The organism is Marinobacter sp., assembly GCF_041687235.1.
Taxonomy (GTDB): Bacteria; Pseudomonadota; Gammaproteobacteria; order Pseudomonadales; family Oleiphilaceae; genus Marinobacter.
On the sequence record NZ_JAWLCH010000009.1, the window covers coordinates 113,737 to 161,891 of the forward strand.

The window sequence follows — 48,155 nt, forward strand, 5'->3', positions numbered from 1 at the left end:
CTGATCGAATCCCTCAGGGATCAGCTTGGCATTGCCTTTGTTATGGTAACCCATGACATGAGAATGGCCCGAAGTCTGGGCAGGGTATTGCGGCTGGAGCAGGGCCGGCTGATTCAGGAAATCTGATCGGCCGCTCGCCGGCGTCTCAGCCGGGCGGTTCGCCGTACCTGCCAGTCTGTCCGGATTTTCCGGCGCCAGAGATACTGGATGATCAGGTAGGCCACGCACGCGGAGACTGTCGCGACGATGAGGGAGCCCAGATAGAGCGGGATACCAATGTCCAGCAAGCGTTCGCTGATCCACGACCACGACACCTGGAATTCAAAGTTCAGAACAGGACGGTCCAGTATCCAGGCACCCACTTTGTAGTTGAAGTAGAACATGGGTGGCATGGTGACCGGATTGCTGATCCAGACGAGAACCACGGATAGCGGCAGGTTGGCATTGAACCAGATGGCGAAAAAGGCCGCGGCGAGCATCTGGAAAGGCATGGGTATAAAACAGAACCAGATACCGACCAGGAAAGCTCGGGCAACACAGTGACGATTTATATGCCATAGGTTGGGTTCATGAAGAATGTCGCCCAGAAAGCTCAGCGATTGCATCGCTTGTACCTTCTCTGGTGAGGGCAGATAGCGTTTCATGAACTTCTTTGGCATTGGAAGTTCTGCCTTTAAGCGGAGTTAATATACCGGCACATCGGATGCCGCCGGTGTGTCTGACAAACAGGAGGACAAGGATTGTCCGGAAGTATCAACCGCCCGGCGTGCTCTTCTGGCAGGTCCGGTTCTGCGGCGTTGGGCGTTATCGCCTTCTCGTTTGGCGTTATCTTACTGTATTGGTTGTCGATACTGCCACCTCTGGCGTGGTTGACTGCGGCCACGCTGCTGTCTGGTTGGGGGCTTGCCCGTTCTTCATCGCCTTTGACCCGTCGGCTGTCAGTATTCGCCTTGGGCCTGCTTGCCGGGCTTTCCTGGGCGTCCTGGCAGGCCGGAGACAGGCTCTCGGAGGTGCTCGCGCCCGGTCTTGAGCGGGAGCGCCTATCGGTCTCGGGGTACCTGTGCGATATCCCGTCCCCTGGCAGCTTTAACAGTCTGCGTTTCAGTTTCTGTGTTACCCAATGGCATAACCTTCCCACCGAAGCCGTGAACGGAGCAAGGCTGCCGGAACTTCTCAGGCTGTCCTGGTACGGCCATGGAGACGATTCGCTGCCGGCTGCACGTTTGCGCCTGGAGGTTGTTCTCAAACGTCCCCATGGCACGCTCAACCCGGCGGGTTTCCGGTACGAGGACTGGCTGTTTCGCAAGGGGTTTCGGGCCACGGGAAGCGTCCGTGATGTGCGGAGCGACCCAACGGTCGAGTGTTTCCTGCATTGTCAGTACCGCAGCCTGCACCTTTCGCTGAACAGCTGGGTTACCGAACGGTTTGGCGATGCCAGGCATTTTCCATTGATTTCCTCGCTGTTGATTGGTCATCGCGGCCACATGGAGCCGAACCACTGGGATGTACTCAAGGCGACCGGAACCATTCACCTTTTGGCCATCTCCGGCCTGCATCTCGGCCTGGTGGCCCTGGGTACCGGTTTCTTGTGCAGACGTCTGTTGTTGGCTCTGCCGGCACGAAGAGTCAGTGACGGAGCCACACGCCGGATCGTTTTCGCATCGGTCGTTATCTGCTGCCTGATCTACGCCCTGGCTGCCGGGTTTACCGTACCGACCCGTAGGGCCCTGATCATGGTGATCGCCGGCGGTTGGCTGATCTTGTTGAGTCGTCAGACTCCGGTCTGGCAATCCTTTCTCGCCGCGCTGGCGGCTGTACTTGTACTCGATCCTTTTGCACCTCTGGATCAGGGTTTCTGGCTCTCCTTCGCGGCAGTCGCCGTGTTGATCGCGGCGTTCTCGGCACGGCTTTCCGGAACAGGCTGGGTGACAGGTCTCCTGCTGGCCCAAATTGCTGTCTTTGGTGGCCTTTGGCCCATTCTGGAAAGTTTGGGGCAGAGTCAGCCGTTGCTGGGGCTCGTGGCAAATGTGATGGCTATTCCCTGGGTTTCCCTTGTGGTTATGCCGATGTTGGTGACAGGTGGGCTGGCCACTGCCATTTTCCCTGGCGCCGCGCAGCTGTTTGTGACGGTGCTTGATCTTGTGCTGGGCATGCTCTGGCAGTTCCTGGTCTGGGTCGGAGGTTGGCAGGCACCGACTATTGATGCCAGTTTGCCGGAGCTTGCGGGGTGGGCGTTGCTGACCGTCGCCATAGTATTTGCTCCGTTCGCGGCATTCCGCTTAATCGGGGGGCTTTTGGCCGTGTTGTGGCTGATGTACCCGGAGCCGATGGCCGCGCAGAATCCCTATGTGGCCGAGCCGGAAGTCCGGATATGGGATGTCGGTCAGGGGCTGTCAGTACTGGTCCGGCACCAACGTGAGGTCTTCGTTTATGACACTGGTCCTGCTGTTCCGGGCGTGTTCTCAGCCGTTGAATCGACACTCCTGCCCAACCTGAAAGCAGAGGGTATCCGTCGAATCGACACCCTGGTGATCAGCCATGCAGACAACGATCATGCCGGGGGCGTGTCGGAGCTCGCCAGGAAAATTGGAATCGGGCGCGTCATCGCTGGCGAGACTGAGCCGCTCGGGGAGCAGATCCCGGATTTGACCGCTTCACCCTGCAAACGGTCCGTGCAGACGCTGGGTGGACTGGTTGTCGAGTATTGGCAAGGGGAGGGCGTGACAGAAGGAAACGACGCCTCCTGTGTGGTGCGAATCCAGCATCCCGATTCAGGCATTGAATGGCTCTTGCCGGGTGATATTACTGACCGAATGGAGGCACAGTATCTGGCCTACCGGTCCGGCGGAGAGGGTCTGCCGGACCCATCCACTCGAGTGCTGGTTGCGCCTCACCATGGCAGCAAAACCTCATCGTCCGGAGCCTGGGTTGGGGCATTGAAGCCGGATTGGGTGATTTACACCGCCGGATACCGACACCGATACGGCCATCCTCACCCGAGGGTAACCGGCCGGTACGCTGAGGTTGGGGCAGCGGCGCTGAACACGGCCTGTTCCGGCAGCGTGCTAATGACCATTGCCGATAACCAGTTGGCGTTAAAGGAAATGCGCGACAACGCTCCGTTCTGGATTGGCGGCCCGGGGCTAACCCGTGACCAATGTAAAATACCGTGACATTCCAGGTGTGGCCTCCACCGGTAGCTATGCTAAAGTAGCGCGGCTTGCAAACAATCAGGGAGACCAAGCGTGTTCGAGCTGTTGAAAGCCGGTGGCATTCTGATGGTGCCAATTGTTGCCTGTTCCATTCTGGCGCTGGCCATCATTCTGGAGCGTTTCTGGACCCTTCGCGCCTCCAGGGTGGCGCCTCCGCAGACCATTAACGAATTGTGGCGGTGGATCAAGAAGAAAGAACTCAATGGCCGGAAGCTGAAGGCGTTGCAGGGATCCTCTCCGCTCGGCCGGATTCTGGCCGGTGGCCTGATCAATGCCAAGCACGGCCGCGAAATCATGAAAGAGAGCATCGAGCACGAGGCGAGCCAGGTCATTCATGATCTGGAGCGGTTCCTGAACCCGCTGGGCACCGTGGCGACCATTACCCCGTTGTTGGGTTTGTTGGGCACCGTAATCGGCATGATCAAGGTGTTTGCAGAGATTCAACTGGCGGGCGTTGGCAACGCGGGTAACCTGGCCGGCGGTATCTCCGAGGCGCTTATCACCACGGCTGCCGGCCTGAGTGTGGCCATACCGGCCCTGATCTGCCATCGCTACTTTATCCGTCGGGTGGATGAACTGGTGGTTGGTATGGAGCAGGAAGCCATCAAGCTGGTTGAGGTAGTTCACGGAGACCGCGAAATCGACGTGGAAGGAGCCTGAACACCGTGAAGTTCAAGCGCCAGAGAAGCCAGGAAGTCGGGGTTGACCTGACACCACTGATCGATGTGGTGTTCCTGCTGCTGATTTTCTTTATGGTTTCCACGACCTTTACCCGGGAAAGCCATTTGCAGGTAGACCTTCCGGAAGCCAGTGGTGAGCCCGCGGCAGCATCAGAAGTGCAGCAGATTGACGTGGTGATCAACGCCGAGGGGCAATACATCCTCAATGACAAAACGCTGGTTAACAACCGGCGTGAGACCCTGGAGCGGGGCGTGCGCGAACTGGCCGAGGGTGATAATTCGCTTCCATTCATCATTACCGCTGACGCCCGTACACCTCATGAGTACGTGGTCCGTGCCATGGACGTTGCCGGGCGCCTGGGATTTGCCAAGCTCAGCATCACCACCGAGCGGGAGGCTGAGAGTCAGTGAAGGTAACCGAGCCTTTGCCTGAGCCTTCGGCCGGATTACCGGCGGGCAGTTGGGAAACGTACAAACGCCTGCTTGCCTACGTGAAGCCCTTCATGCTGGCGTTTTCTCTGGCGGTTCTTGGCAATATCATTTATGCCGCTGCGTCCACCGGCATGGCGGCTGCCATGGAATACGTCATCGCGGCGATCGAAAATCCTACCGAGCAGAACCGGTTGATGCTCACGCTCGTTATTGTCGGGGTATTTGCGTTCAGGGGGTTGGGCACCTTTCTGAGCCAGTATTTCATCAGTTATGTCGGCCGTCAGGTGATCAATGCCTTGCGGAACGATGTGTTCGATCGCCTGATGACATTGCCGTCCCGGTATTTTGATGACAATGCCGCCGGGCGTCTGGTTTCCAAGCTTACCTTCAACGTGGAGCAGGTGGCCGAGGCCACAACCAACGCGGTCACGATTACCCTTCGGGAAGGTCTGACCATTATCGGCCTGCTGGGTTACATGTTTTACACCAACTGGAAGCTCACACTGATTTTCCTGGCGGTGGGGCCGCTTATCGGAGCGGTCGTCAGTTATGCCAGCAAGCGTTTTCGCAAGATCAGTCAGCGGATTCAGGGGTCCATGGGCGACATCACCCATGTGGCATCGGAATCGATTACTGGCTACCGCGTCGTACGCACCTTTGGTGGTGAAGATTATGAAAGGCAGCGTTTTCAGGAGGTTAATAACAAAAACCTCAAGCAAAGTCTGAAGATGGCGTCCACCCAGGCCATCAGTGTTCCGGTGATTCAGGTTCTGGTGGCCATCGCGATTGCCGGGCTGGTGTGGATGATGCTGGCCCCGGAAATCCGGGGGGAAATGACCACCGGCCAGTTGGTGGCGTTTATTACAGCAGCAACGACCATGGCCAAGCCGATCCGGCAGGTAACGTCGGTTCATGCCAAGATCCAGAAGGGTGTGGCTGCCGCTTACGATGTCTTCGAGACCATTGACGAATCCCCGGAGCAGGATCCTGGCACCTACGCCCCGGACCGGGTGGATGGTGCCATCGAATTCGATGACGTGGCTTTCCGGTACCGTGATCAGCTGGACAATGTCCTTGAAGGCATCTCCTTCAGCATTCCCGCGGGACAGAGTGTGGCACTGGTCGGTCGTTCCGGGAGCGGAAAGTCTACCCTGGTAAGCCTCATTCCAAGGTTCTACGAATACACCGGCGGCGATATTCGTATCGACGGTCATTCGCTGAACGAGTTTTCCCTGAAGGCGCTTCGATCCCAGATTGCACTGGTGAACCAGAACGTGGTGCTCTTCAATGACAGTATCGCTGCCAACATAGCCTACGGCGCCCTGCGGCACTGTACTCGCGAAGAAATCCGTGAGGCCGCCGCCAAGGCCCATGCCCTTGAATTTATCGACCGTATGCCTGAGGGGCTGGATACCATGATTGGCGACAACGGCGTCATGCTTTCCGGTGGCCAGCGGCAGAGGCTCGCCATCGCCCGGGCATTACTCAAGAACGCCCCCATCCTGATCCTTGATGAGGCGACATCGGCGCTCGACACCGAATCTGAGCGCCATATCCAGGAAGCACTGGAAACGGTTATGCAGGGACGCACCACTCTGGTTATCGCCCACCGGTTGTCCACGATCGAAAAGGCCGACAGGATTCTGGTAATGGAGAACGGTCGAATTGCCGAATCCGGCCGCCATGAGGAGCTTCTTGCTGCGGGCGGTGCCTACGCTCAGCTGCACCAGATGCAGTTCAGCGACCAGTCATGAGGTCTGTGCAAGCAGCCATGAGCTCGCTGGTTGAGCGTCTGTGGTATGGCAGTAAACGTCCGCTGGTTTTCCTGGCACCGCTTTCATGGTTGTACCGCAGCATCACGGAAGGCCGTCGACGCGCCGCCTGGGAGGCGCGGGATGTCTCGCTGCCGGTTCCCGTCATTGTGGTTGGCAACATTACCGCTGGCGGAACCGGCAAGTCACCTCTCACCGCCTGGCTGGTCGCTGAGCTGGCAACCGCCGGCTGGCGACCGGTCATACTCAGCCGGGGCTACGGTGGCAATTCCGGAAAATATCCCCTGGAAGTCACGGCAGCGACCAGTCCGGACGAAGCCGGTGATGAGCCGGTCATGCTGGCGCTTGGCACCGGTTGTCCGGTTGTTGTTGATCCCCAGCGACGACGGGCCGCCGACTATGCCCTGAAGAACGATCTTGGCAATTTGCTGATCTGCGACGACGGTCTGCAACACTACAAGCTGCCCAGGGATCTGGAGCTGTCGGTTTTTGACGGCCAGCGAGGCATAGGCAATGGCGCCCTTATCCCGGTCGGCCCATTGCGGGAGCCGGTTTCCCGGCTCTCTTCGGTGGATTTTGTTATCGTGAATGGCAAGGACCTTTCGGAGCAGCCTCTGGAAAGTTTCGTCGGTATCGAACACCCGGATATCTATTCCATGGTTCTTGAGCCGGCAACCCTTGTTCAGTTGAAAACCGGTGCGTTCCGGTCTGTGGAAGATCTGAAGGGCAAGCGGGTAAGGGCGGTTGCCGGAATCGGCAATCCGGTCCGTTTTTTCGATACACTCAGGGTCTTGGGAGCGGTGGTGACCGAGGCAGCATTTCCGGATCATCACAGGTTCCGCCCGGAGGATCTCGAGGCCGACGAGGAGGAGCTGATTGTCATGACGGCGAAAGACGCGGTCAAATGCCAGCAATTCGCACCTGAAAACGCGTGGAGCCTGGTGGTTGAAGCCAGATTGCCGGATCAGTTCCGGGAGGCGTTTCTCGCCCGGGTCCGCCAGTGCTCTGAGCCGTTAACTTCTTGATAATAATGAGTAAGCAACATGGATAAAAAACTGCTGGCCATGCTGGCCTGTCCGGTCTGTAAGGGCGATCTCAAACTCAACGATGCCAGAACCGAACTGATCTGTTATCACGATGCCATGGCATTCCCGATCCGTGAGGGTATTCCGGTAATGCTCGCCACCGAGGCCAGGACACTCTCCACCGATGAGCGCTTGCACAAGCGCTGAACCGAAGTCCATCAGGGTAGCTACTTCATGTCTTTTACCGTAGTCATTCCGGCCCGCTATGCCTCCAGTCGTCTTCCCGGGAAGCCGCTGGCGGAGATAGCGGGTAAGCCCATGATCCAGCATGTATGTGAGCGTGCGGCGGAGAGCCGGGCGGACCGGGTGGTTGTCGCCACCGACGACGACCGTATTTACAGCGCCTGCCAGGGGTTCGGTGCCGAAGTGGTAATGACCTCGCCCAACCACGCCAGCGGCACTGACCGGTTGGAAGAGGTAGCGAGGCAGCTTGGTTTTGAATCTGATCATCGGGTTGTTAACGTCCAGGGCGATGAGCCGCTGATCCCCCCCGAGCTGATCAATCAGGTGGCGGATAATCTGGAGTTTTATCCGGAGGCCGCGATTGCCACCCTGTGTGAACGAATTCATGATCCTGCCCAGGTGTTTAACCCGAATGTGGTCAAGGTGGTGTTTGATAGCCGGGGTATGGCCCATTATTTCAGTCGGGCGCCGATTCCCTGGGCCAGGGACCAGTGGCAGGAGGGAACACCTCTGACCGGTGTGGATAGTACCCTGCCTGGCAACATCGGCTATTTCCGGCACATTGGAATCTATGGCTACCGCGCCTCGGTCCTTGGGGAGTTTGTCAGTTGGCCACCTGCGCCCACGGAGGTTACTGAATCCCTGGAACAGCTGAGGGCACTGTACAACGGCGCCCGGATTCACGTTGACGTAGCCGCCGTGAACCCGCCGGCGGGCGTTGACACCGAGGCGGATCTCCAACGGGTCCGTGGCTGGCTGGAAAGGAGGACTAGTGACCATGGCTGAGCCAATCAGTGTGTTGTTCGTGTGCCTGGGGAACATCTGTCGCTCACCCAGTGCGGAAGGTGTGTTTCGTTCCCTGGTGGAACAGGCAGGCCTGGCAGAGCGGGTCCACATCGATTCCTGTGGTACCGGCCACTGGCATATTGGCAAGGCTCCGGACGCCCGTGCCCAGGAAGCCGCCCGGCGCCGTGGTATCGACATCAGCGGGTTGCGAGCCCGTCAGTTTAATGCCGAGGATCTGGACACCTTCGATTACGTGCTGGTGATGGATCGCCAGAACCTGGCCGATATCAAGGATGTCTGGCATCAGAACGGCGGCACCCGGCCGGCCCTGTTTCTGGAGTATGGCAGCTCGGTGCACCTGGAAGTACCAGATCCCTACTATGGCGGTGACGAGGGCTTTGAGACCGTTCTTGATCTGATTCACGAAGCCGGTGAAGGGCTGCTGGCGGATATCCGGAGGCGTCTGGATTGAGTCCGCAACCGGAAATCCGGGAGAACGTAGAACTGGAGGCACTGAACACCCTGCATGTGCCGGCCAGGGCCCGTTTCTATGTGGAGGTTCGCAGCGCCGGGGAGCTGGCCCAGTCCCTGGGTTGGGCTGCAACCGAGGGGCTGAACGTGTTGATCCTTGGTGGTGGAAGCAATCTGGTATTCGCGGGAGATTTCATGGGCCTGGTGGTTCGCCTGGCCATTCGCGGACGCCGCTGGGAACACATCGATGGCCACAACGCTACGCTGGTTCTCGGCGCGGGTGAGAACTGGCATGAGGCCGTTCTGTACGCAGCCCGGGCCGGTTATCGAGGGATCGAAAATCTGGCGCTGATTCCCGGAACCGCCGGAGCGGCACCCGTGCAGAATATCGGCGCTTACGGGGTTGAGCTCTGTGACTGCCTGGAGTCGGTTACGGCGCTGGATCGCACCACCGGTGAATTGGTGGTACTGGAAAACGAGCAGTGCCGGTTCGCCTATCGGGACAGCGTGTTCAAACAGACGCCAGATCGCTATGTGATCACGGAAATCCGCCTGGGTCTGTCCCGCTCACGGCCACTGATGCTCGGGTACCGGGATCTTCAGGAGTACCTTGGCGACACACAGGAATCCTCCCTGGATCCGCTGGATGTCGCCGAAGCCGTTATGGCTATCCGTCGCCGGAAGCTGCCGGATCCGGACAAGGTTCCAAACGCCGGCAGTTTCTTCAAGAACCCGGTGGTGGATGGCGCAACCTTCGAATCTCTCAAGGCTCGGTTCCCGGATATCGTGGCTTATCCCCAGGAGCAGGGCGTCAAGCTGGCTGCCGCCTGGCTGATCGACCAGTGTGGCTGGAAAGGTTTCCGGAATGAACGGGTAGGCGTACACAACCGGCAGGCTTTGGTTCTGATTAATCACTCATGCGGCAGTGGCAGCGACATCCTTACGCTTGCAGAGCGGATTCGCGGGTCTGTTACGGCGCGTTTTGGGGTAAGCCTTGAGATGGAGCCGGGGATTGTCGGTGGTCCTGGCTGAGGTGCCGGTGCCTGGCGGACCCTTGAGATCAGGTGCCGCCAGTGCGATGCCCGCTGACGCGGGCAGGGGGCTTTAGAGTCCTTTTCTGGGTGACGCGTTCACCAGGAAGGGCAGCGCATCGGCCACCGGAATGTCCTGTTTTTCTGCATCCCTTCGGCCCTTGTATTCCAGGGTTCCGGCAGCCAGACCGCGCTCGGACACCACGAACCGGTGCGGAATACCGATCAGTTCCATATCGGCAAACTTCACACCCGGGCGCTCTTTGCGGTCGTCCAGAAGCACATCATAGCCGGCCTGGCGCAGTTGCTCGTAAAGCTTTTCGCCGGCTTCGGCAACCGTTGGCGACTTGTGGGCGTTGAGGGTAACGATGGCCACCTGGAAAGGTGCAATGGCGTCGGGCCAGATGATGCCATTATCGTCGTGGTTCTGTTCAATGGCTGCGGCAACAACGCGGGAAACGCCCAGGCCGTAGCAACCCATGTCCATGATCACGGTTTTGCCATTCTCATCCAGAACCGTAGCGTTCATGGCGGTACTGTATTTGTTGCCAAGCTTGAAGATGTGGCCTACCTCGATACCGCGTCGGATTTCCAGGGTGCCCTTGCCATCCGGGCTCGGATCTCCCTCAACCACGTTGCGAAGGTCTTCCACACGCTCAAGCGATACGTCTCTCTCCCAGTTCACCCCCGTCAGGTGGAAGCCTTCACGGTTGGCGCCGCAGACGAAGTCCGCCAGATGGGCCGCACTGCGGTCAACAATAACCGGCAGGTTGAGTTTAACCGGCCCGATAGAACCGGCCTTGCACCCGACGGCCTGTTCGATTTCCTCATCGGTAGCCATGGTCAGAGGCTCGGCGACGCCGGGCAGGTTTTCCGCCTTGATTTCGTTCAGGGTGTGGTCGCCACGCAGGACCAGCGCGACCAGGCCGGCCTGGCCGTCTTCGTCCACTTCGGCCTTGACCAGCAACGTCTTGACCGTGCGGGTGGCGTCAATGCCGAGAAGCTCGGATACGGCATCAATGGTCTTCTGGTCCGGGGTGGCGACTTCCTTCAATTCCTCGGCCGGTGCCGGGCGATCACCACTGGGTGCCAGCGCTTCGGCTTTCTCAATGTTGGCTGCGTAATCGCTTCCGGTGCTGAACACGATGTCGTCTTCACCGGAGGATGCGAGTACATGGAACTCGTGGGATGCATTTCCGCCAATGGCGCCTGAATCTGCCTGCACCGCCCGGTAATCCAGGCCGAATCGGTCAAAAATGGCGCAGTAGGTGCGGTGCATGAGTTCATAGGTTTCGTTCAGGGATTCCGCGTTCAGATGGAAGGAGTAGGCATCCTTCATGAGGAATTCCCGGGCCCGCATGACGCCGAACCGGGGGCGACGCTCATCCCGGAACTTGGTCTGTACCTGGTAGAAGTTGGCCGGCAGCTCTTTGTAGCTGCTAAGCTCGTTGCGAATCAGGTCGGTAATCACTTCTTCGTGGGTCGGTCCGAAACAGAAATCCCGGCCGTGACGATCTTTCATGCGCAGCAGTTCGCCGCCGTACTGGGTCCAGCGCCCGGATTCCTCCCAGAGTTCGGCCGGTTGAACGGCAGGCATCAGCACTTCCTGGGCACCACTCTTGTCCATTTCTTCACGAACAATCCGTTCAACCTTGCGCAGGGTGCGCAGGCCCATTGGCAGCCAGGTGTATAAGCCGGCGGCCAGTTTACGAATCATGCCGGCACGCAACATCAGCTGATGGCTGATGATCTCGGCGTCAGCGGGGGTTTCTTTCTGGGTGGCAATCAGGTAACGGCTTGCTCGCATCGTGTCTTCCGTTTGTAATCAATCTGAAGTGTTAGACTAATGGACAGGCGGCGATTGGCCCGCCCAGGCCTTTAATTGTCGTAAAGTGGTCGTTATTGTACGGAGCCTGTTGCACAAGGTACAGATGATGACCGACGAATCTATTGATGTGGCCCCGCGGCGCCGGCCGGTTCAGGCGCGCAGCCGGGAACGCGTGAATACCATCCTCAGCCACGCCGCCATTATCTTTCACGAAGCCGGTGTCGATGCGGCCAGCATGTCGGCCATAGCCCGGCAGTCGGGAATGTCCCTGGCTTCCCTGTACCGTTATTTTCCCAACAAGGCCGCCATTGTTCATGCCATTGCCGAGCAGCAGGTAGACAAGATGGAGCGGGCCCTGCGGGAGCGTTTGCAGGAACTGAGCCTGATCGATGCCGTGGACGTTCTGATTGACCAGTTCTATGTGTTTTACCGCGACGAGCCTGCCTATTCGGCCATCTGGAGCGGCGTGGAAGCCATGCCGGAACTCCGGGACCTTGATCTGAGAGAGCTTTACAGCAATGCCCGCGATCTGGACGAGAAACTCAGAGAAGAGTACCCACAGATGCCGGAGGATCGCCGTTGGACAGCAAGCCTTTTGCTGCCGCGATCAGCCGGCACCATTCTGCGCCTCGCGGTGACGCTTCCGGAGGCCCAGGCCCACCAGTTGGTGGAAGAGCTCAAGTGCATGGCCCGAGCCTATGTTCGGGAGCTGGTCTCCTGACTCAGGAGAGATAACCCAGAGGCAGGGCAGTGCTGTCGATCACCCGTCGGAGTACAAAGCTTGAGTGCACGCCACTGACCCCCTGTATCCGCGTAATGCGGTTCAGCAGGAAGTGGTGATAATGGTCCATATCCGGCACCACTACCTTGAGCATGTAGTCGGCATCCTGGCCTGTGATCAGGTAGCACTCCTGAACCTCCGGGTACTCGGCAACCTGTTCTTCAAAGGCGGCGAAACGCTCGGGCGTGTGTCTGTCCATGCCAATCAGAATGATCGCGGTGAGAGACAGGCCGAGCTTCTTGTGATCCAGAATAGTCACTGTCCTGACAAGAATGCCTGCCTCTTCCAAAGCCCGGACACGGCGCAGGCAGGGGGACGGCGACAGCCCGACTTTCTCCGCCAGTTCCTGGTTCGTCAGGGAGCCGTCCTGCTGTACCTGTTCCAGTATTCGTCGGTCTATTTTGTCAATTTTGACGAGGTTCTTCTGCTTTTCAGCCATAAAATTGCACTCAAGTCATATTTAAAGCAATATATGGATTAAAAAATACGCTTTCCTGTTGAAGTTCGCAATCAAATATCAGCATTAACGCGTTAACCTGTACACACTGATAATGTCATTCCCGAAACCGCAAGGAATCCCACGCATGGCTTTTGATCACCGCAAATACGTTGCGTTCAAACCCGTTGCCAAAACCGATCGTCGCTGGCCCGACAAAGTCATCGAGAAGGCGCCGACCTGGTGCGCCGTGGATCTCCGGGATGGTAACCAGGCGCTGGTGAAACCCATGTCGGTTGCGCAGAAAACGCGAATGTTCGAACTGCTGGTCAAGCTGGGCTTCAAGGAAATCGAGATCGGCTTTCCCGCTGCCAGCCAGCCGGATTTCGACTTCTGCCGCAAGCTGATTGAAGAAAACCGTATTCCGGAAGATGTGAAAATCCAGGTGCTGACCCAGGCGCGTCCCGAGCTGATCGAACGTACCTACGAGGCGCTGGCCGGCGCCCGCAAGGCGATTGTCCACGTCTACAACTCAACGTCGACAGTGCAACGGGAGCAGGTGTTTGGCCTGGATCGTGATGGCATCCGGGAGATTGCCGTCAACGGCGCGAAGCTGGTTCGTGACATTGCCGCCCGCCACCCGGAAACCGAGTGGACCTTCCAGTATTCACCGGAAAGCTTTACCGGTACCGAGCTGGATTTCGCTGCGGAAGTGATTGATGCCGTGAGTGAGGTCTGGCGCCCGGAAGAGGGGCAGCCGATGATCATCAATCTGCCAGCCACCGTTGAGATGGCGACCCCGAATGTGTTCGCCGACCAGATTGAATGGATTTGCGACAACATCCAGCGTCGGGAGCACATCAGCATCAGTGTGCACACCCACAACGATCGTGGCTGCGCCGTTGCCGCCGCCGAACTGGCGGTAATGGCCGGGGCCGACCGGGTCGAGGGCACCCTGATGGGCAACGGTGAGCGCACCGGTAACATGGACCTGGTGACCATGGCCATGAACCTCTACTCCCAGGGCATTGACCCGACCCTGGATCTGTCCGGGATGGCGGAGATTACCGAGGTTGTCGAAGCCTGCACCGAGATTTCCACCCATCCCCGCCATCCCTACGCCGGGGAGCTGGTCTTTACCGCCTTCTCCGGAAGCCATCAGGACGCGATTCGCAAGTGCCTTGCCCGCCGGAAGGAAGGTGAAACCTGGAACGTGGCTTACCTGCCCATCGATCCGTTTGATGTTGGTCGTCGGTATGAGGAAGTGGTGCGCATCAACAGCCAGTCTGGCAAGGGCGGTGTCGCCTATGTGCTGGAGCGGGATTACAATATCAGCCTGCCGCGCTGGCTGCAGATCGAGTTCAGCAAGGTGGTTCAGAGAGAGGCGGAAACGAACGGCGGTGAGATTGATTCATTGACCATTCATCGACTCTTTGAAGACCGCTACCTGAAAGTCCACGCGGACTGGGCATTGCGGTCCTACGACCTGCATCGGGATGAAGACGGTGTTCACGCCGAGGTGTCCGTGGGTCGTGAGGCATCGCCAGTGCGCCTGGATGGTCATGGGCTGGGCGCTGTTGAGGCGGTATCGGAAGCCTTGGAGAAGCGTTTTGGCATAGCCATCGCAGTCGAGGCTTACGATGAGTTTGCCCTTGGTGAGGGTACCAACGCCAATGCGCTGGCCTGTATCCGGCTGACGGCGAGCGGCAAGCACTGCAGTGCAGCGGCGCTTGCCGAGGACACCACATCCGCGACCCTGCAGGCGCTGTTCTCGGCGGTAGCTCAGGCGGTTGGTGTTGAGATGCCCGAGGCGGAAACGGAGGCTGAAACAGACTGGGCCTGAAAACGCACTGCACTAACGACACAAGCCGGCACGAATGCCGGCTTGTTGGTTTTCCGATGCCCGTGAGGGGCAAAGGACGGAGCGTAGACCCTCAGACCGGGGTAACGTTTTCCGCCTGGGGACCTTTCGGACCCTGTGTTACGGTGAACTGTACCTGCTGGCCTTCGGTCAGGGTACGGAAACCGCTTGCGTTGATTGCGCTGTAGTGAACAAATACGTCGCTGCCACCGTCCTGAGCGATGAAGCCAAAGCCTTTGGACTCGTTAAACCACTTAACGTGGCCGGTTTTAGTATCGGACATTGATCTTTCCTGTCTTTCTGTAATTTGCCCTCACGGGACCTTCAAAATTCCATACGGAATCGTTGCTGAGAAATCCAGAGAGTACTGAGGAAGGGGCAACGAAGAGCACTTCGGCAGGACGTTGAAACGCATTCACCAAATACCGCTGTATTTTCACAGCAATTTCAGTATAGACCGACTTTGGGGGGCGTCAACGAAATTTTTGCACCTTTCATGCAGGTTTTATTGTCGGCAAAAACAACGGGTTGGGATTTGATTGGCCAAAAAATGCCCGCCTCCTGTGGGTGAGAGGCGGGCAGCGTCTCGTCGCTTTCGTCAGTGGCGGAATTGCTGGCTGATTTCTTCCAGAATCGCCGGATCGTCAATGGTGCTCGGCACCGAGTATTCCTCTCCATCGGCAATCTGACGAATGACGCGCCTCAGGATCTTGCCTGAACGGGTCTTGGGCAGTCGATCCACCACCATCGCCCGGCGGAAACAGGCAATGGCGCCGATCTTGTCGCGAACCATCTCCACCAGTTCGTCTTCCAGTTCGTCATGGTCGATCGTTGCGCCATCCTTGATGAGCACCAGACCGATCGGGATCTGTCCCTTCATGTCGTCATGAGCGCCCACCACACAGCACTCGGCTATGGCGGGATGAGAGGCCACGACTTCTTCCATCTCGCCGGTGGAAAGACGGTGGCCGGCGACATTGATCACGTCATCGGTACGGCCCATGACGAACACGTAGCCATCATCGTCAATGAAGCCGCCGTCGCCGGAACTGTAGAAGCCTGAAATGGGTTCCAGATAGGTCTTGCGGAATCGCTCGTCATCGCCCCAGACCGTCATCATGCAGCCCGGAGGCAATGGCAGCTTCACGGCGATCTGGCCCTGTTCGCCTGCTGGCATCTGACTGCCGTTCATGTCCACTACCTGAACGTTGTATCCGGGGGAGGGCACGGTCGCCGAGCCCGGCTTGGTGGCCATCATTTCGATACCCACCGGATTGCAGCAAATGGCCCAGCCGGTTTCGGTCTGCCACCAGTGGTCCAGAACCGGCAGACCGGTATGCTCCTTCAGCCATTCGTAGGTGGCCGGATCCAGGCGTTCGCCAGCCAGGAACAAGCGTTTCAGTGAGCTGATATCGTAGCGTGACAGCTGGTCGGCCTCCGGATCTTCCTTGCGAACCGCGCGGAATGCGGTCGGGGCGGTGAACAGCATGTTGACCTTGTGGTCCTGTACCACCCGCCAGAAAGCGCCCGCATCCGGTGTTTTCACGGGTTTGCCTTCGTACAGGATGGTGGTGCAGCCGGCAAACAGCGGTGCATACACGATGTAGCTGTGACCAACCACCCAGCCTACGTCGGAGGCGGCCCAGTAGACATCGCCGGGTTTGGCGTCGTAGACCAGATTCATGCTGTAGGTCAGCGCAACGGCATGGCCGCCATTATCCCTTACCACACCCTTGGGCTTGCCCGTGGTGCCGGAAGTATAAAGGATGTAGAGCGGGTCTGTTGATTGGACGGGCACCGGGTCCGCCGGTCCGGCCGTTTCCATCAACTCGTTCCAGTCGTAGTCACGGCCGGGTTGAAGATCGGCCTTCGCCTGGGGCCGCTGGTAGACAATGCAGGTTTCCGGCTTATGGCTTGCCTGGTCGATGGCCTTGTTGACCAGAGGCTTGTACTCGATCACTCGCGAAACTTCGATGCCGCACGAGGCGGTAATCACCGCCCTGGGTTTGGCGTCGTCAATCCGCACGGCCAGTTCGTGGGCCGCGAACCCCCCGAAAACAACGGAATGAATGGCTCCGATCCGCGCGCAGCCCAGCATCGCAATGACGGCTTCCGGGATCATGGGCATGTAGATGATGACCCGGTCACCCTTGGCGATGCCGCGGTCCTTGAGCGCCCCGGCGAAGCGGGCAACTTCTTCGGTCAGCTCAGTGTAGGTGTAGGAGCGCTGGGTGCCGGTCACCGGAGAATCGTAGATCAGGGCTTTCTGGTCACCCCGGCCTGCCCGGATATTGGCATCCAGAGCAACGTCGCAGGTATTCAGGGTGCCGTCGGGGAACCATTGTCCATGGCCATTATCGGTTGGCTGCCAGATGGTTTTGGGCGGTTCAATCCAGTCAATCTTTTCCGCCTGTTCACGCCAGAAATCGTCCGGTTTGTCGATCGACCGCCGGAACTCTGAGTGGTAGTCCATACATTCCACCTCATCGTGCCTGTTGTTGTTTTAGTACGTTTCCTGACAACTTTAGGCCGTTTGAAATCATGGACTAGTAGACCATTGGCTTAGTCTGGGGGCTTTACAGGCCAGTTTCGTCTGCAGATTTGACTGAAGTCACCTTTGCCGTCATCTCGCCCCGGGCAACTCGCGCTGAAATGGTGTCGCCAGGGGAGACGTCCGGTGCCTCCCGGATAATTCTCCCCTGGCTGTCGCGGACAATGGCATACCCACGGCCCAGAGTCGCCAGTGGACTCACAACATTCAGGGTCTGTGCCAGGTGCTCCAGGCTGTCACGGCGCTGCCTGAGATGCTGTTGCATCACCGAAACCAACCGTTCGCTCGCGCGCCCAAGGGTTTCATGGCTTTGTGAAAGCTGCCGCCGAGGGGATTGCATGAACAGCCGCTGACCCAGATGGTCATTGCGTACGGCAACGTTGGTCAGTCGCTGGCGGATGGCCTTTTCGAGCCGCAGCTCCAGTTCATCCATCCGTTGGGCTTTTTCCTGCAATTCCCTCCGGGGGTCCCGCAACCGTGCGCCAAGGTGCCCTAGCTGGGTACTCAGGCGCTTGAGGGTAAGCGCCATGGCATTGGAAAGACGGGATTCCCGTTCGCGAAGCTGTCTGAGCCAGTCGGACTGATCCGGTGAAACTTTCTCTGCCGCGGCGGAGGGTGTCGGCGCACGAAGGTCGGCGACAAAATCCGCAATGGTGACATCCACTTCGTGACCAACCGCGCTGACGGTGGGAATCCGGCATTCGGCAATGGCTCTGGCTACGGCTTCCTCGTTAAAGCACCAGAGGTCCTCCAAGGATCCGCCTCCGCGGCCGATGATCAGAACGTCGGCGATGCCATGGTTCTGGGCGGACTCAATGGCACGGACAATGTCGGCTGCCGCCGTTTTGCCCTGAACCGCTGTGGGGTAGAGCGTAACGGGGATCGCGGGGCAGCGCCGGGCAAGGACGGTGAGGATGTCGTGAATCGCTGCGCCGGTGGGAGAGGTGACTACCCCGATGTGTCTGGGTAATGGGGGCAGTGGCTTCTTCCGGGCCTGGTCAAACAGGCCCTCGGCGAGCAGTTTTCGTTTGAGCTCCTCAAAGGCCAGTTGAAGGGCGCCCAATCCTGCCGGCTCGATATGTTCGACGATGATCTGGAAGTCACCCCGATTCTCGTAGAGTGTCACCTTTCCGCGGATACGAACTTGATCGCCTTCCTTCGGCAGCGTGCGGATTCGCTGGTTCATTCCCCGGAACATGGCGCAGCGAACCTGGCATTTGCGGTCCTTCAGGGAAAAGTACCAATGCCCGGAGGACGGGCGTGAGAAGCCGGACAGTTCACCTTCCACCCAGACCTGCATGAAGCTGGACTCCAGCAGATGCCTGGCCTGATGGTTGAGCTCGCTGACGCTGAGCGCCCGGGGGCGGGTATCTTGCAGAGACGATCTCACCGGTTCTGATCCGTCGTTATACATACGCAATAGCCGAAAAAAGGGAAGGTAAAAATAGCGAAAATTCAAAAAGATGCAATCGAACCTTAAAAACGGCCCGGTTTACTGTCCCCGAGAGCCCCTTTATAATAGATCGATTAAGGATTTTGCTTTGTCGTACCGCCGCGGGTACGGCACGGAAATTCCCAACTTAGCACGTTCAAAAGGCGGATCCCAATGCTGCGAATTGCCGAAGAAGCCCTCACATTTGATGACGTTCTGCTGGTTCCCGGATATTCAGAAGTCCTGCCCCACGAGGTCAGTCTCAAGACCCAGCTGACCAAGGGTATTACCCTCAATATCCCTCTTCTGTCTTCTGCAATGGATACCGTTACCGAGGCAGAGCTGGCCATTGCCATGGCCCAGGAAGGCGGTATCGGCATCATGCACAAGAACATGACCGTTGAGCAACAGGCGGCGGCTGTTCGCAAGGTCAAGAAGTTCGAAAGTGGTGTCGTGAAAGATCCGATTACCGTCTCGCCAGAGACCACCGTTCGCGAACTGGTCGACATTACCATGGCCAACAGCATCTCCGGCCTGCCAGTGGTCGATGGCCACGATCTGATCGGCATTGTAACCGGCCGTGACATCCGTTTTGAAAGCCGGATGGATACGCTGGTTCGGGACATCATGACCCCGAAAGACAAGCTGGTTACCGTCAAGGAAGGTGCCTGCCTCGAGGAAGTTAAAGAACTGCTCCATCGCCATCGCATCGAGAAGGTCCTGGTGGTCAATGACAACTTTGAACTGCGCGGGCTGATTACCGTCAAGGATATCCAGAAAGCCAAGGACTACCCGTTGGCGTGCAAAGACGACCAGGGCCGTCTGCGTGTCGGCGCTGCGGTAAGCACCGGAGGCGACACCGAGGCCAGGATTACCGCCCTGGCGGAAGCTGGAGTCGATGTTATCGTGGTGGACACTGCCCACGGCCACTCCCGTGGTGTTATTGAGCGGGTGCGCTGGATCAAGCAGAACTTCCCTGAAGTTCAGGTGATTGGCGGCAATATCGCAACGTCACACGCGGCTCTGGCACTGGCGGAAGCCGGTGCGGATGCTGTCAAGGTAGGCATTGGCCCCGGTTCCATCTGCACCACCCGTATTGTTGCCGGCATCGGTGTTCCGCAGATTTCGGCGGTGTCCAACGTTGCCGCAGCCCTGAAAGATCTCGGCGTACCGGTGATTGCAGATGGTGGTATCCGATTCTCCGGCGACATCGCCAAGGCGATCGCCGCTGGCGCCCACAGTGTTATGATTGGCAGCCTGCTGGCGGGTACCGATGAGGCTCCGGGCGAAGTCGAGCTGTTCCAGGGCCGCAGTTACAAGGCCTACCGGGGCATGGGCTCCATCGGCGCCATGGGGCAGGGTTCCAGCGACCGTTACTTCCAGGATGCCAGCAAGGGTATTGAAAAGCTGGTCCCGGAAGGCATCGAAGGTCGCGTGGCCTGCAAGGGGCCGATGCGCAATATCGTGCATCAGCTGATTGGCGGTCTTCGCGCCTCCATGGGCTACACCGGCAGCGCCACCATGGAAGAAATGCGCACCAAGCCTGAATTTGTACGCATCACCAATGCCGGTATGCGTGAGAGTCATGTGCACGATGTGACCATTACCAAAGAAGCGCCCAACTACCGTATCGGTTAATCATTGCCCTATTAAACGCGGCCCCAAGAGGGCCGCGTTGTTAATTCAGCTCCGAGGACTCCATGGCCCAGAACATTCACGACCACCGCATCCTGATTCTCGATTTCGGTTCCCAGTACACCCAGCTCATTGCCCGCCGGGTTCGGGAGATCGGCGTCTACTGTGAGATCAAGGCGTTCGATATCACCGATGACGAGCTCAATGAATTCAATCCCAAAGGGATTATTCTTGCGGGTGGTCCGGAGTCGGTAACTCAGCTGGGTGGTCCCCGGGCGCCGGAAGGACTGTTCGACCGCGGTATTCCGATACTGGGAATCTGCTATGGCATGCAAACCATGGCGGAGCAGCTTGGAGGCCGTGTTGCCAGCTCCGAGAAGCGTGAGTTCGGCTATGCCCAGGTCAAGGTGCGGGCCAAGGGGCCTTTGCTGGCGGATATTACCGACCACCTGACACCAGCTGGAGAGTCGCTGCTGGATGTCTGGATGAGCCACGGCGACAAGGTGGTGGCGATGCCGGAAGGATTTGAGTTGTTGGCATCCACCGAGAGTGCGCCGATTGCCGCCATGCAGGACCTCAGCCGTAACCTGTATGGCGTACAGTTCCATCCTGAAGTGACTCATACGCTTCAGGGCAAGCGAATTCTCGAGCACTTCATCCAGACTATCTGTCACTGCGAGGCGCTCTGGACGCCGGCCAAAATCGTGGATGACGCAGTTCAGCAGATTCGCGAACAGGTTGGAAACGACAAAGTATTGCTCGGCCTCTCCGGTGGTGTTGACTCGTCGGTAACGGCGGCACTGCTTCACCGGGCCATCGGCGATCAGCTAACCTGCGTGTTCGTGGATAACGGCCTTCTGCGCCTCCACGAAGGCGACCAGGTGATGGACATGTTCGCCAGCAACATGGGCGTGAAGGTGATCCGGGTGGACGCCGAAGACCTGTTCCTGTCGAAGCTCAAGGGTGTCAATGATCCCGAGCAGAAACGGAAGATCATCGGCAATACCTTTATCGACGTGTTCGATGACGAGGCCGCCAACATCAAGGACGTGAACTGGCTGGCTCAGGGCACGATCTATCCGGATGTGATCGAGTCCGCCGCGTCCAAGACCGGCAAGGCGCACGTTATCAAGTCCCACCACAACGTGGGCGGCCTGCCGGAAACCATGAAAATGAAGCTGGTGGAGCCGCTGCGAGAGCTGTTCAAGGATGAGGTGCGCCGGATCGGCCTTGAGCTCGGGTTGCCTTACGACATGGTGTACCGCCACCCGTTCCCGGGGCCGGGCCTTGGTGTTCGTATCCTGGGCGAGGTGAAAAAGGAATATGCCGATATCCTGCGCAAGGCAGATGCCATCTTCCTGGAAGAGCTTCATCGTGCGGATTTCTATCACAAGACCAGCCAGGCCTTTGCGGTATTCCTGCCGGTCAAGTCGGTAGGCGTGGTAGGAGATGCCCGCCGCTACGAATACGTGGTGGCCCTCCGTGCGGTAGAAACCATCGACTTCATGACGGCTCGCTGGGCGCACCTGCCTTACGATCTCCTTGAAACCGTCTCCAACCGGATTATCAACGAGATCACGGGCGTTTCCCGGGTGACCTACGATGTTTCCTCCAAGCCGCCGGCAACGATTGAGTGGGAATAACCAGCGGATGACTCGATCCGATGTCTGATCTGACAACGGAGGACGAACGCTGGATGAACCGGGCGCTGCAACTTGCAGGTGAGGCCGCGGCGAAAGGTGAGGTGCCGGTTGGGGCAGTGGTCGTCCTGGACGGAAAGGAAATCGGCGCGGGCTTTAATGCGCCGATTTCCGGTTGCGATCCCACGGCCCATGCCGAAGTCCGGGCCCTTCGCGATGCCGGTGCCCGGCTGGGCAATTACCGTCTGCCCGGAGCAACGCTTTACGTTACGCTGGAGCCCTGTACCATGTGCGTGGGCGCCATTGTGCATGGCCGGATCAGTCGACTGGTTTATGGTGCCAGTGAGCCCAAGGCAGGTGCGATAGAATCCGCTCGCCGTACGCTGGAAGAGCCCCACCTTAACTGGGATGTGACGGCGGTTGGTGGTGTTCTCTCAGACCAGTGCAGTCAGGTGATCAGTGAGTTTTTCAGTCGGCGCCGGGCAGAGATCCGGCGTTTGCGCAAACAGAATTCAGGGAAGGAGTAGTTCTCGCCTATGAAAGTCCTCGTTACCGGCGGAGCCGGGTATATTGGCAGTCATGTGGTTCGTCAGTTGGATCAGGCCGGTCACGACATTGTTGTGTTCGATAATCTTTCCACAGGCTACCGTTGGGCGGTGACCGCCGGAGAACTGGTGGTCGGGGATCTGGCCGATGAAGCGGCAGTCGAGGATCTGTTCTCGCGTCACCGGTTTGAAGCGGTTTTGCATTTTGCGGCCAATATTGTGGTGCCGGAATCCGTTGCCAATCCCCTTAAGTACTACAGCAATAACACCCGCAATACCCTGAACCTCCTGAAAGCGGTCGAAAAGCACCAAGTGACTTACATGGTGTTTTCATCCACGGCAGCTGTTTATGGCATGCCTGAGCAGACGGTGCTCACCGAGGATCTGCCGCTGGCTCCCATCAACCCGTATGGCGCTTCCAAGATGATGAGCGAGCGGATGATTATGGATCTGGCCGCAGCCTCCAGCCTCAACTACGTGATTCTCCGTTACTTCAATGTGGCGGGCGCCAACCCGGAAGGCCTGCTTGGTCAGGCCACGCCTGAAGCGACGCATCTGATCAAGGTGGCCTGTGAATGCGTGACCGGCCAGCGTGAGGGGATGAGCGTGTTCGGCACGGATTACGACACCCGGGACGGCACCTGCATTCGTGACTACATCCATGTGGAAGATCTGGCTAAAGCCCATGTCATGGCCCTGGACTACATGGCTGGCGGTGGTCACTCAAAGGTCATGAACTGCGGTTATGGTCGCGGCTTTACGGTGCGGGAAGTCATCGATGTGGTCAAAGCGCAATCCGGCGTTGATTTTCCGGTCAGCGAAACCGGCCGCCGTGCTGGCGACCCGGCGGCGCTGATGGCGGACAACACGCTTATTCGCCAGACCCTGGGCTGGCAGCCGGACTATGACGACCTGAATACCATAGTCGGCACGGCTCTGGCCTGGGAAACCAACTGGCAAAAGAAAAAAGCGGAAGAAACCCAGTAACATTTCTGAATTTGGCTCGGGATTTAAAGGATGAGAATTACGATTTTTGGAACCGGTTATGTGGGCCTGGTAACCGGCGCCTGTCTGGCGGATGTTGGTCATCATGTTCTGTGTATGGACGTGGATAAAGGCAAGATTGAAAAGCTGGAAAATGGCCAGATTCCCATTTTTGAACCCGGGCTCGAAACCATTGTAAGGCACACCGTTGAAGCGGGCCGCCTATCCTTTACGACCAACACGGAAGAAGCTGTCCGCCACGCGACTCTGCAGATTATTGCTGTTGGTACGCCACCGGACGAAGACGGTTCTGCCGATCTGCAATACGTAACCGCTGTGGCCCGTTCCATTGGCGAGTACATGGACGACTACAAAGTCGTGGTCGACAAGTCGACCGTACCGGTTGGCACTGGCGACAAGGTCAGGGCTGCACTCAGGGCGCAGCTGGATCGCCGCGGCCTGGAACTGGATTTTGATGTGGTATCCAATCCTGAATTTCTCAAGGAAGGCGCCGCCGTCAACGATTTCATGAAGCCTGACCGTATTGTTGTCGGTACCGACAGCGAGCGGGCGGCGGAGCTGCTGAGGGAGGTCTACTACCCGTTCAACCGCAATCACGACCGGATGATCTTTATGGATCTGCGGTCCGCGGAGCTCACAAAATATGCGGCCAACGCGATGCTGGCCACCAAAATCAGTTTCATGAATGAAGTTGCAAACCTGGCAGAGCGCCTCGGCGCGGACATCGAAGCGGTCCGTCGAGGCATTGGTTCCGACCCCCGGATTGGCTATCACTTTATCTACCCGGGATGCGGCTACGGCGGTTCCTGTTTTCCGAAAGATGTTCAGGCTTTGGCGCGTACAGCCAGTGACTGTGGCTATGAGGCTCGGCTGTTGAGCGCTGTGGAATCGGTAAATCATGCCCAGAAACATGTCCTGTTTGACAAGATCAGTCATTACTTCGGCGGCGATCTTAAAGGTAAAGTGGTCGCGATCTGGGGACTGGCGTTCAAACCCAATACCGACGACATGCGCGAGGCCTCATCCCGTACCCTGATGGAAGATCTCTGGAAGGCGGGTGCTACCGTCCAGGCCTTTGACCCCGAAGCCATGGAAGAAACCCAGCGACTCTACGGCGATCAGGCCGGTCTTATGCTATGTGGAACCAAAGAGCAGGCCCTGAAAGGCGCTGATGTACTGGCGATCTGTACCGAGTGGAAAGAATTCCGTTCTCCGGACTTTGAATCCATTGCTGCGACCATTCGTGAACCGGTGGTCTTTGACGGTCGGAACCTGTACGAACCGGACATGCTGGATCGCTACGGCCTGATCTACTACGCGATCGGCCGCGGTCGGACCCAGTTTCATTCCCGGTAAGCCTGCGCTGCAAAGAGAGGATCTGACATGAGTGAACCGGCGGACTTTCAGCTACACGAGCGGCTGAAAGCAGACACCTTGGGTATTGGTCGTACGTCTCTTTGCGAAATCAGGCTGATGAACGACAGTACCTGGCCGTGGGTGCTCCTGGTCCCCGCGGTTCCCGGCATTCGGGAGATTTACCAGTTGTCGGCGGACCAGCAGCACCAATTGGTCCGTGAGTCTTCGGTCCTCAGTGAAGCCATGATGGACGTGTTCGGCGGCGACAAGATGAACGTCGCTGCCCTCGGCAATATGGTGCCCCAGCTGCATTTACACCACATCGTGCGATTTGAGGGCGATCCGGCCTGGCCGGGCCCGGTTTGGGGCAAGCAGGCGCCGGTACCTTACTCCAATGAGGAGCTGGAGCAGGCTCGGCAACGACTGGCGCCGGTGTTGGCGGAGCTGAAAGCGGGCGTTTAAAGCCAGTGCAGGGCTACTGGCGCTTGGCCAGAGTCTGGGAGCCGACCAGTATCATCCTTAGCTCGGTTTTCAGCTTGGCCTTGAGCTCTTCACGCTCTTTCGCCGTTGCGTCCAGCGCTTCGGCACCTTGGTTGAAAACCAGGGTAACCATGGCCTCGGCCACTAATCTTGCCTCGGAAAGGGGTCTGTTCTGCTCATCGGCGATCCGCCGAAGGTCATCCGCCAGTTCGGTAACAAAGTGATCTATCTCCGCCTTCACCGCCGTCCGGAACGGCTTGGAGACCCCCGTCCGCTCCCGGAGCATCAGCCGGAACAGGTTGGCGTTGTTGCCCAGATACTCCATGAAGGTTTCCACGGACGTCGAAATGGCACTGCCACCGTCCCTGGCGATCCGCTTGCGGGCCTGCCGCATCAGTTGCCTGAGCGCAACGCCGCCTTCATCGACCAGCGCCAGCCCCAGTTCGTCCAGTTCTGCAAAGTGCCGATAAAAGGAGGTCGGAGCGATACCCGCTTCCCGGGCAACTTCCCGCAAGCTCAGGCTGCCAAAGCCCCGATCGGCACTCAGTTGCGAGAGCGCCGCATCCATCAGTGCCCGCCGGGTTTTCAGTTTCTGCTCCGCTCTGGTGGCCAACGTCAGACTCCATCCGCTTTTGGAAAAAGAAGCATTCTAGCCGGCTGCAAACCTGCAGTCATCCGGCTACCTGATTTGCTTGCCAGTACGCCTGATTTTCAGCGTCATTGTGTTTATAATGGGCGGCTTTTCCGCTATGGTCGCTACATTTTTTGAGCGGGCACTTACAAGCACCAATTTCGAACACATTAAACGTAACGGGAACCGGTATGCGCAGTCATTATTGCGGTGGGATTAACGAATCCCACATCGATCAGGAAGTCACACTTTGCGGATGGGTCCACCGCCGCCGTGACCACGGTGGGGTTATCTTCCTGGATCTGCGGGATCGGGATGGTATGTCGCAGGTGGTCGTCGACCCTGATACCCCTGAGAGCTTCGCGCTCGCGGAAAGAGTCCGCAGCGAATTCGTGATCAAGGTTACCGGTCGGGTACGTCGTCGTCCTGCCGGCACCGAGAACAACAACATGCCCACAGGGCAGGTTGAGCTTCTGGGCAAGGAGCTGAGCATCCTGAACGCCGCGGCAACGCCGCCATTCCCGTTGGATGAGCATGTGGACGTTGGCGAAGACGTGCGCCTGCGCTATCGGTTTGTGGACCTCCGTCGTCCGGAGATGATCAACCGCCTGCGTTTTCGTTCCCGAGTAACCAGCTACATCCGTAACTACCTGGACAGCAACGGGTTCATGGATGTGGAAACCCCCATCCTGACCCGTGCCACGCCAGAGGGCGCGAGGGATTACCTGGTGCCGAGCCGTACTCACGAAGGTTCCTTCTTTGCGCTTCCGCAGTCGCCGCAGTTGTTCAAGCAGCTGCTGATGGTGTCTGGTGTCGACCGTTATTACCAGATCGCCAAGTGTTTCCGGGACGAAGACCTGCGTGCGGATCGTCAGCCCGAGTTCACCCAGGTAGACATCGAGGCTTCTTTTATTGATGAAGAGACTCTGATGAAGCTGAACGAGGACATGATTCGTTCTCTGTTCAAGGATGTGCTGGATGTTGAGCTGCCGTCCTTCCCGCAAATGCCCTATGCCGAGGCAATGCAGCGCTACGGCAGCGACAAGCCGGATCTGCGGATCCCGCTGGAACTGCTGGATGTGAACGATCTGGTTGAAGGTGTGGACTTCAAAGTCTTCGCTGGCCCCGCCAAGGATCCGAAAGGCCGTGTAGCCGCCTTGCGTGTACCGAAGGGTGGCGAGCTGACCCGTAAGCAGATTGATGATTACACCAAGTTTGTTGGTATCTACGGTGCCAAGGGTCTGGCCTACATCAAGGTCAACGATCTCTCGAAGGGCGTAGAAGGCCTGCAGTCCCCGATCATCAAGTTCCTGGGTGATGATGTCGCCCTGGCGATCATGGAGCGTGTTGGTGCTGAAGACGGCGACATCGTGTTCTTCGGTGCGGACAAGACCAACGTGGTCAACGAGGCCCTGGGTGCACTCCGGATCAAGATCGGTCACGATCTGGACATGCTGACGTCCGAGTGGGCACCGCTCTGGGTTGTGGACTTCCCGATGTTCGAGGAAACCCCGGACGGCGGCCTGACTGCGATTCACCACCCGTTCACCGCACCTTCCTGCAGTCCGGACGATCTTGCGGCCGATCCGGCCAACGCGCTGTCCCGGGCTTACGACATGGTGTTGAACGGTACCGAGCTGGGTGGCGGTTCGATCCGTATCCACGACGAGAAAATGCAGGAAGCGGTTTTCCGCATCCTGGGTATCGGTGAGGAAGAAGCCCGGGCCAAGTTCGGCTTCCTGCTGGATGCCCTGAAGTTCGGTTGCCCGCCGCATGGTGGTCTGGCGTTCGGCCTGGATCGTCTGGTCATGCTGATGACGGGTTCGACGTCCATCCGTGACGTCATCGCATTCCCGAAAACCCAGAGTGCCACCTGCCTGATGACCCAGGCGCCGGGCGAAGTGGATGAGAAGCAGCTGCGTGAGCTGCACATCCGTCTGCGCAAGCCGTCAAAGCCGGTCGAAGGCAACAAGGCGGAAGTCGGCGAGGGCAACGAGTAAGTCAGTGATTTAAGGGAGGAGCTGTATGGCGGGTCACAGTAAGTGGGCCAACATCAAGCACCGCAAGGCGGCACAGGATGCCAGGCGGGGCAAGATCTTCACCAAAATCATTCGTGAGCTGACCGTAGCCGCGCGCCAGGGCGGGGGAAATCCAGATGATAACCCCCGCCTGCGGGCGGTCATCGATAAGGCGCTCACCGCGAACATGAAAAAAGACACCATCGAGCGCGCGGTAGAACGTGGCGCCGGTGGTGGTGATGACGACAACTACGAAGAGCTGACCTACGAAGGCTACGGTCCGGGTGGAGTGGCTATCTTTGTGGAAGTCATGACCGATAACAAGAACCGGTCTGTTGCCGAGATCCGTCATGCATTCAACAAGATGGGTGGCAATCTCGGTACCGACGGATCGGTGGCCTACCTGTTCAGCAAGCAGGGCATCATCAGCTACGGTCCGGAGTGGGAAGAAGACAGGCTGGTGGAAGCCGTGCTTAGCGCTGGCGCTGAAGACCTTGCGGCCCAGGACGACGGATCCTGGGAGATTGTGACCACGCCCGAGCAGTTCCTGGACGTCAAGGAATCGCTGGTTAATGCCGGGCTGGTGCCGGACAATGCCGAAGTCACCATGGTTCCATCCACGCGAGTGGAACTGGATCGGGACGGCGCGGAAACCATCCTGAAGCTGATTGATATGCTCGAAGATCTGGACGATGTTCAGAATGTCTATCACAACGCGGATATCTCCGGTGAGATCATGGAATCGCTTTGACCAGTCAGGGGCAGTAATGTGGCGATAATTCTGGGCGTTGATCCGGGATCACGAATTACCGGTTACGGTGTCATTCGGGTGGATGGTCGACACATTGAGTACATCGATAGCGGCTGCATCCGGGTTGGCGAGAAGCCCATGGCGGAGCGCCTCCAGACGATCTTTCAGAGCCTTGCCACGCTGATCGGAGAATATCGGCCGGAAGAATTTGCCATCGAGCAGGTGTTCATGGCCCGCAATCCGGACTCTGCCCTGAAGCTTGGCCAGGCCCGTGGTGCGGCCATTGTCAGTGCTGCCAACAGCGGGTTGGCGGTTCATGAATATTCGGCCCGGCAGGTTAAACAGGCAGTAGTCGGCAAGGGTGGCGCCGATAAGTCCCAGGTGCAGCACATGGTTCAGGTGTTGCTCTCGCTCTCACGCAAGCCCCAGGCCGATGCGGCCGATGCGCTGGCCATTGCCATGTGCCATGCCCACATGAGTCAGAGTATTCTGCGGGTAGCCAGTGGCGCCGGAAAGGTCCGAAGCGGTCGCGTGCGCCAACAATAAACCGCTCAAAGGAGCGACGGGAGATTCAGTTTGATTGGTCGTATCCGAGGTATTCTGGTTGAAAAGGCTCCTGGCCAGGCGTTGGTTGAATGCGCCGGCCTGGGCTACGAAGTCGACATTCCTTATACCACCTTCTTTCATCTGCCGGAAACCGGCGACGAAGTGACCCTGCACACCCATTTTGCCGTCCGCGAAGATGCACAGAGTCTCTATGGCTTTGCATCCCGTCTGGACCGGGATCTGTTCCGTCTGTTGATCAAAGTCAACGGTGTTGGCCCGAAACTGGCGGTTGGCATTCTTTCAGGTCTGGACGCACAGCAATTCATTCGCTGTGTTGAGAACCGTGACTCCGCCTCACTGGTCAAGCTCCCCGGAGTTGGCAAGAAAACCGCCGAACGGCTTCTTATTGAAATGGCGGACCGGATAGGGCAACTTGAAGGGCAATTCGTGCCAACGTCGCCAGAGACGACAGGGGCGGGCCAAATGGGCGCGCAGGGCCCGTCTGGCGGGCCGGCAGCCACCGAGGAAGCGGAAGCCGCGCTGATTGCACTGGGTTACAAGCCCCAGGAAGCCGCCAAAGCCATCAGTAAGGTGGCCGGGGAGGGCATGACCAGCGAAACCCTCATCCGCTTGGCCCTGCGAAACATGATACCGGCCTGAGCGTGAAAACCTGTCGTGAACCTGTAGAGAGCGTAACGTGACACCTGCAAACCCCTTTGTACAATTGGGGCTGCGCTGGAATAGCGGGCAAACGTGAGGCACGATGTTGATTCCCACACTATGGGTGATGCCATGATCGAATCCGACCGGTTGATCTCGGCCCGGGCCGGTGAATATGAGGAAGTGCAGGACAGAGCCATTCGTCCGACCCTTCTGGCTGAGTATGTTGGCCAGCCCACGGTCCGTGAACAGATGGATATTTTTATATCCGCCGCCCGGGGCCGTCAGGAAGCCCTGGACCACGTTCTGATCTTTGGCCCGCCCGGTCTGGGCAAGACAACCCTGGCCAATATCATTGCCAACGAGATGGGCGTGTCCATCAAGACAACGTCGGGTCCGGTTCTGGAAAAGGCCGGGGACCTGGCGGCAATGCTGACCAACCTGGAAGAAGGTGACGTTCTCTTCATCGACGAGATTCATCGTCTCAGCGCGGCGGTCGAAGAAGTTCTCTATCCCGCCATGGAGGACTACCAGCTGGACATCATGATCGGAGAGGGGCCCGCAGCCCGTTCCATCAAGCTGGACTTACCGCCCTTCACCCTTGTTGGTGCCACCACCCGTGCCGGTCTGCTGACATCACCCTTGCGTGATCGCTTCGGTATTGTGCAGCGACTGGAGTTCTACAACACGGAAGATCTCACCAGCATCATTCTGCGTTCCGCGCGCCTGTCCTCTGTTGCAGTGGACGAGGCGGGCGCATTCGAAATTGCCCGGCGATCACGAGGCACGCCACGGATTGCCAACCGTCTGTTGCGCCGGGTCCGGGATTTTGCGGAGGTCCGCTCCGACGGTCGGATCACTTCGGATATAGCGGATCAGGCCCTGAATATGCTGAAAGTGGATAATCAGGGGTTCGACCATATGGACCGTCGGTTGCTGCTGGCCATGATCGAAAAGTTCGACGGTGGGCCGGTGGGTGTCGAGAGTCTTGCTGCCGCGATCAGTGAGGAGCGCGGTACCATCGAGGATGTGCTTGAGCCCTTCCTGATTCAGCAGGGTTATATGGTCCGTACTCCGAGGGGGCGGATGGTGACCTCCAACGCCTATCAGCACTTCGGCGTCATTGCGCCGAAGTCGGGCAGGGAGGACGATCTTTTTGGTTGAACAGGCGCCAGAAGCCAGTTTCGAGCTGCCGATTCGGGTCTATATCGAAGACACCGACGCCGGTGGCATCGTGTTTCACGCCAAATATCTCCATTACATGGAGCGGGCCCGAACCGAATGGGTACGCAGTTGCGGGGTTGGTCTCAGGGCGGGCCTGGCAGACAACATCAGCTATGTCGTGCAGCGCCTGAACATTCATTATGCTGTAGCAGCAAAGCTTGATGATGAACTGCTGGTCACGGCCGAGCCGGTTGCCTTCGGCCGGGTCTGGATGGATTTCCGGCAGCGAGTCATGCGTGCCGGTGACCGAACGCTGCTCAGTGACAGTCATGTGCGGGTCGCGTGTGTTGCCCTGGATACTGGTCGCCCCCGGCGATTGCCGGAAAACATGCAGGAGTTGCTGGCCAGGAATGTCCAGCCCACTGAAACGATAAACAGAACGAGCCAGGAGTAAGTAGTGGATTCAGAACTTTCAGTCTGGTACCTGATTGCAAATGCCGGTGTCCTGGTACAGCTGGTCATGCTTTTGCTGGCCCTGGCGTCGGTCATGTCCTGGGCGTTGATTTTCCAGCGTCTGCAAGTATTCCGGAAAGCCAAACAGGCTCAGCTGGCGTTCGAAGAGCGCTTCTGGTCCGGTATGGATCTGGGCCAGCTTTATCGGGAGGTCAACGCCGATCCGACACCGTTTTCCGGCATGGAATCCCTGTTCCGGGCCGGATTCAAGGAATTTTCCCGGTTGCGCCAGCAAAGCCGCGATGCGGACGCCGTGATGGAGGGCACCCAGCGTGCGATGCGCGTTGCTTTCTCCCGGGAGCATGAGCGGCTGGAGACCAGCCTGCCGTTTCTGGCAACGGTTGGCTCCACCAGTCCGTACATTGGCCTGTTTGGTACCGTGTGGGGCATCATGAACTCCTTCCGCGGTCTGGCTCAGGTTCAGCAGGCAACGCTGGCCACCGTGGCTCCGGGTATTTCGGAGGCTCTGATTGCCACTGCGATGGGCCTGTTTGCTGCGATTCCGGCCGTTATTGCCTACAACCGTTTCTCGGCCATGTCCGATGCCCTTCTGAAGAACTATGAAACCTTTGCCGATGAATTTTCCAGCATTCTCCATCGTCGCGTTCACCAGAGTGAAAAGGGCGCTGCTTGATGATCATGGGTCCGAGGGGCAGGAATCAGGTTAGGAGCACCGTTTTATGAAAGGCATGGGAATGATGCCCGAGCACCGGCGCAAGCCAATGTCGGAAATCAACGTGGTTCCGTACATTGATGTCATGCTGGTGCTGCTGATTATCTTCATGGTTACCGCCCCGATGCTGACTCAGGGGGTGAAGGTTGATCTGCCGCAAACAACATCCGAACCGATTCAGTCGGACAAGGATGTTGAGTCCGTTATCGTGTCCGTGGATGCCAACGGCGCTTATTACGTGGAGATCGGTGACGAGGGGAGTGACCCGATGTCACTGGAAGATGTTCGGGCCCAGATCGGCAGGATTCTGTCGCAACGCGCCTCAAGCGAGATTCTGGTTCGCGGTGATGAAAATGTTCCGTACGGCACAGTTGTCCGACTGATGTCCGAATTACAGGGTGCCGGGGCTGCCAGTATTGGCCTGATTACCGAATCACCCCGGGACGAGAATTGAGACCGGTGCGGGCAGGAGTGTTGTGAGAGACCACCAGCGCGAAGTAACCACGACCGGAGTGCCACCCTGGAAGTCGCCGGTGGCGCTGTCGGTAACGCTGCACCTGCTGATTCTGGGGATAGCGCTGGCGGGCTGGTCCTGGACCAGCTCCGTTCAGGAGCCGCCGCCCAGAAGTATATCGGCGCGTTTGATTACGCAGCAGGAACCTGAGCCGAGCCCGGTGGTGGAGCCAGACGATCAGCAACAGCGTGATGAAGAGCGCCGGGCCGAGGAGGAACGTCGCCAGGAAGAGGCAGAGCGCAAGAGACAGGAAGAAGAAGCCCGCCGCATTGCTGAGCAGAAGCGCCAGGAAGAGCAGAAGCGGCTTCAGCAGCAGAAAGAGCAAGAACGTCAGGAAGCCGAGGCGAAGGAACGGGAAGCGCAGAAAGCCCGTGAAGAGGAAGCGGCACGAAAAAAGGCGGAGGCGGAAGCCAAGGAGCGCGCTCGACAGAAAGCAGAGGAAGAGAAGCGCCGGCAGGAAGAAGCAAAGCGGAAGGCCGAGGAAGAGAAGCGAAGACAGGAAGAGCAGCGCAAGCGTGAAGAGGCCGAGCGTCAGCGTCAGGAAGAGCAGGCGCGGCAGGAAGCCGAACGCAAGCGCCTTGAGGCAGAACGGAAACTCCGTGAGCAGCAGCTTGAGGCCCAGGCAGATGCCGCTCGCAAAGCCAGGGCGGAGGAAGCCCGTCGACAACAGGAAGCCGCTGCGGCGAAAGCCAGAGAAGCCCAGATGTTGTCGGAAAGCGAAAAGTATCAGGCACTGATCAGGGAGCGGCTTAGCCAGGCGTGGTATCCGCCCTCGTCTGCAACGGAAGAGATGACGGCCCGGCTCCAGATTACTTTGCTGCCCACGGGTGAACTTGCTGGTGTGAAACTGGTCAGCAGCAGCGGTAATACGGCTTTCGACAATTCCGCTCTTGGCGCGGTGAAATCATTGAGTCGGTACCCGATACCCAATGATCGGGATACCTTTGAACGGTATTTCCGTCAGTTTACGATCGAATTCAATCCACGGCGGATGAATAGATAACGATATGGATAACACCATGAGACATCGGAGTTGGCACAACCCGTCCAGAGCATTCCTCATCGCCCTCGTTCTGTTTTTCACGGCGGTTTCAGGCGCGCGGGCGGAGCTCTTGATCCGGATCACAGAAGGCGCGGGTTCGGCCATCCCCGTTGCAGTGGTTCCGTTTGCCGAGTCTGGCCAGATGCCGGCAGGCGAGAAGGTAAGCAGTATTGTGCAGTCGAATCTCACCATGACAGGTGAATTCCGCACCCTGGCACCGGACAAGATGCTCAGCCTGCCGTCCAAACGGGAAGAAGTCTACTTCCGGGACTGGCGGCTGCTCGGTCAGCGTTACGTGCTGGTGGGTGCTCTTACCCGCAGCGGTGATCGTGTTCAGGCCCGTTACGAACTATTTGATGTCAATCGGGAAGAGCGGATTCTCGGAGAAACCGCGGCCGCACCTGCATCCAATATGCGCTCCCTTGCACACCACATCAGCGACAAGGTGTATGAAGCCATCACCGGTGTGCCCGGCGCTTTTTCCACCAAGCTCGCCTATGTGACCCTGGATACCGCCAATGGCAAACCCCGTTACCGCCTGCAGGTCAGCGATGTGGACGGCAAGCGAGCCAGGATCCGCCTGGAGAGCCAGGAGCCCATCCTGTCCCCGGCCTGGTCACCCGATGGGAAAAAGCTGGCCTATGTATCGTTTGAAACCGGCAAGCCAGTCATTTTTGTCCATGAGCTCTCATCCGGTGAACGCACCAAAGTAGCGGATTTTCCCGGCCTGAATTCGGCACCGGCCTGGTCTGATGATGGCAGGTCGCTGCTTATGACCCTGTCAAAAGACGGCAACGCCGAAATCTATCGAATGAATCTGGCAAGCCGGGAGCTGACAAAGCTCACCAACCACTGGGCGATCGATACCGAGCCGACCTGGGACGCAAGCGGCCGCGGCATATTCTTCACATCGGACCGGTCCGGCGGCCCCCAGATCTACCATATGGAAACTCCGGGAGCCGAGCCACGTCGTATTACTTTCGGCAGCCGTTATAACGCCCGACCGAGGCCCGATAATGACGGTAAATTCGTTTACTACGTTCACCAGCGGGACCGGGCGTTTCACATCGCCCGCACCGAACTCAAAACCGGGGAGGAGACTATCCTCACCCGCACGGAGTCTGATGAGTCTCCCAGTGTTGCGCCCAATGGCCGGATGCTGATTTACGCAACCCGGCAGGAGGGAACAAACGTGCTCACGGTTATCTCTGCAGATGGCGGGGCAGCGTACAGCTTGCCGGCTTCTGAAGGAGATGTCCGGGAGCCAGCCTGGGGACCTTTGGTTCGTTGATTGCCGGCGCGGTAAGGTGCCGGCAATCGTTCAGTTAACTTTGTCAAACAACGTCAATCAACGGAAAGGAACAAATCATGAATTTCTCAGCTCAATCCAAAGCGTTTGCTCTGCTGCTGTCCGTGGGTCTTGTGGCCGGCTGTAGTTCTACAGGCGGTACCTCGGAAGAGGGCGAATACGGGTCAGATGTGTCTGCCGTAGACCAGGACGGCGGGTCCACCGTGTACGGCGGTGACGACCAGGACGGCGTATCCTCTTCAGCCATGACCGAAGAAGAACGGATGGAGGCTCGCGAGCAGGCGGAACAACAGGCGCTGCGTGAGATCACCGTGTTCTACTTTGATTTCGACACCGCAGAGATCAAGCAGGAAGCCCGTGACGTGCTGGTTGCCCACGCCCGTTTCCTGGCCAACAACCCTGGCCAGAACGTTCGCATTGAGGGGCATGCCGACGAGCGCGGAACCAAGGAGTACAACCTGGCACTTGGCGAGCGTCGTGCCAATGCGGTACAGCGTTTCCTGATCGTCAATGGTGCTTCACGTGGCCAGCTCGAGACCGTAAGCTATGGCGAAGAGAAGCCGGCAGTGATGGGTTCCAGTGAAAGTGCCTGGGCTCAGAACCGTCGTGTGGAACTCGTATTTGAGTAATCACCCAGGAAGAACCATGAGAAAAGCACTCATGGCGGCAGTGGTGCTCCCGTTTGCCCTCGGGCAGGCGGGAGTGGCTCTGGCGCAATCAGCTCCGGACAATCAGCGCAATTCAGGCAGCAATCAGGCATCGTCTGAGTTGTTCTACATGATCCAGCAGCTTCAGGGCGAAGTCCGGCGACTCCAGGGCGAAGTGGAGGAGCAGAGGCACCAGATCGAACGCCTGCAGCAACAGGGGCGGGATCGGTATATCGATCTGGATCAGCGCATCCTGGATCTTTCGGAAAAGGTGGCTTCGCGCTCTGAGCCCGATTCCGATGAGGGCGCCGGTTCCGTCGGCCCTGATGGCTCTGCCCCCGCACTGGTGGCCAGAGAGTACCGCCAGCCCGATGCCGAGGAGCGAAAGGCCTACGATCAGATCCAGGATCTGATCCGTAACCAGAAAAAATACGATGAGGCCATCAGCCGCATCTATGAGTTTCTTGATGAGTATCCGGAAGGTGATCTGACGGTAAATGCCTATTACTGGCTGGGTGAGGTGTACCTCGTCAAGCCGCAGTTGGAGCAGGCAAAGCAGGCCTTCACCATCGTCGCGACCCGCTATGGGGATCATCGCAAGGCCCCGGATGCCGTTTACAAACTCGGCGTTACTCATGATCGCCTCGGCGAAAAGGAAGAAGCACGGCGCAGTATGCAAACGGTGGTTGAGGATTACCCCTCCAGCAGTGCCGCAAACCTGGCAAGGAAGTTTCTGGAGTCGCAGAACAGCTGAGTGTCCAGTACGGGAAAAATGTTGAGAAACCTGAAAAAAAGGGGTTGATCAGCGGCCAAAAATCATTACTATATGCGCCTCGTTTGGGTCGTTAGCTCAGTTGGTAGAGCAGTTGGCTTTTAACCAATTGGTCGAAGGTTCGAATCCTTCACGACCCACCAAACACGAAATACCGGGTGGGCTGAGTCATTCGGTATGGATTGAAGTCACGGCTTCAGTCGCCAGTTTTGGGTCGTTAGCTCAGTTGGTAGAGCAGTTGGCTTTTAACCAATTGGTCGAAGGTTCGAATCCTTCACGACCCACCAAATAACAGAAGCCTCCGGGTTTTTGTGAAAAAAGAGCCTCCGGGCTCTTTTTTTTTGCGTATACGTTCCTACCTAGGTAGACAGGGAGCAGAAAATCCATTCACAAGACTGTGATAGGTCTGTTTCAGAATCATTAAAACCGGGGCAGGAATGCTATAATGCCGCGGTTAACGCAACACAGAGATGCAGTAATGACACGAGCTGAAGACCGTATCCTTGTTCAGGAACACCTGGCCCACGCCGCCGAGCCGAAACCGCTCAGCGCGGACGAGAAGTCCGAGCTGGAGGCGCGTATCACATCGGTCCTGAAAGATCAGGATGCCGTACTGGTGGCTCATTACTACACCGACCCTGACATCCAGCGTCTTGCCGAAGAAACCGGAGGCTGTGTTGCCGACTCACTGGAAATGGCCCGTTTTGGCAATCAGCATCCCGCCTCAACCATCGTGGTGGCCGGCGTAAGGTTCATGGGTGAAACCGCGAAGATCCTGAACCCGGAAAAGCGTGTTCTGATGCCAACGCTTGAGGCAACCTGCTCCCTGGATGTGGGGTGTCCCGCAGACGAGTTCGCCGAGTTTTGCGACCAGCACTCAGACCGCACGGTTGTGGTGTATGCCAATACCTCCGCTGCGGTGAAAGCGAGGGCAGACTGGGTAGTCACCTCAAGCTGTGCTCAGGCCATTGTTGAAGATCTGGACGCCCGCGGCGAGAAAATCCTCTGGGCGCCGGACAAGCATCTGGGGCACTACGTCCAGAAGACTACGGGCGCGGATATGCTGCTCTGGGACGGTTCATGCATTGTCCATGAGGAATTCAAATCCCGCGGGCTGGAGGATCTCAAGGCCCTGTATCCGGACGCGGCGGTACTGGTGCACCCCGAATCGCCCGACGCTGTGGTTGAAATGGCAGATGTGGTGGGGTCAACCTCGCAGCTGATTCATGCCGTTCAGACCTTGCCCAACGAAAAATTCATCGTTGCCACCGACAACGGCATTTTCTACAAAATGCAGCAGCTGGCTCCGAACAAAACCCTGATTGAGGCGCCCACTGCCGGCAACGGTGCGACCTGTCGCAGTTGCGCCCACTGCCCGTGGATGGCCATGAATGGTCTTCAGAATCTGTTGCAGGTGCTGGAGCGGGGCGACCAGGAAGTGCATGTGGATCCTGGTCTCAGAGAGCGAGCGTTGCGGCCTTTGCAGCGCATGCTCGATTTCACGGCCAACATGAATCTGAAAGCGGCGGGCAACGCCTGATCAACTGGACCGGGCGTGCAGGCGCCCGGTTATTTCTGCCAGCCGTTCGGTGACAACCTGTCTTTGTGGCGCGCCGGCGGGCAGTTTCTCCTGGGCCTGCCTGAGCTGACGCTGGGCAGATTCCAGATCCCCCATCAGAACGTCGTACTCTGCGCGTGCGCGATGTACGCCAACAATGTTCCTTGCCATGCCCTCCGCTTCGGCGAGCTTAAGCCAGAGGTGTTCCTGCCCTGGCAGCTGCCGGGTCAATTGCTTCAGGTATTCAGCTGCGGCCGCACCATTGCCATCTGCGATTTCCGTGCGGGCCAGGGTGTGGGTGATCGGATAATTTCCCGGATTCCTCGCCAGTGCGTCTTTCAGAATGGCCCGCGCTTCGCCCACACGATTCTGTGCCAGCCTGACTTCTGCCAGAGTCACCTGAAACGTGATCCGCCCGGGATTTTTGGCCAGCAGATCGTTCAGTATCTCCACAGCCTTGTCGTATTGCCTGTCTTCCAGGTAGGCCACGGACAGACCGTAGCGGATGGCATCGTTTCGTTGGGCGTTGGGTCGATCCAGATAAGCCTCGAAGGTCTCGACAGCAACATCGGGTGAGGGCGCATAGTGCACCTGGAGCCGGCTGCGCATCAGATGGTATTCCTGGCCGTCCCGTATATCTTCGTCCGGGTACTGTTCTGCGCGGCTGCGGGTATCGGCAACACGGCTCTGGGTTAATGGGTGTGTGGAGAGGTATTCAGGTAGCCGATTTCCCTGCATCCGGTTCTGACGCATCATGATTTCGAACATTTCCGGCATGCCCCGTGGATCCATCCCCGCGCTGGCAAGAATGTCCAGCCCGACGCGGTCGGCTTCCTGTTCGTGGGCACGGCTGTAGGCGAGCATATTCTGGGCTGCAAGGGCCTGAGTGCCGGCGATGGCGGCAAAGCCAATGTCCGACTGGGTGACTGCAGACAGCACAACGCCGGCAATCATTCCGGCCAGTGTAAGTGGCGCGCTGGTCTCCTGTTGTTCCATACGCCGGGCAAAATGCCGCTGGCTCAGGTGGGCAAGCTCGTGGGCCAGAACGGATGCAAACTGCTGCTCGGTGGCCGCGTTCAGGAAAAGCCCCCCGTTCACTCCCACAATCCCGCCAGGAACGGCGAACGCATTGATGGCCGGGCTGTCGATCAGCGCCAGGGTAAGGTCCCTGTTCTGAAGTGGCGCCGAGGGCACCAGGCGATAGGTTATGTCGCTCAGGTAGTCGTAAACCAGCGGGTCACTGATTCGCGGTGCCGAACGGCGGATCGATACCATGACCTGCTGGCCGATATCCGACTCCTGCTGGCCGGCAATTAGGCCTCCGCCGCTACCGCCAATACTCGGCAGCCGGCTTTCCTGGGCCTGGCCCGGAAGCGGTGTGATCAGCAGGGCCAGAACCAGCAGGGCGATGCTGGCCAGTGCCGGGAATGTTCGGGAAAGGGGCTGGTTGAGAATCATGTAGTGCCGGATGCCTGTGGTCTGAATCGCCGGTTTGACAGCGCATATCGATAAAAAGTTCTGATCCCCTGCTTGAAGAGGATTGTGATGCAATACATTATCACTGTCGGCATAATGCCTGCTTGTTAAATCCGCTTATAGTTACTGTGATGGTGTATCGCTAGTATGGTTGATCGAACGCTTGATGCCTCCGGGTTGCGCTGCCCGATGCCGCTGCTGAAAACAAAGTTGGAACTCAACAGTATGGCGCCCGGTGAAGAGCTGGAGGTCATTGCGACGGACGCAGGTTCGGCCCGTGATATCCCGGCCTTCCTTCAGCTGTCCGATCACAAGTTGATGAGCAGCTCTGAAACCGCCGGGCAGTACCGGTTTGTGATAAAGTGCGGCGGTTAAGTTTTCGGAGCTGTAGATGATCAGGACATTACGCGGTCTCGCGCACAAGTATTTCTCGGACGAAGAAGCGGTCATCCTGTTCCTGATTCTGGTAACAGGGACCATTTTTGTTATCTGGTTTGGCGCCATGCTTGCGCCGGCCATTGCCTCTCTGATCATAGCCTTCATTCTGCAGGGGCTGGTAACCAAGCTCAACAAGTTGGGCGTGCCGGAGACGGTATCCATACTGGGTGTCTTCCTGGTCTTTCTCGGGGTGCTCATCGGGTTCCTGTTCGGCCTGTTGCCTCTCATCTGGACCCAGGTCAGCAATCTGGCCGGTGAAGCGCCCCGGATTATCCGGGAGCTCCAGTCCTATCTCGAGCTGTTGCCGCAGCAGTACCCGCACCTGATATCGGGTGAGGCTGTGACCACGGTCTACAGTCAGGTCAGCACTGAGGTGGGGCATATGACCCAGTGGCTGGTGTCCTTTTCACTGTCGAGCATTCCCGACCTCGTGGCTCTGCTTATTTATATGGTGTTGGTCCCCATTCTGGTGTTTTTCTTCCTCAAGGACCGGGCATTCCTGCTGAGCTCCATTGCCAGGCTTCTGCCGCCCCAGCGCCCCATGATGCTGACAATCTGGCATGAGGTGAATCTTCAATGCGCCAACTATGTCCGCGGTAAGGCCGTGGAGATACTGATTGTTGGTGGCGCCACCTATATTGCCTTCAAGCTGCTGGGAATGCCGTATGCTGCGTTACTCTCCCTTTTGGTGGGCCTGAGCGTGGTCATTCCGTATATCGGCGCAGCCGTGGTCACCATCCCGGTAGCGGTCATCGCCTTGTTTGCTTTTGGCTGGAGCAGTGAGTTCATCTGGGTCATGGTGGTGTACGGCATTATCCAGGCGCTGGATGGTAACGTGCTGGTGCCCATTCTGTTCTCGGAGGTGAATAACCTCCACCCGGTGGCGATTATTGTCGCGGTGTTGTTCTTTGGGGGTATCTGGGGGTTGTGGGGTGTTTTCTTTGCCATTCCCCTGGCCACGATGCTCAAGGCGGTATTCGCTGCCTGGCCGGTGAAAGTGTCGGCGCCTCGGAGCGAAACCGGCGACGCCTGAAAGGCGCTCAAAGCGCCTTTACAGCCTCCAGCACTTCGTCGGCGTGGCCTTTGACCTTCACGCCGCGCCATTCAGCTCTCAGCACCCCGTCCTTGTCGATCAGGAAGGTACTGCGATCGATGCCCATGTATTCCTTGCCATAGAGCTTTTTCAGCTTGATCACGTCGAAGAGCGTGCAGAGCGCTTCGTCTTTGTCCGAAATCAGATGAAAGGGAAACTCATGCTTGGCCCGGAAATTCTCGTGGGCCTTGAGTCCGTCCCGGGATACCCCAAGAATAACGGTGTCCAGTTCTTCAAACTGCTTCATCCGGTCCCGGAAGTCCTGGCCTTCGGTGGTGCAGCCGGGTGTGTTGTCTTTCGGGTAGAAATAGATCACCACATTCTGGCCTTTCAAATCGTCCAGCCGAATGGTCTGGTTTCCGGTTGCCGAAGCTTCAAAATCCGGAACGGGTTTGTTTAACTCGACGGAAGGCATGACATCTCCTTTAATTCCCTTGTGTCAGTTCGTGCCCAACATTACCATATCGGTTTTATTCGGACGGAGCTTTTATGATTACGGGTAGCCTTGTCGCACTGGTCACGCCCATGCATCCTAACGGTGACATTCACTGGGAGGATCTGGACAAGCTGGTAGACTTTCACATCGAAAACGGCACGCACGGCATTGTTGCTGTGGGCACCACCGGCGAATCCGCAACGCTCGACCCGGAAGAGCATTGCCAGACCATTGGCCACATCATTAAACGCGTTGATGGACGAATCCCGGTTATTGCGGGCACCGGCGGCAACAGCACCCGTGAGGCCATTGAACTGACCACAGAAGCACACAAGCTTGGCGCGGACGCCTGTCTGCTGGTTGTTCCTTACTACAACAAGCCGACCCAGGAAGGGCTTTACCGCCACTTCAAGGCAATTGCAGAAGCGGTTCCGGGCATGAATCAGATGCTCTACAACGTGCCTGGCCGCACCGCCTGCGACATGCTGAACGAGACCGTGCTCCGGCTCGCCGATATCCCCAACATTATTGGTATCAAGGACGCAACCGGGAATATTCCCCGCGGTGCCGAACTGATCGAAGCGCTCGATGGTCGTCTGGCCGTCTACTCCGGTGATGATGCCACGGCGGCAGAACTGATGCTGGCAGGCGCCAAGGGCAATGTGTCCGTGACCGCAAACGTTGCGCCGAAGGGCATGTCGCAGCTGTGCGAAGCAGCCATTGCCGGTAACCGCGAAGAGACAGAGCGCCTCAATGAGCTGTTGATGCCGCTCAACCGGAAGTTGTTCCTGGAGGCGAACCCGATCCCGGTGAAGTGGGCCCTGCACCGTATGGGGATGATTGGAGAAGGCATCCGTCTGCCGCTGACACCGCTCAGCGAAAAGTTCCACAGCGAAGTGGAAGATGCTCTCAAGGCCTCAGGTGTACTCTGAGTTTGCTTAAATCGTCCCAGCCCCGGAGTAACCTGATGCAGGTTCTAAAAGGAACCGGTAGTAACCTGATGTTCAAACCCGTAGTTGTTGCAACCGGACTGCTGCTTCTGGCGGCAGTCTCGGGATGCAGTCTGATTGAAGACCGCTCCGAGCGCTATGTGGATGCGCCGGAAGGTAAGCCACTGGAGTTGCCGGAAACCGCCGACAAGTCCCGCTTCAGCGAGACCATGCCCATCCGTGATGTCCAGCCGGCTGATGCCAGCAAGATGTATCCGTCTGACATTCCGCGCCCACCGGACATGACCTCGGACATTCTCGACGAAAATTACGTGATCGAAGAACTCGATGGCCGGCTCTGGCTGCTCGTGAACGATGTGCCGGGAAGAATCTGGCCCGCCGTCAACAGCTACCTGACCGAACGTGGCCTCGGTGTTGGCTTCGATAGCGCGCAACTGGGGGTCCTCCAGACGGAACTCGCCAACTTCAGCAAGCGGGCCCGGGATCTGGTGGAACTGTCCGATAACCCCTCTGCTGGCGAGCAGAAAGTTCTGCTTCAGGTTCGTATGGCCCCCGGCGTACGCCGCAAGACCACAGAGGTTCAGGTGCGCAGGTTGGAAGTGGCCGATCAGCCGGATGAACTGATTCCCTGGACCGGCGTGTCTGACCCGTCCGAGCAGGCACTGGAGCTTCAGAAACGGGTGTTGGCTGATCTGGCCGATTTTCTCAAGGCCCGGGAGGAAACCAAGTCCTTTTCCCGCGCCGCATCCGGCATGGTCAGCGATCCTCTCGTTCGCCTGGTCTCGGAGAACGACGACGCGGTGGCTATCCGGATGGAGCTTGATTACGGTCGCTCCTGGGCGGAGGTCAGCCGGGCGCTTACAGATTCCGATATTCCCGTTGTTGATCTGAACCGCAGTGAAGGCTGGTTCCATGTCGACTTCCGCACCGAAGACGAGCGGGATCCGGGCTGGTTCAGCTGGTTCAGCGACAAGGATGCACCCCAGCATACCCACACGGTGACCCTCAGTGAGGAGAGCGACGTCATTGTCATCTCTGCCGAGGACGTTCCGGGTTACACTGGCAGCCGGACGACGTCCGATCTGCTCACGGAACTGTTCGATTACCTATACTGATTCAGGAAGAGGCCGCCACTGGCGGCCGCTTTTCGGAGACCCCCAATGGAAAAACGCGAAGAACTATACGCCGGCAAGGCAAAATCCGTCTATCGTACTGACAACCCCGAGCGATTCGTGCTGGTGTTCCGTGACGACACATCTGCTTTCGACGGCGAGAAGAAAGAACAGTTGAACCGCAAGGGCATGGTGAACAACAGGTTCAATGCGTTCATTATGGAAAAGCTGGAAGCGGCGGGTGTACCGACCCATTTCGAAGGGCTGCTGTCTTCCACCGAATCACTCGTCAAGAAGCTGGACATGATTCCGGTCGAGTGCGTGGTTCGCAACATTTCTGCCGGAAGTCTGTGCCGGCGTCTGGGTGTGGAAGAGGGGCAGGAACTGAATCCGCCCACCTACGAATTGTTTCTGAAGAACGACGCGCTCCACGATCCGATGGTCAACGAATCTCTGGCTGTCAGCTTTGGCTGGGCCACAGCTGATGAGCTGGAGCAGATGAAAGTTCTGACCTACCGTGTAAACGACGTACTCAAGGCCCTGTTTGACGACGCCGGCATGCTGCTGGTGGACTACAAACTGGAGTTTGGTCGCAGTGAAGGGAAGATCGTACTGGGCGACGAGTTCAGCCCGGATGGCTGCCGGATCTGGGACAAGGAAACCCGCAAGAAAATGGATAAGGATCGCTTCCGCCAGGGGCTGGGCGATGTTATCGAAACCTATGAGGAAGTCGGGCGCCGTTTGGGAATCCAGTTCGACTGATCAAAACAGACAACAAATAGAAGGTGTGTCATGCGTAAACTGATGCTTGCTGTAGGCGGTTCACTGATTCTGGTGGCGCCTGTGTCACAGGCAGATGTGGTTGGTCTGGGTGCCAGCGTAAGCTACTGGGATTCCGATCTGTCCGGCCAGGCCGCTGACAATGGCGATGTGGTTGATGTTGAAAATGACCTGAATCTGGATAGCGATTCCAATGCCAATGCGTCGCTGTATCTGGAACACCCGGTTCCGCTGCTTCCCAACGTTCGATTGAACTACACTTTGGTACAGCAGAGTGGGCGTGGGCAGGTGAATGGTAATTTTGGTGGCGTGAACTTTGGTGGCCTCGACGTTCAGTCTGATCTGGACCTGGAGCAATTGGATCTGACGCTCTACTACGAGGTTCTCGACAATTGGGTAAACCTGGATCTGGGCCTGACCGCGCGGGATCTGTCCGGGGAGCTGATTGTCAAAGAAGCAGTCACAGGTACGCCGTCAAACGAAACCAGCGTCGACGCCGTTATCCCCATGGGTTACCTTGCCGCTCGCTTTGATCTGCCATTTACGGGCGTGTCCGTTGGCGCGGAAGGAAACTTCATCAGCTTCGACGGCGACTCTCTGCACGATTTCAATGCTTACGGGCAGTACGAAATCTCGCTCATCCAGTTCCGTGCGGGCTACCGTCAGATGTCCATTGATTACGAAGACGGTAACGACCAACTGGATGTCGAGGTTGGCGGGCCGTTTGTGAGTGCGGGCGTGTCCTTCTGAGGCCGGCATTCGTTCCAAGGAGAGAAACGTGAAGATTCTTGTTACCGGCACCGCCGGTTTTATCGGCTCACACCTGGCGCATCGCCTGCTTGACCGGGGCGATGAAGTCATTGGCGTGGATAACGTCAATGACTACTACGATGTGAACCTCAAGGAAGCGCGGCTCCAGCGGCTGACCAGTAAGCCGGGTTTCACCGAGGTGCGCCAGGATGTGGCAGACAGGGCTGCCATGGAAGCCCTTTTTGCCGAGCACAGGCCAGAACGGGTAGTGCATCTTGCCGCCCAGGCGGGCGTCCGCTACTCCATCGAGAATCCCCACGCCTACGTGGACGCCAACCTGGTCGGCTTCATGAATATCCTCGAGGGTTGCCGCCACAATGATGTGAAGCACCTGGTGTATGCCTCAAGCAGTTCGGTGTACGGGGCCAACGAGACCATGCCCTTCTCGGTGCACGACAACGTGGATCATCCCCTCAGTCTGTACGCGGCCTCGAAGAAGGCCAATGAGCTTATGGCTCACACGTACAGCCACCTGTACAACCTGCCAACCACGGGCCTCCGGTTTTTTACCGTCTACGGGCCCTGGGGCCGGCCGGATATGGCGTTGTTTATCTTTACCAAAAAGATCCTCGCCGGCGAGCCCATCGACGTTTTCAATCACGGCCACCATCGTCGGGATTTCACTTACATTGACGACATCGTGGAAGGCGTGATTCGCACCCTGGATCATGTTGCCGAGCCCAACGATCAGTGGAGTGGTGCAACTCCGGACCCCGGCACCAGCAAGGGGCCATATCGGTTGTATAACATCGGAAGTAACAACCCGGTAGAGCTGTCCCGGTTCATCGAGATTATCGAAGAGCGGGTTGGCAAAAAGGCCGAGAAGAACCTGCTCCCGTTACAGCCGGGCGATGTGCCCGCCACCTACGCCAATGTCGATGATCTGATTGACGACGTAGGTTACAAACCGTCGACTCCCGTAGAGGAGGGGATTGCCCGGTTTGTTGACTGGTATCGAGACTTCTACAACGTATGAATCAAGGGCCAGCAAATGCTGGCCCTTCTCGTATCTGATATTCGAAAATGGGGCGCTAACGATGATGGCAGTGTTAAGAAGATGGTCCTTGATAGCCGGGATTGTAGCCCTGGCCGGTTGCACCGGCCTTCCGGAGGACATTGAGCCAGTCACCGGTTTTGATGGCGATCAGTATCTGGGTACCTGGTACGAAATCGCCCGCCTGGACCACTCTTTCGAGCGCGGTCTCACCAATGTTCGTGCCGAGTACAGCCGTAATGAAGACGGCAGCATAAAGGTCATCAACCGCGGCTATAACGCTGAAGAAGAGCAATGGGAGGAAGCTGACGGCCGCGCCGTATTTGTCGAAGACGAAAATACAGGCCATCTGAAGGTGTCCTTCTTCGGGCCGTTTTACGCCTCTTACGTAGTGTTCGAGCTCGACAAAGACGAGTATTCGTACGCCTATGTGACCGGTTACGACCGTGGCTATCTCTGGTTTCTCTCACGCACGCCGGAAGTCAGCGAAGAGGCGATTGAGGCGTTCAGGGATCGGGCCAGGGCGGAAGGATTCGATCTGGATGAATTGATCCTGGTAGAGCAGGAAAAGAACCTAGAGGAGCCCTAGGGCTACCCGCCTATAGCGGTCTGAACTCCTCAAGCCGGGCGTACTTGGTAAACCGCTGGCCATCCCAGTAGAGCGTATAGTGGCCAGCCTGAACAACGGGTGTCGTTGCCGGTGGTCGGAACAGGGCAATGGCTTCTGCCCCCGGGTTGCGGACCGAGTTATACAGAACCCCGAATTCACCAGCATTCAGAAGTTCCGCGGCAACCTTCTGCCCGGGTTCATAGTTGGTTTCATGCATGTATTGGTGCTGGTTCCGAAGGTCCACCAGTGGTTTAGCCACGTGGCCAGTGTAGCAACGGACCACTGCTGAACAATCGTTGCCAACACCAAAGCCCCGCCATACATTGCCGGCATGGTAGACCCATTCCCGGAGTGCCGTTTCAACGGAATCGCCCGCATAGTAAGCGCCACGGTATCTGGTATTGAAACGCCCCTCAGCGGGGTAGCAGAAGGACGCCATGACGGGGCTCCAGCCGGGGCCGGCCCGGAAGTCCGCTTTATCGACGTAACGGGGCCAATGCGCAATGCGGTCGCTGGTGGCGGCCTCCAGCTCCGCAAGAAGCATGGAATCAGGGCTTTCAAAGCAGTCGATCGGAGGGTGCTTGCTATGGATGACCCGGTGATGCTTCCATTCAGGCTTTATACGATTCAACTCAGACTCCCTGTCGTTTCGATATGCTCATCCGCGCATCGCGTCGAGGTTCCGGCGCACGTAATAGAGGGCATCCATGGACCCTTGCTCAAGCAGGTAGTCGCGGATCGATGTTCCCTGCAGGCCCATTAGCTCAATTGGTGTCTGGAACCACTCATAGGCCAGTTGCTCATGTCCGGCCGGCGTAAGCAATGTCAGGGCCTTGTGAATGCCCAGGAGCAGGCTGATTCGATCCATGGTATCCCGCGAGACTTCCACTTCATCTCCACGGTTGGCCCGCTGCTGCCAATCTGTAAGCGTCCTGCGGCGAATGCCACCAAGCAGGATTCCCAGTTGATCCATCGTCAGCCCCCACCGCTCCCGGTGTTCAAATAACCAGCGAAGTCCGGCTGTGCTATGGGTAGCCGTCAGTCCGCGCCCGGCATTGGTGGGCGGGGTAATGTCCAATGGCTGATGGTGCTTCAAGCCAAGCATGGCTGCCTCTCCTGGGCCCGCAATATTTATAGGCCCATTACTGAATAGTTCAGTAAAGTATAGGCTCTTCCCAGGCGCTGAGCAATATCGCCCATTACCGGACATAATGAGCGTAAGTGCTCACCGGCGAACAGGTGTACTTCTCGCTGTACCGGATGACGGGCGCAGGTAACGGAGGCAGAAGGGAAATTGAGGGCACAAAAAAAGCCAGTTCCTACGATTCTCGTAAGCAACTGACTTTCTTTGCAGGATTGGTAGGACCACCCAGATTCGAACTGGGGACCTCTACCATGTCAAGGTAGCGCTCTAACCAACTGAGCTATGGTCCTGTGTCCTGCAACGGGGACGCAA

The 48,155-nt window shown here is 57.9% G+C and carries 50 protein-coding genes and 3 tRNA genes (1 of these 53 running past the window's edge); 41 read left to right on the plus strand and 12 right to left on the minus strand.

What is annotated here, in order from left to right:
- On the plus strand, positions 1-126 hold the end of the coding sequence (gene lolD / locus ACESMK_RS13675) for a lipoprotein-releasing ABC transporter ATP-binding protein LolD (protein WP_372999867.1). Its footprint begins 564 nt before the window's first position; only the last 126 of its 690 coding nucleotides appear in the window; its start codon lies off the left edge, out of view; it ends in the stop codon at positions 124-126.
- Here the strand turns inward: lolD and ACESMK_RS13680 are convergent.
- Entirely contained in the window at positions 114-659 is a 546-nt protein-coding gene (locus ACESMK_RS13680; protein ID WP_372999728.1) for a DUF2062 domain-containing protein, read from the minus strand. The two genes, lolD and ACESMK_RS13680, sit on opposite strands and share 13 nt — an antisense overlap.
- Positions 660-740: 81 nt before the next feature.
- Here ACESMK_RS13680 and ACESMK_RS13685 point away from each other — a divergent pair, with 81 nt between their 5' ends.
- The 9 genes from ACESMK_RS13685 (at position 741) to murB (ending at position 9,653) form a co-directional block, all read left to right on the plus strand.
- The gene (locus tag ACESMK_RS13685) at positions 741-3,173 is read left to right on the plus strand and encodes a DNA internalization-related competence protein ComEC/Rec2 (RefSeq protein WP_372999731.1); all 2,433 of its coding nucleotides are present in this window, start codon (positions 741-743) and stop codon (positions 3,171-3,173) included.
- Positions 3,174-3,245: 72 nt separating this feature from the next.
- Positions 3,246-3,872 (plus strand): MotA/TolQ/ExbB proton channel family protein, encoded by a 627-nt coding sequence (locus ACESMK_RS13690; protein ID WP_372999734.1) that lies wholly within the window; start codon positions 3,246-3,248, stop codon positions 3,870-3,872.
- 5 nt (positions 3,873-3,877) lie between these two features.
- Positions 3,878-4,303 carry an ExbD/TolR family protein gene (locus ACESMK_RS13695; protein ID WP_372999736.1) on the plus strand — a complete coding sequence of 142 codons (426 nt, stop codon included), beginning with the start codon at positions 3,878-3,880 and terminating at the stop codon, positions 4,301-4,303.
- A complete protein-coding gene (msbA, locus tag ACESMK_RS13700; protein ID WP_372999739.1) occupies positions 4,300-6,078 on the plus strand; it encodes a lipid A export permease/ATP-binding protein MsbA in 1,779 nt (592 codons plus the stop codon). The genes ACESMK_RS13695 and msbA overlap by 4 nt, the downstream gene beginning before the upstream one ends.
- Positions 6,075-7,121, plus strand: a complete 1,047-nt coding sequence (gene lpxK / locus ACESMK_RS13705) for a tetraacyldisaccharide 4'-kinase (protein ID WP_372999742.1) — start codon at positions 6,075-6,077, stop codon at positions 7,119-7,121. The genes msbA and lpxK overlap by 4 nt, the downstream gene beginning before the upstream one ends.
- Before the next feature lie 18 nt (positions 7,122-7,139).
- Complete coding sequence (locus ACESMK_RS13710; RefSeq protein ID WP_372999745.1) at positions 7,140-7,328, plus strand: Trm112 family protein; 189 nt, start codon at positions 7,140-7,142, stop codon at positions 7,326-7,328.
- 27 nt (positions 7,329-7,355) lie between these two features.
- Positions 7,356-8,150, plus strand: coding sequence for a 3-deoxy-manno-octulosonate cytidylyltransferase (gene kdsB, locus ACESMK_RS13715; RefSeq protein WP_372999748.1), 795 nt, complete (start codon positions 7,356-7,358; stop codon positions 8,148-8,150).
- Positions 8,143-8,622 (plus strand): low molecular weight protein-tyrosine-phosphatase, encoded by a 480-nt coding sequence (locus ACESMK_RS13720; protein WP_372999751.1) that lies wholly within the window; start codon positions 8,143-8,145, stop codon positions 8,620-8,622. The genes kdsB and ACESMK_RS13720 overlap by 8 nt, the downstream gene beginning before the upstream one ends.
- Entirely contained in the window at positions 8,619-9,653 is a 1,035-nt protein-coding gene (gene murB / locus ACESMK_RS13725; RefSeq protein ID WP_372999754.1) for a UDP-N-acetylmuramate dehydrogenase, read from the plus strand. Before ACESMK_RS13720 ends, murB begins: the two co-directional genes overlap by 4 nt.
- Before the next feature lie 72 nt (positions 9,654-9,725).
- Here the strand turns inward: murB and ACESMK_RS13730 are convergent, their stop codons facing one another.
- Positions 9,726-11,459 carry a proline--tRNA ligase gene (locus ACESMK_RS13730; protein ID WP_372999757.1) on the minus strand — a complete coding sequence of 578 codons (1,734 nt, stop codon included), beginning with the start codon at positions 11,457-11,459 and terminating at the stop codon, positions 9,726-9,728.
- A gap of 127 nt (positions 11,460-11,586) precedes the next feature.
- On the opposite strand from ACESMK_RS13730, the gene ACESMK_RS13735 reads away from it, so the two are divergent.
- Entirely contained in the window at positions 11,587-12,201 is a 615-nt protein-coding gene (locus tag ACESMK_RS13735; RefSeq protein WP_372999870.1) for a TetR/AcrR family transcriptional regulator, read from the plus strand.
- A 1-nt stretch (position 12,202) separates the two neighbouring features.
- On the opposite strand, the gene ACESMK_RS13740 is transcribed toward ACESMK_RS13735, so the two are convergent.
- A complete protein-coding gene (locus tag ACESMK_RS13740) occupies positions 12,203-12,700 on the minus strand; it encodes an Lrp/AsnC family transcriptional regulator (protein WP_372999760.1) in 498 nt (165 codons plus the stop codon).
- A gap of 145 nt (positions 12,701-12,845) precedes the next feature.
- On the opposite strand from ACESMK_RS13740, the gene leuA reads away from it, so the two are divergent.
- Positions 12,846-14,540 carry a 2-isopropylmalate synthase gene (leuA, locus tag ACESMK_RS13745; protein WP_372999763.1) on the plus strand — a complete coding sequence of 565 codons (1,695 nt, stop codon included), beginning with the start codon at positions 12,846-12,848 and terminating at the stop codon, positions 14,538-14,540.
- A 91-nt stretch (positions 14,541-14,631) separates the two neighbouring features.
- On the opposite strand, the gene ACESMK_RS13750 is transcribed toward leuA, so the two are convergent.
- The 3 genes from ACESMK_RS13750 to xseA all read right to left on the minus strand — a co-directional run bounded on the left by ACESMK_RS13750 (position 14,632) and on the right by xseA (position 18,523).
- Positions 14,632-14,841, minus strand: coding sequence for a cold-shock protein (locus tag ACESMK_RS13750; RefSeq protein ID WP_008169155.1), 210 nt, complete (start codon positions 14,839-14,841; stop codon positions 14,632-14,634).
- A 315-nt stretch (positions 14,842-15,156) separates the two neighbouring features.
- The gene (locus ACESMK_RS13755) at positions 15,157-17,031 is read right to left on the minus strand and encodes a propionyl-CoA synthetase (RefSeq protein WP_372999766.1); all 1,875 of its coding nucleotides are present in this window, start codon (positions 17,029-17,031) and stop codon (positions 15,157-15,159) included.
- 103 nt (positions 17,032-17,134) lie between these two features.
- On the minus strand, positions 17,135-18,523 hold the full coding sequence (gene xseA, locus ACESMK_RS13760; protein ID WP_372999769.1) for an exodeoxyribonuclease VII large subunit: 1,389 nt from the start codon (positions 18,521-18,523) through the stop codon (positions 17,135-17,137).
- Positions 18,524-18,715: 192 nt separating this feature from the next.
- Here xseA and guaB point away from each other — a divergent pair, with 192 nt between their 5' ends.
- From guaB to ACESMK_RS13790, 6 genes are all read left to right on the plus strand, one after another.
- A complete protein-coding gene (gene guaB / locus ACESMK_RS13765) occupies positions 18,716-20,179 on the plus strand; it encodes an IMP dehydrogenase (RefSeq protein WP_372999772.1) in 1,464 nt (487 codons plus the stop codon).
- A gap of 62 nt (positions 20,180-20,241) precedes the next feature.
- Positions 20,242-21,819: a glutamine-hydrolyzing GMP synthase gene (gene guaA, locus ACESMK_RS13770; protein WP_372999775.1), complete on the plus strand. Its 1,578-nt coding sequence runs from the start codon at positions 20,242-20,244 to the stop codon at positions 21,817-21,819.
- Between the two features lie 20 nt (positions 21,820-21,839).
- Positions 21,840-22,343, plus strand: a complete 504-nt coding sequence (gene tadA / locus ACESMK_RS13775; protein ID WP_372999778.1) for a tRNA adenosine(34) deaminase TadA — start codon at positions 21,840-21,842, stop codon at positions 22,341-22,343.
- Between the two features lie 9 nt (positions 22,344-22,352).
- Entirely contained in the window at positions 22,353-23,348 is a 996-nt protein-coding gene (galE, locus tag ACESMK_RS13780) for a UDP-glucose 4-epimerase GalE (protein WP_372999781.1), read from the plus strand.
- Between the two features lie 30 nt (positions 23,349-23,378).
- The gene (locus tag ACESMK_RS13785; protein ID WP_372999784.1) at positions 23,379-24,722 is read left to right on the plus strand and encodes a UDP-glucose dehydrogenase family protein; all 1,344 of its coding nucleotides are present in this window, start codon (positions 23,379-23,381) and stop codon (positions 24,720-24,722) included.
- Positions 24,723-24,749: 27 nt separating this feature from the next.
- Positions 24,750-25,184, plus strand: coding sequence for an HIT domain-containing protein (locus ACESMK_RS13790; RefSeq protein ID WP_372999787.1), 435 nt, complete (start codon positions 24,750-24,752; stop codon positions 25,182-25,184).
- Positions 25,185-25,197: 13 nt separating this feature from the next.
- Here the strand turns inward: ACESMK_RS13790 and fabR are convergent, their stop codons facing one another.
- On the minus strand, positions 25,198-25,815 hold the full coding sequence (gene fabR, locus ACESMK_RS13795) for an HTH-type transcriptional repressor FabR (protein ID WP_372999790.1): 618 nt from the start codon (positions 25,813-25,815) through the stop codon (positions 25,198-25,200).
- Between the two features lie 209 nt (positions 25,816-26,024).
- Here fabR and aspS point away from each other — a divergent pair, with 209 nt between their 5' ends.
- The 15 genes from aspS (at position 26,025) to nadA (ending at position 37,982) form a co-directional block, all read left to right on the plus strand.
- On the plus strand, positions 26,025-27,833 hold the full coding sequence (gene aspS / locus ACESMK_RS13800; RefSeq protein WP_372999794.1) for an aspartate--tRNA ligase: 1,809 nt from the start codon (positions 26,025-26,027) through the stop codon (positions 27,831-27,833).
- Between the two features lie 25 nt (positions 27,834-27,858).
- The gene (locus ACESMK_RS13805; RefSeq protein WP_230707432.1) at positions 27,859-28,602 is read left to right on the plus strand and encodes a YebC/PmpR family DNA-binding transcriptional regulator; all 744 of its coding nucleotides are present in this window, start codon (positions 27,859-27,861) and stop codon (positions 28,600-28,602) included.
- Positions 28,603-28,620: 18 nt separating this feature from the next.
- Entirely contained in the window at positions 28,621-29,148 is a 528-nt protein-coding gene (ruvC, locus tag ACESMK_RS13810) for a crossover junction endodeoxyribonuclease RuvC (protein WP_372999797.1), read from the plus strand.
- Between the two features lie 30 nt (positions 29,149-29,178).
- A complete protein-coding gene (gene ruvA, locus ACESMK_RS13815; RefSeq protein WP_372999800.1) occupies positions 29,179-29,808 on the plus strand; it encodes a Holliday junction branch migration protein RuvA in 630 nt (209 codons plus the stop codon).
- Between the two features lie 132 nt (positions 29,809-29,940).
- Positions 29,941-30,972, plus strand: coding sequence for a Holliday junction branch migration DNA helicase RuvB (gene ruvB, locus ACESMK_RS13820; protein ID WP_372999802.1), 1,032 nt, complete (start codon positions 29,941-29,943; stop codon positions 30,970-30,972).
- Positions 30,965-31,426, plus strand: coding sequence for a YbgC/FadM family acyl-CoA thioesterase (locus ACESMK_RS13825; protein ID WP_372999805.1), 462 nt, complete (start codon positions 30,965-30,967; stop codon positions 31,424-31,426). Before ruvB ends, ACESMK_RS13825 begins: the two co-directional genes overlap by 8 nt.
- 3 nt (positions 31,427-31,429) lie before the next feature.
- On the plus strand, positions 31,430-32,119 hold the full coding sequence (gene tolQ, locus ACESMK_RS13830; RefSeq protein WP_372999809.1) for a protein TolQ: 690 nt from the start codon (positions 31,430-31,432) through the stop codon (positions 32,117-32,119).
- A 46-nt stretch (positions 32,120-32,165) separates the two neighbouring features.
- Positions 32,166-32,612 carry a protein TolR gene (tolR, locus tag ACESMK_RS13835; protein ID WP_372999812.1) on the plus strand — a complete coding sequence of 149 codons (447 nt, stop codon included), beginning with the start codon at positions 32,166-32,168 and terminating at the stop codon, positions 32,610-32,612.
- 79 nt (positions 32,613-32,691) lie between these two features.
- Positions 32,692-33,675, plus strand: coding sequence for a cell envelope integrity protein TolA (tolA, locus tag ACESMK_RS13840; protein WP_372999873.1), 984 nt, complete (start codon positions 32,692-32,694; stop codon positions 33,673-33,675).
- A 16-nt stretch (positions 33,676-33,691) separates the two neighbouring features.
- Positions 33,692-35,005, plus strand: coding sequence for a Tol-Pal system beta propeller repeat protein TolB (tolB, locus tag ACESMK_RS13845; RefSeq protein ID WP_372999815.1), 1,314 nt, complete (start codon positions 33,692-33,694; stop codon positions 35,003-35,005).
- A gap of 77 nt (positions 35,006-35,082) precedes the next feature.
- On the plus strand, positions 35,083-35,652 hold the full coding sequence (pal, locus tag ACESMK_RS13850) for a peptidoglycan-associated lipoprotein Pal (protein ID WP_372999819.1): 570 nt from the start codon (positions 35,083-35,085) through the stop codon (positions 35,650-35,652).
- A gap of 16 nt (positions 35,653-35,668) precedes the next feature.
- A complete protein-coding gene (ybgF, locus tag ACESMK_RS13855; RefSeq protein WP_372999822.1) occupies positions 35,669-36,424 on the plus strand; it encodes a tol-pal system protein YbgF in 756 nt (251 codons plus the stop codon).
- 85 nt (positions 36,425-36,509) lie between these two features.
- Positions 36,510-36,585, plus strand: a tRNA-Lys gene (locus ACESMK_RS13860).
- A gap of 68 nt (positions 36,586-36,653) precedes the next feature.
- Positions 36,654-36,729, plus strand: a tRNA-Lys gene (locus tag ACESMK_RS13865).
- A 191-nt stretch (positions 36,730-36,920) separates the two neighbouring features.
- On the plus strand, positions 36,921-37,982 hold the full coding sequence (gene nadA, locus ACESMK_RS13870; RefSeq protein WP_372999825.1) for a quinolinate synthase NadA: 1,062 nt from the start codon (positions 36,921-36,923) through the stop codon (positions 37,980-37,982).
- On the opposite strand, the gene ACESMK_RS13875 is transcribed toward nadA, so the two are convergent.
- Positions 37,983-39,458 (minus strand): M48 family metalloprotease, encoded by a 1,476-nt coding sequence (locus ACESMK_RS13875; RefSeq protein WP_372999829.1) that lies wholly within the window; start codon positions 39,456-39,458, stop codon positions 37,983-37,985.
- Between the two features lie 165 nt (positions 39,459-39,623).
- Here ACESMK_RS13875 and ACESMK_RS13880 point away from each other — a divergent pair, with 165 nt between their 5' ends.
- Positions 39,624-39,851 (plus strand): sulfurtransferase TusA family protein, encoded by a 228-nt coding sequence (locus tag ACESMK_RS13880; protein ID WP_069183428.1) that lies wholly within the window; start codon positions 39,624-39,626, stop codon positions 39,849-39,851.
- A 16-nt stretch (positions 39,852-39,867) separates the two neighbouring features.
- A complete protein-coding gene (locus ACESMK_RS13885; RefSeq protein WP_372999834.1) occupies positions 39,868-40,947 on the plus strand; it encodes an AI-2E family transporter in 1,080 nt (359 codons plus the stop codon).
- A gap of 7 nt (positions 40,948-40,954) precedes the next feature.
- On the opposite strand, the gene ACESMK_RS13890 is transcribed toward ACESMK_RS13885, so the two are convergent.
- Positions 40,955-41,422, minus strand: coding sequence for a peroxiredoxin (locus ACESMK_RS13890; RefSeq protein WP_372999837.1), 468 nt, complete (start codon positions 41,420-41,422; stop codon positions 40,955-40,957).
- A gap of 74 nt (positions 41,423-41,496) precedes the next feature.
- On the opposite strand from ACESMK_RS13890, the gene dapA reads away from it, so the two are divergent.
- The 6 genes from dapA (at position 41,497) to ACESMK_RS13920 (ending at position 46,678) form a co-directional block, all read left to right on the plus strand.
- Entirely contained in the window at positions 41,497-42,375 is an 879-nt protein-coding gene (gene dapA, locus ACESMK_RS13895) for a 4-hydroxy-tetrahydrodipicolinate synthase (protein WP_372999841.1), read from the plus strand.
- Between the two features lie 35 nt (positions 42,376-42,410).
- Positions 42,411-43,508 carry an outer membrane protein assembly factor BamC gene (gene bamC / locus ACESMK_RS13900; RefSeq protein ID WP_372999844.1) on the plus strand — a complete coding sequence of 366 codons (1,098 nt, stop codon included), beginning with the start codon at positions 42,411-42,413 and terminating at the stop codon, positions 43,506-43,508.
- A gap of 45 nt (positions 43,509-43,553) precedes the next feature.
- Positions 43,554-44,267 carry a phosphoribosylaminoimidazolesuccinocarboxamide synthase gene (gene purC, locus ACESMK_RS13905; RefSeq protein WP_372999846.1) on the plus strand — a complete coding sequence of 238 codons (714 nt, stop codon included), beginning with the start codon at positions 43,554-43,556 and terminating at the stop codon, positions 44,265-44,267.
- Between the two features lie 30 nt (positions 44,268-44,297).
- A complete protein-coding gene (locus ACESMK_RS13910) occupies positions 44,298-45,035 on the plus strand; it encodes a TIGR04219 family outer membrane beta-barrel protein (RefSeq protein ID WP_372999849.1) in 738 nt (245 codons plus the stop codon).
- 28 nt (positions 45,036-45,063) lie between these two features.
- Positions 45,064-46,071, plus strand: a complete 1,008-nt coding sequence (locus tag ACESMK_RS13915) for an NAD-dependent epimerase (RefSeq protein WP_372999852.1) — start codon at positions 45,064-45,066, stop codon at positions 46,069-46,071.
- An 88-nt stretch (positions 46,072-46,159) separates the two neighbouring features.
- The gene (locus tag ACESMK_RS13920; RefSeq protein WP_372999855.1) at positions 46,160-46,678 is read left to right on the plus strand and encodes a lipocalin family protein; all 519 of its coding nucleotides are present in this window, start codon (positions 46,160-46,162) and stop codon (positions 46,676-46,678) included.
- A 10-nt stretch (positions 46,679-46,688) separates the two neighbouring features.
- Here ACESMK_RS13920 and ACESMK_RS13925 read toward each other — a convergent pair whose 3' ends face one another.
- From ACESMK_RS13925 to ACESMK_RS13935, 3 genes are all read right to left on the minus strand, one after another.
- Positions 46,689-47,330 carry an RES family NAD+ phosphorylase gene (locus tag ACESMK_RS13925; protein ID WP_372999858.1) on the minus strand — a complete coding sequence of 214 codons (642 nt, stop codon included), beginning with the start codon at positions 47,328-47,330 and terminating at the stop codon, positions 46,689-46,691.
- 27 nt (positions 47,331-47,357) lie between these two features.
- Positions 47,358-47,804: a hypothetical protein gene (locus ACESMK_RS13930; RefSeq protein WP_372999861.1), complete on the minus strand. Its 447-nt coding sequence runs from the start codon at positions 47,802-47,804 to the stop codon at positions 47,358-47,360.
- Positions 47,805-48,056: 252 nt separating this feature from the next.
- Positions 48,057-48,133 (minus strand) — tRNA-Val (locus tag ACESMK_RS13935).
- Positions 48,134-48,155: the final 22 nt, after the last annotated feature.

Coding starts and splice junctions, on each gene's coding strand:
- ACESMK_RS13680 (WP_372999728.1), bottom strand. CDS start 659: ATGCCAAAGAAGTTCATGAAACGCTATCTGCCCTCACCAGAGAAGGTA.
- lpxK (WP_372999742.1), top strand. CDS start 6,075: ATGAGGTCTGTGCAAGCAGCCATGAGCTCGCTGGTTGAGCGTCTGTGG.
- ACESMK_RS13710 (WP_372999745.1), top strand. CDS start 7,140: ATGGATAAAAAACTGCTGGCCATGCTGGCCTGTCCGGTCTGTAAGGGC.
- kdsB (WP_372999748.1), top strand. CDS start 7,356: ATGTCTTTTACCGTAGTCATTCCGGCCCGCTATGCCTCCAGTCGTCTT.
- ACESMK_RS13720 (WP_372999751.1), top strand. CDS start 8,143: ATGGCTGAGCCAATCAGTGTGTTGTTCGTGTGCCTGGGGAACATCTGT.
- ACESMK_RS13730 (WP_372999757.1), bottom strand. CDS start 11,459: ATGCGAGCAAGCCGTTACCTGATTGCCACCCAGAAAGAAACCCCCGCT.
- ACESMK_RS13735 (WP_372999870.1), top strand. CDS start 11,587: ATGACCGACGAATCTATTGATGTGGCCCCGCGGCGCCGGCCGGTTCAG.
- ACESMK_RS13740 (WP_372999760.1), bottom strand. CDS start 12,700: ATGGCTGAAAAGCAGAAGAACCTCGTCAAAATTGACAAAATAGACCGA.
- leuA (WP_372999763.1), top strand. CDS start 12,846: ATGGCTTTTGATCACCGCAAATACGTTGCGTTCAAACCCGTTGCCAAA.
- ACESMK_RS13750 (WP_008169155.1), bottom strand. CDS start 14,841: ATGTCCGATACTAAAACCGGCCACGTTAAGTGGTTTAACGAGTCCAAA.
- ACESMK_RS13755 (WP_372999766.1), bottom strand. CDS start 17,031: ATGGACTACCACTCAGAGTTCCGGCGGTCGATCGACAAACCGGACGAT.
- xseA (WP_372999769.1), bottom strand. CDS start 18,523: ATGTATAACGACGGATCAGAACCGGTGAGATCGTCTCTGCAAGATACC.
- guaB (WP_372999772.1), top strand. CDS start 18,716: ATGCTGCGAATTGCCGAAGAAGCCCTCACATTTGATGACGTTCTGCTG.
- guaA (WP_372999775.1), top strand. CDS start 20,242: ATGGCCCAGAACATTCACGACCACCGCATCCTGATTCTCGATTTCGGT.
- tadA (WP_372999778.1), top strand. CDS start 21,840: ATGTCTGATCTGACAACGGAGGACGAACGCTGGATGAACCGGGCGCTG.
- galE (WP_372999781.1), top strand. CDS start 22,353: ATGAAAGTCCTCGTTACCGGCGGAGCCGGGTATATTGGCAGTCATGTG.
- ACESMK_RS13785 (WP_372999784.1), top strand. CDS start 23,379: ATGAGAATTACGATTTTTGGAACCGGTTATGTGGGCCTGGTAACCGGC.
- ACESMK_RS13790 (WP_372999787.1), top strand. CDS start 24,750: ATGAGTGAACCGGCGGACTTTCAGCTACACGAGCGGCTGAAAGCAGAC.
- aspS (WP_372999794.1), top strand. CDS start 26,025: ATGCGCAGTCATTATTGCGGTGGGATTAACGAATCCCACATCGATCAG.
- ACESMK_RS13805 (WP_230707432.1), top strand. CDS start 27,859: ATGGCGGGTCACAGTAAGTGGGCCAACATCAAGCACCGCAAGGCGGCA.
- ruvB (WP_372999802.1), top strand. CDS start 29,941: ATGATCGAATCCGACCGGTTGATCTCGGCCCGGGCCGGTGAATATGAG.
- tolR (WP_372999812.1), top strand. CDS start 32,166: ATGAAAGGCATGGGAATGATGCCCGAGCACCGGCGCAAGCCAATGTCG.
- tolB (WP_372999815.1), top strand. CDS start 33,692: ATGAGACATCGGAGTTGGCACAACCCGTCCAGAGCATTCCTCATCGCC.
- pal (WP_372999819.1), top strand. CDS start 35,083: ATGAATTTCTCAGCTCAATCCAAAGCGTTTGCTCTGCTGCTGTCCGTG.
- ybgF (WP_372999822.1), top strand. CDS start 35,669: ATGAGAAAAGCACTCATGGCGGCAGTGGTGCTCCCGTTTGCCCTCGGG.
- nadA (WP_372999825.1), top strand. CDS start 36,921: ATGACACGAGCTGAAGACCGTATCCTTGTTCAGGAACACCTGGCCCAC.
- ACESMK_RS13875 (WP_372999829.1), bottom strand. CDS start 39,458: ATGATTCTCAACCAGCCCCTTTCCCGAACATTCCCGGCACTGGCCAGC.
- ACESMK_RS13880 (WP_069183428.1), top strand. CDS start 39,624: ATGGTTGATCGAACGCTTGATGCCTCCGGGTTGCGCTGCCCGATGCCG.
- ACESMK_RS13885 (WP_372999834.1), top strand. CDS start 39,868: ATGATCAGGACATTACGCGGTCTCGCGCACAAGTATTTCTCGGACGAA.
- ACESMK_RS13890 (WP_372999837.1), bottom strand. CDS start 41,422: ATGCCTTCCGTCGAGTTAAACAAACCCGTTCCGGATTTTGAAGCTTCG.
- dapA (WP_372999841.1), top strand. CDS start 41,497: ATGATTACGGGTAGCCTTGTCGCACTGGTCACGCCCATGCATCCTAAC.
- bamC (WP_372999844.1), top strand. CDS start 42,411: ATGCAGGTTCTAAAAGGAACCGGTAGTAACCTGATGTTCAAACCCGTA.
- purC (WP_372999846.1), top strand. CDS start 43,554: ATGGAAAAACGCGAAGAACTATACGCCGGCAAGGCAAAATCCGTCTAT.
- ACESMK_RS13910 (WP_372999849.1), top strand. CDS start 44,298: ATGCGTAAACTGATGCTTGCTGTAGGCGGTTCACTGATTCTGGTGGCG.
- ACESMK_RS13930 (WP_372999861.1), bottom strand. CDS start 47,804: ATGCTTGGCTTGAAGCACCATCAGCCATTGGACATTACCCCGCCCACC.